At 71.1% G+C, this 50869-nt stretch carries 41 protein-coding genes, 1 tRNA gene, 2 pseudogenes and 1 riboswitch (1 of these 45 running past the window's edge); of the genes and pseudogenes, 30 read left to right on the top strand and 14 right to left on the bottom strand.

Going from position 1 to position 50869, the window contains the following annotated elements; translation table 11 throughout:
• The 8 genes and pseudogenes from tuf to LW587_RS06305 form a co-directional block, all read left to right on the top strand.
• Positions 1-123: pseudogene (gene tuf / locus LW587_RS06340) on the top strand (elongation factor Tu); the annotation flags it as partial.
• Positions 124-578: 455 nt separating this feature from the next.
• A tRNA-Trp gene (locus LW587_RS06335) sits at positions 579-655 on the top strand.
• A gap of 161 nt (positions 656-816) precedes the next feature.
• Positions 817-1119, top strand: coding sequence for a preprotein translocase subunit SecE (gene secE, locus LW587_RS06330; protein ID WP_232628743.1), 303 nt, complete (start codon positions 817-819; stop codon positions 1117-1119).
• A gap of 58 nt (positions 1120-1177) precedes the next feature.
• Positions 1178-1711 carry a transcription termination/antitermination protein NusG gene (gene nusG / locus LW587_RS06325; RefSeq protein WP_183569066.1) on the top strand — a complete coding sequence of 178 codons (534 nt, stop codon included), beginning with the start codon at positions 1178-1180 and terminating at the stop codon, positions 1709-1711.
• 352 nt (positions 1712-2063) lie between these two features.
• Positions 2064-2513 (top strand): 50S ribosomal protein L11, encoded by a 450-nt coding sequence (rplK, locus tag LW587_RS06320; protein WP_232628742.1) that lies wholly within the window; start codon positions 2064-2066, stop codon positions 2511-2513.
• Between the two features lie 12 nt (positions 2514-2525).
• Positions 2526-3224 (top strand): 50S ribosomal protein L1, encoded by a 699-nt coding sequence (gene rplA, locus LW587_RS06315; RefSeq protein WP_232628741.1) that lies wholly within the window; start codon positions 2526-2528, stop codon positions 3222-3224.
• A gap of 224 nt (positions 3225-3448) precedes the next feature.
• Positions 3449-5179 carry a sensor histidine kinase gene (locus LW587_RS06310; protein WP_232628740.1) on the top strand — a complete coding sequence of 577 codons (1731 nt, stop codon included), beginning with the start codon at positions 3449-3451 and terminating at the stop codon, positions 5177-5179.
• A 48-nt stretch (positions 5180-5227) separates the two neighbouring features.
• Complete coding sequence (locus tag LW587_RS06305) at positions 5228-6871, top strand: B12-binding domain-containing radical SAM protein (protein WP_232628739.1); 1644 nt, start codon at positions 5228-5230, stop codon at positions 6869-6871.
• 49 nt (positions 6872-6920) lie between these two features.
• On the opposite strand, the gene LW587_RS06300 is transcribed toward LW587_RS06305, so the two are convergent.
• Complete coding sequence (locus LW587_RS06300; RefSeq protein ID WP_232628738.1) at positions 6921-7169, bottom strand: hypothetical protein; 249 nt, start codon at positions 7167-7169, stop codon at positions 6921-6923.
• Positions 7170-7723: 554 nt separating this feature from the next.
• Between LW587_RS06300 and rplJ the strand changes: the two genes are divergently transcribed.
• The 4 genes from rplJ to rpoC all read left to right on the top strand — a co-directional run bounded on the left by rplJ (position 7724) and on the right by rpoC (position 17464).
• Complete coding sequence (rplJ, locus tag LW587_RS06295; RefSeq protein WP_232628737.1) at positions 7724-8242, top strand: 50S ribosomal protein L10; 519 nt, start codon at positions 7724-7726, stop codon at positions 8240-8242.
• 60 nt (positions 8243-8302) lie between these two features.
• The gene (gene rplL / locus LW587_RS06290) at positions 8303-8680 is read left to right on the top strand and encodes a 50S ribosomal protein L7/L12 (RefSeq protein ID WP_056237544.1); all 378 of its coding nucleotides are present in this window, start codon (positions 8303-8305) and stop codon (positions 8678-8680) included.
• 260 nt (positions 8681-8940) lie between these two features.
• The gene (gene rpoB, locus LW587_RS06285; RefSeq protein WP_232628736.1) at positions 8941-13071 is read left to right on the top strand and encodes a DNA-directed RNA polymerase subunit beta; all 4131 of its coding nucleotides are present in this window, start codon (positions 8941-8943) and stop codon (positions 13069-13071) included.
• Between the two features lie 175 nt (positions 13072-13246).
• A complete protein-coding gene (rpoC, locus tag LW587_RS06280; RefSeq protein WP_232628735.1) occupies positions 13247-17464 on the top strand; it encodes a DNA-directed RNA polymerase subunit beta' in 4218 nt (1405 codons plus the stop codon).
• A 95-nt stretch (positions 17465-17559) separates the two neighbouring features.
• Here the strand turns inward: rpoC and LW587_RS06275 are convergent, their stop codons facing one another.
• Entirely contained in the window at positions 17560-18954 is a 1395-nt protein-coding gene (locus LW587_RS06275; protein ID WP_232628734.1) for an NAD(P)H-dependent oxidoreductase, read from the bottom strand.
• Positions 18955-19194: 240 nt separating this feature from the next.
• Between LW587_RS06275 and LW587_RS06270 the strand changes: the two genes are divergently transcribed.
• The 4 genes from LW587_RS06270 to LW587_RS06255 are packed head-to-tail and all read left to right on the top strand — an operon-like array spanning position 19195 to position 22910.
• Positions 19195-19671 carry a MarR family winged helix-turn-helix transcriptional regulator gene (locus LW587_RS06270; RefSeq protein WP_232628733.1) on the top strand — a complete coding sequence of 159 codons (477 nt, stop codon included), beginning with the start codon at positions 19195-19197 and terminating at the stop codon, positions 19669-19671.
• Positions 19668-21707: an FUSC family protein gene (locus LW587_RS06265; protein WP_232628732.1), complete on the top strand. Its 2040-nt coding sequence runs from the start codon at positions 19668-19670 to the stop codon at positions 21705-21707. The genes LW587_RS06270 and LW587_RS06265 overlap by 4 nt, the downstream gene beginning before the upstream one ends.
• Entirely contained in the window at positions 21704-21913 is a 210-nt protein-coding gene (locus tag LW587_RS06260) for a DUF1656 domain-containing protein (protein WP_232628731.1), read from the top strand. The genes LW587_RS06265 and LW587_RS06260 overlap by 4 nt, the downstream gene beginning before the upstream one ends.
• A 49-nt stretch (positions 21914-21962) precedes the next feature.
• Positions 21963-22910 (top strand): efflux RND transporter periplasmic adaptor subunit, encoded by a 948-nt coding sequence (locus LW587_RS06255; protein ID WP_232628730.1) that lies wholly within the window; start codon positions 21963-21965, stop codon positions 22908-22910.
• A gap of 48 nt (positions 22911-22958) precedes the next feature.
• Here LW587_RS06255 and LW587_RS06250 read toward each other — a convergent pair whose 3' ends face one another.
• Both LW587_RS06250 and LW587_RS06245 read right to left on the bottom strand, forming a co-directional pair.
• On the bottom strand, positions 22959-23588 hold the full coding sequence (locus LW587_RS06250) for a trimeric intracellular cation channel family protein (RefSeq protein WP_232628729.1): 630 nt from the start codon (positions 23586-23588) through the stop codon (positions 22959-22961).
• A gap of 50 nt (positions 23589-23638) precedes the next feature.
• Positions 23639-24370, bottom strand: a complete 732-nt coding sequence (locus tag LW587_RS06245) for a L,D-transpeptidase (protein ID WP_232628728.1) — start codon at positions 24368-24370, stop codon at positions 23639-23641.
• Between the two features lie 317 nt (positions 24371-24687).
• Positions 24688-24777: riboswitch (glycine riboswitch) on the bottom strand.
• Between the two features lie 322 nt (positions 24778-25099).
• On the opposite strand from LW587_RS06245, the gene LW587_RS06240 reads away from it, so the two are divergent.
• The 10 genes from LW587_RS06240 to cynS all read left to right on the top strand — a co-directional run bounded on the left by LW587_RS06240 (position 25100) and on the right by cynS (position 35863).
• Entirely contained in the window at positions 25100-26707 is a 1608-nt protein-coding gene (locus tag LW587_RS06240) for a sigma 54-interacting transcriptional regulator (protein ID WP_232628727.1), read from the top strand.
• A 212-nt stretch (positions 26708-26919) separates the two neighbouring features.
• Complete coding sequence (locus LW587_RS06235) at positions 26920-27471, top strand: OsmC family protein (protein ID WP_232628726.1); 552 nt, start codon at positions 26920-26922, stop codon at positions 27469-27471.
• 166 nt (positions 27472-27637) lie between these two features.
• The gene (locus LW587_RS06230; protein ID WP_232628725.1) at positions 27638-28831 is read left to right on the top strand and encodes an acyl-CoA dehydrogenase family protein; all 1194 of its coding nucleotides are present in this window, start codon (positions 27638-27640) and stop codon (positions 28829-28831) included.
• Positions 28828-30162: an FAD-dependent oxidoreductase gene (locus tag LW587_RS06225; RefSeq protein WP_232628724.1), complete on the top strand. Its 1335-nt coding sequence runs from the start codon at positions 28828-28830 to the stop codon at positions 30160-30162. The genes LW587_RS06230 and LW587_RS06225 overlap by 4 nt, the downstream gene beginning before the upstream one ends.
• 11 nt (positions 30163-30173) lie before the next feature.
• Positions 30174-31124 carry an MBL fold metallo-hydrolase gene (locus LW587_RS06220; protein ID WP_232628723.1) on the top strand — a complete coding sequence of 317 codons (951 nt, stop codon included), beginning with the start codon at positions 30174-30176 and terminating at the stop codon, positions 31122-31124.
• Between the two features lie 4 nt (positions 31125-31128).
• Positions 31129-31893, top strand: coding sequence for a sulfite exporter TauE/SafE family protein (locus tag LW587_RS06215; RefSeq protein WP_232628722.1), 765 nt, complete (start codon positions 31129-31131; stop codon positions 31891-31893).
• A gap of 164 nt (positions 31894-32057) precedes the next feature.
• Positions 32058-33437, top strand: coding sequence for a CmpA/NrtA family ABC transporter substrate-binding protein (locus LW587_RS06210; protein WP_232628721.1), 1380 nt, complete (start codon positions 32058-32060; stop codon positions 33435-33437).
• A gap of 4 nt (positions 33438-33441) precedes the next feature.
• A complete protein-coding gene (ntrB, locus tag LW587_RS06205) occupies positions 33442-34281 on the top strand; it encodes a nitrate ABC transporter permease (protein ID WP_232628720.1) in 840 nt (279 codons plus the stop codon).
• Between the two features lie 8 nt (positions 34282-34289).
• Positions 34290-35270 (top strand): ABC transporter ATP-binding protein, encoded by a 981-nt coding sequence (locus tag LW587_RS06200; protein ID WP_232628719.1) that lies wholly within the window; start codon positions 34290-34292, stop codon positions 35268-35270.
• A 104-nt stretch (positions 35271-35374) separates the two neighbouring features.
• The gene (gene cynS, locus LW587_RS06195; RefSeq protein ID WP_232628718.1) at positions 35375-35863 is read left to right on the top strand and encodes a cyanase; all 489 of its coding nucleotides are present in this window, start codon (positions 35375-35377) and stop codon (positions 35861-35863) included.
• 183 nt (positions 35864-36046) lie between these two features.
• Here cynS and LW587_RS06190 read toward each other — a convergent pair whose 3' ends face one another.
• Genes LW587_RS06190 through LW587_RS06170 form a run of 5 tightly spaced genes read right to left on the bottom strand, consistent with a single transcriptional unit; the run spans position 36047 to position 42256 of the window.
• Positions 36047-37102, bottom strand: coding sequence for a glycosyltransferase (locus LW587_RS06190; protein WP_232628717.1), 1056 nt, complete (start codon positions 37100-37102; stop codon positions 36047-36049).
• A complete protein-coding gene (locus LW587_RS06185; protein WP_232628716.1) occupies positions 37099-38046 on the bottom strand; it encodes a glycosyltransferase family 2 protein in 948 nt (315 codons plus the stop codon). Before LW587_RS06185 ends, LW587_RS06190 begins: the two co-directional genes overlap by 4 nt.
• A 44-nt stretch (positions 38047-38090) precedes the next feature.
• Entirely contained in the window at positions 38091-39263 is a 1173-nt protein-coding gene (locus tag LW587_RS06180; RefSeq protein WP_232628715.1) for a glycosyltransferase, read from the bottom strand.
• A 32-nt stretch (positions 39264-39295) separates the two neighbouring features.
• Positions 39296-40186, bottom strand: coding sequence for a glycosyltransferase family 2 protein (locus LW587_RS06175; RefSeq protein ID WP_232628714.1), 891 nt, complete (start codon positions 40184-40186; stop codon positions 39296-39298).
• Between the two features lie 15 nt (positions 40187-40201).
• Entirely contained in the window at positions 40202-42256 is a 2055-nt protein-coding gene (locus tag LW587_RS06170; protein ID WP_232628713.1) for an HAD-IIB family hydrolase, read from the bottom strand.
• Positions 42257-42314: 58 nt separating this feature from the next.
• Between LW587_RS06170 and LW587_RS06165 the strand changes: the two genes are divergently transcribed.
• Both LW587_RS06165 and LW587_RS06160 read left to right on the top strand, forming a co-directional pair.
• Positions 42315-43355: a glycosyltransferase family 4 protein gene (locus LW587_RS06165; protein ID WP_332839823.1), complete on the top strand. Its 1041-nt coding sequence runs from the start codon at positions 42315-42317 to the stop codon at positions 43353-43355.
• Positions 43355-44489: pseudogene (locus tag LW587_RS06160) on the top strand (glycosyltransferase family 4 protein). Before LW587_RS06165 ends, LW587_RS06160 begins: the two are co-directional and overlap by 1 nt.
• 55 nt (positions 44490-44544) lie before the next feature.
• Here LW587_RS06160 and LW587_RS06155 read toward each other — a convergent pair.
• Positions 44545-45528 carry a hypothetical protein gene (locus LW587_RS06155; RefSeq protein WP_232628711.1) on the bottom strand — a complete coding sequence of 328 codons (984 nt, stop codon included), beginning with the start codon at positions 45526-45528 and terminating at the stop codon, positions 44545-44547.
• Positions 45529-45649: 121 nt separating this feature from the next.
• Between LW587_RS06155 and LW587_RS06150 the strand changes: the two genes are divergently transcribed.
• Together LW587_RS06150 and LW587_RS06145 are read left to right on the top strand one after the other, a co-directional pair.
• Positions 45650-46297 (top strand): hypothetical protein, encoded by a 648-nt coding sequence (locus LW587_RS06150; RefSeq protein WP_442919094.1) that lies wholly within the window; start codon positions 45650-45652, stop codon positions 46295-46297.
• A gap of 9 nt (positions 46298-46306) precedes the next feature.
• Positions 46307-46951: a hypothetical protein gene (locus LW587_RS06145; protein WP_232628710.1), complete on the top strand. Its 645-nt coding sequence runs from the start codon at positions 46307-46309 to the stop codon at positions 46949-46951.
• A gap of 97 nt (positions 46952-47048) precedes the next feature.
• Here the strand turns inward: LW587_RS06145 and atzF are convergent, their stop codons facing one another.
• The 4 genes in view from atzF to LW587_RS06125 are tightly spaced (at most 22 nt apart) and all read right to left on the bottom strand, a layout consistent with a single transcriptional unit that may run on beyond the window.
• Entirely contained in the window at positions 47049-48899 is a 1851-nt protein-coding gene (gene atzF / locus LW587_RS06140; RefSeq protein WP_232628709.1) for an allophanate hydrolase, read from the bottom strand.
• Between the two features lie 22 nt (positions 48900-48921).
• Entirely contained in the window at positions 48922-49752 is an 831-nt protein-coding gene (locus tag LW587_RS06135) for an alpha/beta hydrolase (protein WP_232628708.1), read from the bottom strand.
• Positions 49752-50531 carry an ABC transporter ATP-binding protein gene (locus tag LW587_RS06130; RefSeq protein ID WP_232628707.1) on the bottom strand — a complete coding sequence of 260 codons (780 nt, stop codon included), beginning with the start codon at positions 50529-50531 and terminating at the stop codon, positions 49752-49754. The genes LW587_RS06135 and LW587_RS06130 overlap by 1 nt, the downstream gene beginning before the upstream one ends.
• Positions 50524-50869, bottom strand: the 3' portion of a protein-coding gene (locus LW587_RS06125) for an ABC transporter permease (RefSeq protein WP_232628706.1). Its footprint extends 545 nt past the window's final position; only the last 346 of its 891 coding nucleotides appear in the window; the start codon falls outside the window, past its right edge; the stop codon is at positions 50524-50526. Before LW587_RS06125 ends, LW587_RS06130 begins: the two co-directional genes overlap by 8 nt.

Genomic DNA, 50869 nt, shown 5'->3' with positions numbered 1-50869 from the left:
GACAACGTGACCATGGACGTCGTGCTGATCGTGCCGGTGGCCATGGAAGAGAAGCTGCGCTTCGCCATCCGCGAGGGCGGACGCACCGTCGGTGCCGGCGTCGTCGCCGCCATCAACGACTGATCGTGGGGGATCGGGCGCGCGGCTCCGCGCGCGCCTTCCCGTTCAGGATTGGAAGGGGCCGGCTTCGCGCCGGCCCCTTTCTTTTCATCGCCAGAATCCGGACGACAGCAGGCCCCTGAGCGTGTCCCCACGCTCATGCGCATCTCGCGGCAGGCATCCCGCGCCACGGGCCCAGGAAACCCGCGAGGGTCCGCCCGCCGCTCCGCGGCCCGCACCCGCTTCGATCGGGATCGCCCTCGTTTCCCGGGCTGGGGCGCGGTCGAGACGCTCGGGACGTCCGCCATGCCCTCTCCGACGGCGTCTCTGTTCGGCTCCAGGCCCGGCAGCGCCGACGGCGGTCATCAGAATCAACGCCAACCCCGTGAAACCGGATTCGAGACCCTGGACCGTGTCACGAGCGGACTTGCGTCCGCGCGCGGCTTGCGGCATGACGCGAGCCGCGCCCGAGGCGCCGTAGGAGTGTAGCTCAACTGGTCAGAGCACCGGTCTCCAAAACCGGGGGTTGGGGGTTCGAGTCCCTCCACTCCTGCCACGGGCGCTTCCTTTCCCACCGAACACGGCCCATCGACAAGCCGCAGCACTTGCGCTAGAGCGGGCCCATTCCGAGATCGTCAGACACCGTCGGTGCTGGGCTGAAAAGTCCGCGCACCGCGATCGACGGTTCCCGGAGCTTTTCCCGGTCTCAGTTGCGCCATGGCATCGAACGAAGCGACCAAGAAAGCCGAAGCGGCGCGCGGAGCCGCCCGCGGGACGCCGCCCGCGGCGCCCCAGCGCCCGGTGCCGCCCGCGCGTCCCGCGCCCAAGCGCACCGGTCCGGTGGAGTTCTTCGGCGAGGTCCGCGACGAGGGCCGCAAGGTCACGTGGCCGAGCCGCAAGGAGACCACCATCACCACCGTGATGGTGTTCATCATGGTCGTGGTCGCGAGCCTGTTCTTCGTCGCCGTCGATCAGGTGCTGCGCGTCGGCGTCGGCCTGATCCTGGGCATCGGCGCCTGAAATCCGGGCGCCTGAATTTGACGGTCGTCCCCCGGACGCCGAGGAGTTGAGAAGACCCGTGTCGAAGCGCTGGTACATCGTCCACGCCTACTCGAACTTCGAGAATAAGGTCGCCCAGTCCATCAAGGATCAGGCGGCCCAGCGCGGGCTGACCGAACTCTTCGACGAGGTCATGGTCCCGACCGAAAAGGTCACCGAGGTGCGCCGCGGCCGCAAGGTCGAGGCCGAACGCAAGTTCTTTCCCGGCTACGTGCTGGTGAAGTGCGACCTGACCGACGAGGTCTACCACCTCATCAAGAACACCCCGAAGGTCACCGGCTTCCTCGGCGCCGACAAGGCCAAGCCCGTGCCGATCCCGGACGCCGAGGCCGAGCGGATCAAGGGCCAGGTGCAGGAGGGCGTCGAGCGTCCCAAGCACACGGTCTCCTTCGAGATCGGCGAGACGGTGCGCGTCGCCGACGGCCCCTTCGCGAGCTTCAACGGCACCGTCGAGGAAATCGACGAGGCCCGCTCCCGCCTCAAGGTCGCGGTCTCGATCTTCGGCCGCGCCACCCCGGTCGAGCTCGAATACGCGCAGGTCGAGAAGGCCTGACGCCGTGACCCTCGGGACGGCCGCGTCCCAGTACAGCCTGTACGGAGGGGCCGCCGTCCATCTCGCCGTGGCCGGCGCGTTCCTTTGGTGTGTGGGCGCCTTTTTCTGGCGCCTTTTCACGGGCCGGATGAGCCTGCGAGACTTTCCCGAGCGTCACGGTTGGTGGCTCCGACTGTGGTACTCGCTCCGAAATCCGGCTCTGCCGGATGAGCCCCCGCCCAAAGCGGGGCCCCCTCCGCGGGAGATCCGCCCGGCTTCGCCCCCGGGATCGACGGATCGCACCGCGACCTGCAACCGCCCGTCCGACCGTGCCTAGGCAGCGCGGGGACGCGCAACACTTGGGAGCAGTCCCATGGCGAAGAAGATCACGGGCTACGTGAAGCTTCAGGTCCCGGCCGGCGCCGCCAATCCGTCGCCGCCGATCGGCCCCGCGCTCGGTCAGCGCGGCCTCAACATCATGGAATTCTGCAAGGCCTTCAACGCGAAGACCGCGCAGATGGAGAAGGGCACCCCGATCCCGGTGATCATCACCGCGTATCAGGACCGCTCCTTCACCTTCGAGATGAAGCAGCCCCCGGTCACCTTCTTCCTCAAGAAGGCGGTCGGCCTGAAGATCGGCAAGAAGCCGGCCTCCGGCTCCAAGACCCCGGGCAAGGGCCCGACCGTCGGCAAGATCACCGAGGCGCAGCTTCGCGAGATCGCCGAGAAGAAGATGCCCGACCTCAACTGCGACAGCGTCGAATCGGCCGTCGCGATGATCCGTGGCTCCGCGCGAGCCATGGGCCTCGAAGTCGTCGCGTAAGGGGAGGGCATCATGGCACGCGAAGGAAAGCGCATCCGCGCCGCCCGCGAGGGTCTGGAGCCGACCAAGCTCTACGGCATCGACGAGGCGATCAAGCTGGTGAAGGCCAAGGCCAACGCCAAGTTCGACGAGACCGTCGAGATCTCGATGAATCTCGGCGTCGACCCGCGCCACGCCGACCAGATGGTCCGCGGCGTCTGCAATCTGCCGAACGGCTCCGGCCGGACGGTCCGCGTGGCGGTGTTCGCCCGCGGCGCCAAGGCGGACGACGCCAAGGCGGCGGGTGCCGACATCGTCGGCGCCGAAGACCTCCTGGAGATCGTCCAGGGCGGCAAGATCGAGTTCGACCGCTGCATCGCGACCCCGGACCTGATGCCGCTCGTCGGCCGTCTCGGCAAGGTGCTGGGCCCGCGCGGCCTGATGCCGAACCCGAAGGTCGGCACCGTCACCATGGACGTGAAGGGTGCGGTCGCCGCCGCCAAGGGCGGCGCCGTCGAGTTCCGCGTCGAGAAGGCCGGCATCATCCATGCCGGCATCGGCAAGGTGTCCTTCGACGAGCAGAAGCTCGTCGAGAACATCAAGGCCTTCGCCGACGCGGTCGCCAAGGCCAAGCCGACGGGCGCGAAGGGCACCTACATCCAGCGCATCGCCGTCACCTCGACGATGGGCCCGGGCGTGAAGGTCGAGCCCTCGACCGTGCTCACCGCCTGATCGATCCGCGCGCCGGATCGTCCAGAATGGGGGCGCCCTGCCGAGAGGCCGGGCGCCCCTTTCCGTTTCGGATGCAGGCCGCGGTTGCCACGCGCCCGCGATTTGCTAACCCATAGGCCCGGGGCCTCGGCCCCATTCGGGACGGTCGCCGGTCGACCGGCGGAGCGACCCGCGATGAGAGGGGCCGTCACGCTCGGCTTGGGGCCAGAGGCGCGGGGCGAACCGTGACGCTGACGGGCCGGATCCTGCTGCTCGTGCTGCTGGCGCTCGCCCCGGCCGTGGCCGTCCAAATCTACAACGAGCAGGCCCTGCGCGCCTCCCGCACCGATGCGGTGCGGGCCGCGGCCCTACGGGGCGCGCAAGGGATCGCCGCCGACCTCAACGACTTCGCCGACGGCGCCCGCCAGACCCTCGACATCCTGGCCGAGGAACCCGCCATCCAGAACCGGGACGCCCGCGCCTGCGGCACCTTCCTCGCTGCCGTCGCCGAGCGGATCACCGGGGCTCGGATCATCGTCGTGACCGATCGGGACGGCAGCCTCGTCTGCAACAGCCGCGGGGCCGCCCCCGGGGCCTATTCCCTGGCCGACCGGGGCTACTTCAAGCGGGCGATGGCGACCGGCAGTTCGGCCATCGGCGAATACGTGATCGGCCGCGGCACCGGCCAGCCCACGATCCAGTTCGCCCATCCGCTGCACGACGCGTCCGGCGCCATCAACGGGTTGATCAATCTCGGCTACGATCCGGAATGGCTCGGCCGCCGCCTCGGCCAGGCCGGCCTGCCCCGCGACGCGACCATCACCGTGACGGACCGCAACGGCACCGTGCTGGTGCGCCTGCCCGATTCGGCCGCCTGGCTCGGGCGCCCGGTTCCGGCGGGCTTCGCCGCCGGGCTCGAACGCACCCTCGAGGGCGGCGGGGTCGCGGAGACGCCAGGCCTGCGTGGGGTCATGCGCATCACCGGCGTGGTGCGGCCGGAAGGCGCCCTCGACGGCATCACCGTGGCGGTGGGCCTGAGCCGCGACCTCGCCTTCGCCGATATCGACGCGGCGACGCAGCGCGGCGCGGTGCTGATCGCGATCGGAACCCTCATCGCCGTGCTGGCGGCGCTCTGGGGCGGACGGCGCTTCATCCGCGGCCCCGTCCGCCAGCTTCTGGACGCGGCGCGGGCCTGGAGCGCCGGCGATCTCGGCGTCCGCTCGGGGCTGACCGGCACCTCCGAGTTCGGCCAGCTCGGCCGCGCCTTCGACCGGATGGCCGCCGACCTCCAGCGCCACGAGGAGAGCCTGAAGGCCGAGCTCTCCCGCAGCCAGGCGCTCCAGGAGCAGCAGGTCACCATGCTGCACGAGCTGAACCACCGGGTGAAGAACACCCTCGCCACGGTGCAGTCCCTGGCCCGCCAGTCCCGCGGCGGCGAGGAGCAGGTGGTGCAGCTGGAGAACCGCATCGTCGCGCTCTCCAAGACCCATGACCTGCTCACCCGTCGCGACTGGACCCGCGCACCCCTGCGGCAGGTCTTGGAGAACGAGCTGTCGCCCTACCGCGCGGGCGCCGACCACGTCATCCTCACGGGCGAGGAGGTGGATCTGCCGCCGCGCTACGTGCTGGCGCTCGGCATGACCGCCCACGAGCTCACCACCAACGCGGCCAAATACGGCGCCCTCTCCACCGACGAGGGCCGCGTCAGCGTCGCCTGGGGGGTGAGCCGGGGCGAGTCGGGCGCCCGGCGGCTGCGCATCGAGTGGCGCGAATCCGGCGGACCGCCGGTGGCGCCGCCCCGGCGCCGGGGCTTCGGCAGCCGCCTCATCACCGGCGGCATCGCGCGGGAACTCGACGGCGAGGTGCGACTCGCCTTCGAACCCGATGGGCTGCGCTGCACGATCGACGTGCCCCTGGAATGCGAGGCGGCGTCGTTTTCCCTCTTCGCGGACACATCACGTCGCACCGCAACGTGACGTGCGAGGGGGGACGCCAAGCCCCGCGGCTGTGCTAGAGTGATCGCCATGCGTTGCACCCTTCCCATCTCGTCCCACCGGCGCATCCTGTGCGTCTTCCCCGCCTACACGCCGTCCTTCGGGACGTTCTCACACGCTTACCCGCTCATGGGCGGCGTGAAGGCCTTCATGCCGCCCCAGGGTCTCCTCGTCATCGCGGCCTACATGCCCGAGACCTGGGAGAGCCGCTTCATCGACGAGAACATCAAGCCGGCCACCCGCGAAGACTTCGCCTGGGCCGATGCGGTGTTCGTGTCGGGGATGCACATCCAGGAGGGCCAGATCCACGACATCGGCCGGCGGGCGCATGCCGCCGGCAAGGTCGCGGTGCTCGGCGGCCCCTCCGTCTCCGGGGCCCCGGAGAAATACCCGGATTTCGACTACCTGCATGTCGGCGAGATCGGCGACGCCACCGACCGCCTCATCGAGATCCTCGACCGCGACCTGTCGCGGCCCGACAGCCAGGTGGTCCTCGACACCAAGGATCGGCTGGCGCTCTCCGACTTCCCGGCGCCCGCCTACGAGGCGGTGCCGCTCAAGCGCTACCTGATCGGCTCCCTGCAATTCTCGTCGGGCTGCCCCTATCGCTGCGAGTTCTGCGACATTCCGCAGCTCTACGGGCGCCAGCCGCGGCTCAAATCGCCGGAGCAGATGTGCGGCGAGCTCGACGCGATCATCAGCCAGCCGGGCCATCCGGCGGTGGTCTACTTCGTCGACGACAACTTCATCGCCAACCGCAAGGCCACCCGCGAGATGCTGCCGCATCTGGTGGAATGGCAGAAGCGGAACAACTACCCGCTCCAGTTCGCCTGCGAGGCGACCCTGAACATGGCCAAGCAGCCCGAGATCCTCGAGCTGATGCGGCAGGCCAACTTCATGACCGTGTTCGTCGGCATCGAGACGCCGGAGGCGGAGGCGCTCAAGGGGATCGACAAGACCCACAACGCCGCCGTGCCGATGTACGAGGCGATCGAGACGCTGAATTCCTACGGGCTGGAGGTGACCTCCGGCATCATCCTCGGGCTCGATTCCGACAGCGACCAGTCGGAGCAGAACCTAATCGACTTCATCGACCGCTCGGCGATTCCGGTGCTGACGATCAACCTGCTCCAGGCGCTGCCGAAGACGCCGCTTTGGGACCGGCTCGCGCGCGAGGGCCGGCTGCTGCACGACGCGAGCCTCGAATCGAACGTGCTGTTCAAGCGGCCCCACGACACGGTGGTGGCGAGCTGGCGCCGGGCCATCGCCCACGCCTACGCGCCGGAGCATCTGTTCGAGCGCTTCAAGCACCAGTGCGACGTGACCTACGGCAACCGCATCGTCACGCCGACCGCGGGCAAGCTCACGGTCACCAACCTCCGCCGCGGCCTGATCCTCGGCTTCAACATCATCACCCGGGTGGGGCTGTTCTCGGATTACCGCCTGCCGTTCTGGCGGGCGGCGGGCCATGCGCTCCGCAAGGGGCAGATCGAGGCGGTGTTCAACATGGGCTTCGTCGCCCACCACCTGATCCGCTTCACCCGCGAGGCTTTGCGCGGCGAGCACAACGCCTCGTTCTACGCCGCCAAGGCCGCCGAACAGGAGGCCGCGCGCGCGCGCAGCTGGTGGGAGAACGCCCGGCGGCGGTTCAATCCGGAGCGGGAGGCGGCGTGAGGCCTTGAGGCTGGGGACGGTGCAGGGGGAGGGGCCAGCGGCCCGAGGATCAGGGCGACCGTCCCTCCGCCAGCCCCTCGGCCAGCACCTCCGCCTTCACGTCCCACAGATAGCTCGTCAGCCGCGCCCGGGCGGCCGGATCGGCGCATTGCACCCAGAAGCTCGCGCCGCGCACCTCCGTGCCCAGGGCCCGCAGGATCGCCTCCGCCGGGCCGGCCGCGGCCCGCTCCGACGGGCTGGCAAGATGCCGCAGGCCGCTCGGCGTGGCGATGACGATGGCGACGGTGGCGGGCGGCATCGGGGAGGGTACTCCTCTCGTCACGACCCGGGAAAGCGAAGCGATGCCGCAGCCATGCAAGCCGCTTGCCTGCGACGGAAAAGTCGCGGGTCGGGACTTGGCAGGCGGCTTGCACGCCGCTATAGACCCCCCTCCTAACCATTCACCCACGGATCAAGGGATCGGCCGATCGGTCGGTTTCCACGCGAGATGCCGTTCGGGCGACCGAACGGTGATGGCCGGAAGGATTTCGGGGCGGGCAGCCGCTTCGAGAGCCGTTTCCGGCCATGTCCTGTCCGAGACTGCAGGCGCCGGGCAACCGGCTTAATCGGCGACAGCCTGCACAGACGGGGAAGACCGAATTTTCTCAATCCTCGCTTCGGGGCCGCCAGGCACCGGGGAGGGGCATCGGTTTGAACCAATCTCACCTGCGAGGGGCCCCCGGGCGCTTCAAGGGGACAGGGCCGTGAGACGTCGCCCAAGCGACGGACCCGGCTTCCCAGCCGGCTTCCGTTCCGGGCGGCATGTGCAACCGGCGGACCTGCCTCAGGTTCCGCCAACCGGAGAGAGCACCAGTGGACAGGACAGCTAAAGCTGATCTCGTCTCGACGCTCAACGGCGTGTTCTCCAAGAACGCCGTGGTCGTCGTGGCCCACTACAAGGGCCTCACGGTCGCCGACATGCAGAAGCTGCGCTCGCAGATGAAGCAGGCCGGCGCCACCGTGAAGGTCGCCAAGAACCGGCTCGCCAGCATCGCTCTCGATGGCACGGACGTCGCCTCCATCAAGCCCCTCCTGAAGGGCCCGACCCTGCTCGCCTATTCGAGCGACCCGGTCGCGGCCGCCAAGGTTGCGGTGGATTTCGCCAAGACGAACGACAAGCTCGTGATTCTCGGCGGCGCCATGGGAACGACAGCCCTGAACCCGGACGGCGTGAAGGCCCTCGCCTCGCTCCCGTCCCTCGACGAACTGCGCGGCAAGCTCGTGGGCCTCATCCAGGCTCCCGCGACCAAGATCGCCCAGGTTGTCAACGCGCCGGCGGCCAAGCTCGCCCGCGTGTTCGGGGCCTATGCCACGAAGGACGAGGCGGCCTGAGCCGTTTCATCCCCTCGCAAAACCATTCGTTCAAACCGATATACCTGAAGGAACACGCACATGGCTGATCTCGCCAAGATCGTCGAGGACCTCTCCTCGCTGACCGTTCTCGAGGCCGCCGAGCTCGCCAAGCTCCTCGAGGAGAAGTGGGGCGTCTCCGCTGCGGCCGCCGTCGCCGTCGCTGGCCCGGCCGGTGGTGGCGCCGCTGCCGCCCCCGTCGAGGAGCAGACCGAGTTCACGGTCGTGCTCGCCGGCGCCGGCGACAAGAAGATCGAGGTCATCAAGGAGGTCCGCGCGATCACCGGCCTCGGCCTCAAGGAGGCCAAGGACCTCGTCGAGGGAGCGCCCAAGCCCGTCAAGGAAGGCGCGACCAAGGACGAGGCCGAGAAGCTCAAGGCCCAGCTCGAGAAGGCCGGCGCCAAGGTCGAGCTCAAGTAAGACAAGGATGGGCCGTCTCCGGCCCATCACCGCACGGGAGGCTCGGACGAGCCTTCCGTGACCGGAGCCCGCGGGTCCTCGCCCGCGGGCTAAGGTCGCTTCAACGGCAAGCGATCGGCGGACCCCGGCTCAGGTCCGCGTGAGGGCGGGAATTTTTGATACGGGGCAGGCGGTCCGGCGGGACGCGCCTGCCGGCCCGGCGCGGGAAGCGGACGCTTTCCCCGGGCAACCAGGACGCGGGAATGGTGGAGCGAGGTCTCATGGCCAATACGCTGGTCGGTCGCAAGCGCATTCGCAAGTTCTTCGGAAAGATCCGGGAAGTCGCCGAGATGCCGAACCTCATCGAGGTTCAAAAGGCGTCCTACGACCAGTTCCTGATGGTGGACGAGCCCGAGGGCGGGCGCGGCGACGAGGGGCTGCAGAGCGTCTTCAAGTCGGTGTTCCCGATCTCCGACTTCGCCTCCACGGCCCTGCTCGAATTCGTGCGCTACACCTTCGAGGCGCCGAAATACGACGTCGACGAGTGCCGCCAGCGCGGCATCACCTTCGCGGCCCCGCTCAAGGTGACCCTGCGGCTCATCGTGTTCGATGTGGACCCGGATACCGGCGCCAAGTCCGTCAAGGACATCAAGGAGCAGGACGTCTACATGGGCGACATGCCGCTCATGACGGACAACGGCACCTTCATCGTCAACGGCACCGAGCGCGTCATCGTCTCGCAGATGCACCGCTCGCCGGGCGTGTTCTTCGACCACGACAAGGGCAAGACGCACTCCTCGGGCAAGCTGCTGTTCGCCGCCCGCATCATCCCCTACCGGGGCTCCTGGCTCGACGTCGAGTTCGACGCCAAGGACATCGTGCACGTGCGCATCGACCGTAAGCGCAAGCTGCCGGTCACCTCGCTGCTGTTCGCGCTGGGTCTCGACGGCGAGGAGATCCTCTCGACCTTCTACAACCGCGTGGACTACGTCCGCGACGGCGCCGATTGGCGCGTGCCGTTCGACGCCGAGCGGCTGAAGGGCTTCAAGGCCTCCGTCGACCTGATCGACGCCGATTCCGGCGAGGTCGTGCTCGAGGCCGGCAAGAAGCTCAACGCCCGCAATGCCCGCCTGATCGGCGAGAAGGGCACCAAGTTCCTGCGCGCCTCCGATGAGGATCTGGTCGGCCAGTACATCGCCGAGGACCTCGTCAACATGAAGACGGGCGAGATCTGGGCCGAGTCCGGCGACGAGATTTCCGAGAAGCTGCTCAAGGCCCTCGACGATGTCGGCGTCACCGAGCTTCCGGTGCTCGACATCGACCACGTCAATGTCGGTCCCTACATCCGCAACACCCTGGCGGTGGACAAGAATTCCGGCCGCGAGGGCGCGCTGTTCGATATCTACCGGGTCATGCGCCCGGGCGAGCCGCCGACCCTCGACACCGCGGAAGCGATGTTCCACTCGCTGTTCTTCGATTCCGAGCGCTACGACCTCTCGGCGGTCGGCCGCGTGAAGATGAACATGCGCCTCGACCTCGATGCCGCCGACACCGTGCGGACGCTCCGCAAGGAGGACATGCTCGCGGTCGTCAAGGCGCTCGTCGACCTGCGCGACGGCAAGGGCGAGATCGACGACATCGACCATCTCGGCAACCGCCGCGTCCGCTCGGTCGGCGAGCTGATGGAGAACCAGTACCGGCTGGGCCTCCTGCGGATGGAGCGTGCCATCAAGGAGCGCATGTCGTCGGTCGATATCGACACGGTGATGCCGCAGGACCTCATCAACGCGAAGCCCGCGGCGGCCGCGGTACGCGAGTTCTTCGGCTCGTCGCAGCTGTCGCAGTTCATGGACCAGACCAACCCGCTCTCCGAGGTGACGCACAAGCGCCGCCTGTCGGCGCTCGGCCCGGGCGGTCTGACCCGCGAGCGCGCCGGCTTCGAGGTGCGCGACGTGCACCCGACCCATTACGGCCGCATCTGCCCGATCGAGACGCCCGAGGGTCCGAATATCGGCCTCATCAACTCGCTCGCGACCTTCGCGCGCGTGAACAAGTACGGCTTCATCGAGACGCCGTTCCGCCGGGTGAAGGAGGGCGTCGTCACCAACGACGTGTCGTACCTCTCGGCGATGGAGGAGGCGAAGTACTACGTCGCCCAGGCCAATGCCGGCATGGACGAGAACCGCAAGCTCACCGACGACCTCGTGGTCTGCCGCCGCGCGGGTGAGGTCATCGTGGTCGCCCCCGACCGCGTCGATCTCATGGACGTGAGCCCGAAGCAGCTCGTCTCGGTCGCCGCGGCGCTGATCCCGTTCCTCGAGAACGACGACGCCAACCGCGCGCTCATGGGCTCGAACATGCAGCGCCAGGCGGTGCCGCTGGTGCGCGCCGACGCGCCCTTCGTCGGCACCGGCATGGAGGCCGTGGTCGCCCGCGATTCCGGCGCCGCCATCGCGGCGCGGCGTTCCGGCATCGTCGATCAGGTGGACGCCACCCGTATCGTCATCCGCGCGACGGAGGAGACCGACCCGACCAAGCCCGGCGTCGACATCTACCGCCTGCAGAAGTTCCAGCGCTCGAACCAGTCGACCTGCATCACGCAGAAGCCGCTGGTGCGCGTCGGCGAACCGGTAAAGAAGGGCGAGATCATCGCCGACGGTCCCTCGACCGAGTTCGGTGAGCTCGCGCTCGGCCGCAACGTGCTCGTCGCGTTCATGCCCTGGAACGGCTACAACTTCGAGGACTCGATCCTGCTCTCCGAGCGGATCGTGAAGGATGACGTGTTCACCTCGATCCACATCGAGGAGTTCGAGGTGATGGCCCGCGACACCAAGCTGGGTCCGGAGGAGATCACCCGCGACATCCCGAACGTCTCCGAGGAGGCGCTCAAGAACCTCGACGAGGCCGGCATCGTCTATATCGGCGCCGAGGTCCACGCGGGCGACATCCTGGTCGGCAAGATCACGCCGAAGGGCGAAAGCCCGATGACGCCGGAGGAGAAGCTGCTCCGCGCCATCTTCGGCGAGAAGGCGTCGGACGTGCGCGACACCTCGCTGCGCGTGCCCCCGGGCGTGACCGGCACGATCGTCGAGGTGCGGGTCTTCAACCGCCACGGCGTCGACAAGGACGAGCGCGCCCAGGCCATCGAGCGCGAGGAGATCGAGCGTCTCGCCAAGGACCGCGACGACGAGCAGACCATCCTCGACCGCAACACCTATGCGCGTCTCGCCGACGTGCTGATCGGTCAGTCGCCGATCGCCGGCCCGAAGGGCTTCCGCAAGGACACCACCCTGACCCGCGAGATCATCAGCGAGTATCCCCGCTCGCAATGGTGGCAGTTCGCCGTCGTCGAAGATCGTCTGATGACGGAAATCGAGGCGATGCAGAAGCAGTACGACGAGTCGAAGAAGCGCCTCGAGCAGCGCTTCCTCGACAAGGTCGAGAAGCTGCAGCGCGGCGACGAGCTTCCGCCCGGCGTGATGAAGATGGTCAAGGTCTTCGTGGCGGTGAAGCGCAAGATCCAGCCCGGCGACAAGATGGCCGGCCGCCACGGCAACAAGGGCGTGGTCTCGCGGATCGTGCCGATCGAGGACATGCCGTTCCTCGAGGACGGGACGCATGCCGACATCGTGCTCAACCCGCTCGGCGTGCCCTCGCGCATGAACGTCGGTCAGATCCTCGAGACCCATCTGGGCTGGGCCGCGGCGGGCCTGGGCCGCAAGGTCGCCAAGGCGGTCGATGCCTACCTGAAGAACCAGGACATCGCGCCGCTGCGGACCGAGATGGAGGCGATCTACTCCCCCTCCGAGTTGGAGGGCCTGTCGGACGAGGACCTGGCGGAAGCCGGCAACAACGTCCGGCGCGGCGTGCCGATGGCGACCCCGGTCTTCAACGGCGCGAAGGAAGCCGATATCGAGACGATGCTGGAGATGGCCGGGCTCGACCGCTCGGCGCAGTCGACCCTCTATGACGGTCGCACCGGCGAGCCCTTCGACCGCAAGGTCACGATGGGCTACATCTACATGCTGAAGCTGCACCACCTCGTGGACGACAAGATCCACGCGCGCTCGATCGGCCCGTACTCCCTCGTCACCCAGCAGCCCCTGGGCGGCAAGGCGCAGTTCGGCGGACAGCGCTTCGGTGAGATGGAGGTCTGGGCGCTGGAGGCCTACGGCGCGGCCTACACGCTGCAGGAGATGCTCACGGTGAAGTCGGACGACGTGGCCGGCCGCACCAAGGTCTACGAGGCGATCGTCCGCGGCGACGACACGTTCGAGGCCGGCATCCCCGAATCCTTCAACGTGCTCGTCAAGGAGATGCGCTCGCTCGGCCTCAACGTCGAGCTGACGAACTCCAAGCAGCAGCAGGCGGCCAACGACCAGATCGAGCCGCCCGCGGACGCCGCCGAGTAACGAGCCGGATCACCTCCCGCGGCGGTGCCTCCTCCGAGGCGCCGCCGCGGTCGAGCGGGAAGGGGTGGGGCCTTCCGGACAATGACGGCCAGCGGCGCTCCGGACGAGCGCGGCGCCACCAGGATCCAGCCGTGACGGCCCAGGCGCGGGGCCGCCGGCGAGCAAGGAGCGGATCATGAACCAAGAGGTCATGAACCTTTTCAATCAGCAGGCCCAGCCGCAGAGCTTCGACCAGATCAAGATCTCGATCTCGTCGCCTGAGAAGATCCTGTCTTGGTCTTACGGCGAGATCAAGAAGCCAGAGACGATCAACTACCGGACCTTCAAGCCCGAGCGCGACGGCTTGTTCTGCGCGCGGATCTTTGGCCCGATCAAGGATTACGAGTGCTTGTGCGGCAAGTACAAGCGCATGAAGTATAAGGGCGTCATCTGCGAGAAGTGCGGCGTCGAGGTCACCCTCGCGCGCGTGCGGCGCGACCGCATGGGCCATATCGAGCTGGCCGCGCCCGTGGCCCATATCTGGTTCCTGAAGTCGCTGCCCTCGCGCATCGGCCTGCTGCTCGACATGGCGCTCAAGGACCTTGAGCGGATCCTGTACTTCGAGTCCTACGTCGTCATCGAGCCGGGCCTCACCCCCCTCAAGGAGCGTCAGCTCCTGTCGGAGGAGGAGTACCTGCGCGCGCAGGAGGAGTACGGCGAGGATTCGTTCACGGCGATGATCGGCGCCGAGGCGATCCGGCGCATCCTGATGGAGCTCGACCTCGAGGGCATCGCGACCTCCCTCAAGGAGGAGATCGCGACGACGACCTCCGAGCTGAAGCCCAAGAAGCTGATGAAGCGCCTCAAGATCATCGAGGCGTTCCAGCTGTCGGGCAACCGCCCCGAATGGATGATCCTGACGGTCGTGCCCGTCATCCCGCCGGACCTGCGCCCCCTGGTTCCGCTGGACGGCGGCCGCTTCGCCACGTCGGATCTCAACGACCTCTATCGCCGGGTCATCAACCGCAACAACCGCCTCAAGCGGCTGATCGAGCTGCGCGCGCCGGACATCATCATCCGCAACGAGAAGCGCATGCTTCAGGAAGCGGTCGATGCGCTGTTCGACAACGGTCGCCGCGGCCGCGTCATCACGGGCGCCAACAAGCGCCCGCTGAAGTCGCTCGCCGACATGCTCAAGGGCAAGCAGGGCCGCTTCCGCCAGAACCTGCTCGGCAAGCGCGTCGACTATTCCGGCCGCTCGGTCATCGTGGTCGGCCCTGAGCTGAAGCTGCACCAGTGCGGCCTGCCCAAGAAGATGGCTTTGGAGCTGTTCAAGCCGTTCATCTACGCGCGCCTCGACGCCAAGGGTTTCTCGGCCACCGTCAAGCAGGCCAAGAAGCTCGTCGAGAAGGAGAAGCCCGAGGTTTGGGATATCCTCGATGAGGTGATCCGCGAGCATCCCGTCATGCTCAACCGGGCGCCGACCCTGCACCGCCTCGGCATCCAGGCCTTCGAGCCGAAGCTGATCGAGGGCAAGGCGATCCAGCTCCACCCGCTGGTCTGCGCCGCCTTCAACGCCGATTTCGACGGCGACCAGATGGCCGTGCACGTCCCGCTGTCGCTCGAGGCGCAGCTGGAAGCGCGCGTCCTCATGATGTCGACCAACAACATCCTGCACCCGGCCAACGGTCAGCCGATCATCGTGCCGAGCCAGGACATCGTCCTCGGCCTCTACTACCTGTCGATCGTCGCCGACGGCGCGGTCGGCGCGCACAAGCCCGACGACAAGTCCAACCCGATGCAGGGCGTGTTCGGCGATATCGGTCAGCTCGAGCACGCGCTCGCGGCCAAGAGCGTGTCGCTGCACTCGAAGATCAAGTGGCGCTGGCGCGGCCTCGGGCCGGACGGCGAGCCCGTGTCCCGCATCTACGACACCACCCCGGGCCGCGTGATCCTGTCGGGCGTACTGCCGCGGCACCCGAAGGTGCCCTTCGACGTCGTCAACAAGCTGATGACCAAGAAGGAAATCTCGGCGATGATCGACACCGTCTACCGCCATTGCGGTCAGAAGGAGTCGGTGATCTTCTGCGACCGCATCATGGCGCTCGGCTTCAGCCACGCGTTCAAGGCCGGCATCTCGTTCGGCAAGGACGACATGGTCGTGCCGGAGAACAAGTGGTCGATCGTCGAAGACACCCGCTCGCTGGTGAAGGACTACGAGCAGCAGTACAATGACGGCCTGATCACCCAGGGTGAGAAGTACAACAAGGTCGTCGACGCCTGGGCGAAGTGCTCCGACAAGCTCGCCGCCGAGATGATGGGCCGCATCTCCGCCGTCCAGAAGGACGAGAACGGGGCCGACCGTCAGGTCAACTCGATCTACATGATGAGCCACTCGGGCGCCCGCGGCTCGCCGGCGCAGATGAAGCAGCTCGCGGCGATGCGCGGCCTCATGGCCAAGCCGTCGGGCGAGATCATCGAGACGCCGATCATCTCGAACTTCAAGGAAGGCCTCAACGTTCTCGAGTACTTCAACTCCACCCACGGCGCCCGCAAGGGCCTCGCGGACACGGCGCTGAAGACCGCGAACTCCGGCTACCTGACCCGCCGCCTCGTCGACGTGGCGCAGGACGCCGTCATCCGCGAGGTCGATTGCGGCACGACCAACGGCATCAAGATGCGCGCCATCATCGATGCCGGCCAGGTCGTGGCCCCGCTCGCCATCCGCATCCTGGGTCGCGCCGCGGCCGAGGATCTGGTGGCGCAGGACGGGACCGTCATCGTCAAGACGAACGAGACGATCGAGGAGCGTCACCTGCCCGCGATCAACGCGGCTGGCATCCAGGAGGTGAAGATCCGCTCGGTGCTGGTCTGCCAGACCAAGAGCGGCGTCTGCGCCACCTGCTACGGGCGCGACCTCGCCCGCGGCACGCCCGTCAACATGGGCGAGGCCGTCGGCGTCATCGCGGCCCAGTCGATCGGCGAGCCCGGCACCCAGCTCACCATGCGCACCTTCCACATCGGCGGGGCGGCGCAGATCGCGGATTCGTCCTTCGTCGAGTCGAGCTTCGAAGGCACGATCAAGATCCGCAACCGGTCTCTGGCCAAGAACTCGGACGGCGACCTCATCGCCACGGGCCGCTCGGTCGCGGTGGTGATCGTCGGCCCGGACGGCGCCGAGCGGGCGGTCCACCGCCTGCAATACGGCGCCCGCGTGCGCGTGGACGAGGGCGACACGATCAAGCGCGGGCAGCGGATCGCCGAATGGGATCCCTACACCCGTCCGATCGTCGCCGAAGTGGACGGCATCGTCGGCTACGAGGATCTCTACGATGGCCAGTCCATCACCGAGACCACCGACGAGTCGACCGGCATCGCCAAGCGCGTCGTCATCGACTGGCGCGGCTCGTCCCGGACCTCCGACCTGAAGCCGGCGATGCTCGTGCTGGATCAGGACGGCAAGGCCGTGAAGCTACCGCGCGGTTCGGATGCCCGCTACTTCCTGCCGGTCGATGCCATCATCGGTCTCGATCCGGGGGCGAAGGTGAAGGCCGGCGACGTGCTGGCCCGCGTCTCGACCGAATCGGCCAAGACCCGCGACATCACCGGCGGTCTGCCGCGGGTGGCGGAGCTGTTCGAGGCCCGTCGTCCGAAGGATGCGGCGATCATCGCCGAGAAGTCGGGCTCGATCGCCTTCGGCCGCGACTACAAGAACAAGCGCCGGCTCACGCTGACGCCGCATGACGGTTCGGACGCGGTCGAGTACCTGATCCCGAAGGGCAAGCACATCCACCTTCAGGACGGAGACGTGGTCGAGCTCGGCGACTACATCGTCGACGGCAACCCGGCGCCGCACGACATCCTGGCGATCAAGGGCGTGGAGGAGCTGGCCGCTTACCTCGTCAACGAGATCCAGGAAGTCTACCGGCTCCAGGGCGTGTCGATCAACGACAAGCACATCGAGGTGATCGTCCGGCAGATGCTGCAGAAGGTCGAGATCACCGACGGCGGCGATTCCGACATCCTCACGGGCGACCAGATCGACCGGACGGAACTGGCCGATTTCAACGAGAAGCTGCTGGCCGAGGGCAAGAAGCCGATCCAGGGCGTTCCGGTCCTGCTCGGCATCACCAAGGCGTCACTGCAGACGAAGTCGTTCATCTCGGCGGCCTCGTTCCAGGAGACGACCCGCGTCCTCACCGAGGCGGCCGTCAACGGCAAGGTCGACACCCTGGAAGGCCTCAAGGAGAACGTCATCGTCGGCTCGCTCATCCCGGCCGGCACCGGCTCGCTCGCGGCGGATATCCGCTCCATCGCGCGGCGCCGCGACAGCCTGATCCTGCAGCAGCGCTCCTCCGAGAACGCGGCCAACGCCGCCAATCTCAGCGAGTTGCCTCCGGCAGCCGCCGAGTAAGCACCGGCCGGCTCCGGACAGGACCGAAACGCCAAGGCCCCCGGCTCGCGAGAACCGGGGGCCTTTTTTGTGCTTGCGGCGGCGGCGGGCGCCTATCACGGATGGCGGCGCGGATCATCCCCGGGGCTGGCTGCCGATACGAGGCCCTTCTCCCGCCGGAACAGGTCCTCCATCGCGCGCCGAAACGCGATGGCCGGCTCATCCGCGTCGAAGGCCACGTCGGACCAGCGGATCGGCTGGTCGGCCGGCACGGCGCTACGGAGCGGCAGGCCGTGCGCGAGGCCGATCGGCACGGCGCCGAGGGCGAGGGAGCGCTCGGCGGAGACCACCTTGCCGAAGACCGTGAAGCCCCCCTCGCCGTCGAGGACCTCGCCCGCCGTCAGGGCGCGCTTGGCGATCGCGATCACGTCGGCGTGCCAGTCCGTCGTCGCGCCGGTCGGCTCGCCGCGGGTGGCGATGCTCGCCACCGAAGTCCCCAATTCGAGGCCGATCAGGTGGTAGGGCTTGTAGGTCGCGGCGTAGCGCCCGCTCGCGTCGGTCCGGAGACCGTACTGCGCGAAACAGTCCCGCACATACGGCGTCGGGGCCTCGAACACCGCGTAGACGCCCCAGCGCAGGTCGCGGAACACCGGGCGCCCGTCGCGCTCGAGCGACGAGACCACCTCGACGGTGCCCTTGCGGGGAAGGATGCCCCCGTCGCAGACCGGACGGAGCACCGTCGGCAGGTCGTCGACGCCGCAGGGCGGAAAGGCCAGGCCGTCCTCCGGCGGGCTGAGGTCGCAGGCATTGGCGACGGCGGCCATCTCCAGGGCCGATTTGGTGCCGTCGAGAAAGGCGTTGAACATCCGCGGGTTGAAGTCGCCGCCGGCAACCTGCGCCTCGCTGAACCCGTAATGGCCCCAGACGGTCTCGGGCGTCGAGCGGTGGTATTCCGGCAGGTACTTGGTGCCCTTGCCGGCGCAGACCACGTCGAGGCCGATGGTGCGGGCCCAGTCGACCAGTTCGGCGATGAGCGCCGGCTGATCCCCCGCGGCCATCGAGTAGACGATCCCGGCCTCGGCGGCGCGACGCGCGAGGAGCGGGCCGGCGAGGGCGTCCGCCTCCACGTTCACCATGATGACGTGCTTGCGGTGGGCGCAGGCGGCCAGCACGTGCCGGATGCCGGCCGCCGGGTTGCCGGTCGCGTCGATGACGATGTCGATGAACGGGCTGGCGATCAGCGCGGCACTGTCCTCGGTCACGAAGGTAGTGGCAGTCCGCGCCGCCTCTTCAAGGGAGGCGACGCGGCTGCGCGCGTCCGGCCAGCCGACCCGGCGCATCGCCGCCCGCGCGGTGTCGGGGGAGAGGTCGGCGACGCCGACCGGATGCAGGCCGGGGGTCCGCCACGCCTGGGACAGGAACATCGCCCCGAACTTGCCGGCGCCGATCAGACCGACGCGCACGGGCCGCCCCTCGGCGGCGCGGCGCTTGAGCTTGGCGAACATCGACATGGCGTTCCTCCGGCAAGGTGCGGTCCGGTGGCGGCGCCCCTGGCGACGGACCGTCGCGTCGCGGGCGCGATCCTTGTAGGCGCGGCGCCGGAGCAGGGAAATGCGGCGAGGGGCCGGGACCGATCGTCCTGCGCGGCCCCGCGGCGGCTTGAACGCTTGGGGGCTCATCGATAGCACTCTATCCGTTTGAGGGCGGCATTCCGGCAGTCGCGTCGTCGGGGCCCGGACGGACGGGGTGCGATGGCCGACGAGACCCTGCGCCAGTTGCGCCTCGCCTATTCCCACCGGCTCCTCCTGTCGGGGCGCCATTGGCGGCGGCTCGCCAACGGGGCGACGGAGGCGCACGGGATCTCGGAAGCGAAGGCGCTCCCGCTCGTTCTGATCGGGCGCATGGGGGGCGCGCCCCGCCAGAACGCCCTGGCCGAGGCCGTGGGCATCGAGGGCCCCTCCCTGGTCCGCCTCCTCGATCAGTTGGAAGGGGCAGGCCTCGTCCTGCGCCGGGAGGACCCGAGCGACCGGCGCGCGAAGGTCCTGAGCCTGACCCCGGCCGGCGAGACCGTCGTCGCCCGGATCGAGGCCGACCTCGACTGTCTCCGCGCCGTGGCCTTCGCCGGGGTCAGCGCCGCCGATCTGGAGGCCGGCCTGCGGGTGTTCCGGGCGCTGCAGGACCATGTCCGCGGCGGCCCGCCGCCGGGCGAGGCGGAGGGCGAGACATGACCCTTCCGGGCTGGCGCGACTGGGCCTTCTCGCTCAAGACCTTCGGGGCCGGGATGCTGGCCCTCTCGCTCGCGTTCTGGATCGACCTGCCGAAGCCCTATTGGGCGCTGGGCACGGTCTACATCACGAGCCAGGTGCTCGCCGGCGCCACCCGCTCGAAGGCGCTCTACCGGGTGCTCGGCACCCTGCTCGGGGCCGTCGTTTCCGTCATCCTCGTCCCCACTCTCGCCACCGCGCCGGAACTGCTCACACTGGCGATCGCCCTCTGGGTCGCGGTCTGCCTCTACGTCTCGCTGCTCGACCGCACGCCGCGCAGCTACCTGATGATGCTCGCCGGCTACACGGCGGCCCTGATCGGCTTTCCCAGCGTCGGCGAACCCGGCGCCATGTTCGACACCGCGGTGGCCCGGGCCGAGGAGATCGCCCTCGGCATCCTCTGTGCCAGCCTCGTCAACACGGTCCTGCTGCCGCAATCGGTCGCCCCCGTGATCGCGGGCCGGCTCGACCTCTGGCTGCGGGCGGCGCGCGGCTGGGTGGTCGACATCCTCGCCCGGCCCCATGGCCGCGAGGACAGCCAGGCCAAGCGCCTGCGGCTCGCCGCCGACGCCGTGTCGTTCGACGCCCTCGCGACCCCCCTGCGCTACGACATGAGCGGGGCCGAGCGCTCGGCCGAAGCCATGGCGACCCTGCGCCAGCACATGCTGATGTTCCTGCCCATCGCCTCGGCGATCGCCGACCGCCTCGCGGCGTTGGAGCGGGCGGGCGCCCTGCCGGCCCGGGTACGCGGCCTCCTCGATTCCATGGCGGCCTGGCTCGCCGCGGGGACGACCGAGCCAACGGACGCGCAGCGTCTCAAGGCGGAGGCGCGCGCCCTCGAGCCGGATCTCGGTGGGCGTCCGAGCTGGAACGACCTCGTTCTGGCGAGCCTGCTGGCGCGCCTGCGCGACTTCATCGATCTGCGCCAGGATGCCCGGCGCCTGCAGCGTCACCTCGCCGAGGGTACGCCCGTGACCGAGACCCTCGCCTTCCGCTACACGGCGAGCGCGCGCACGATCCGTCACCGCGATCACGGCATGGCCCTCCTGTCCGGGATCGGGGTGTTCCTCTCGGTGGGGCTCACCGGCGCCATCTGGATCGCCACCGGCTGGCCCGACGGGGCCGGCGCCCCGATGATGGCGGCGGTCGGCTGCAGCTTCTTCGCGGCCCAGGACGATCCCGCGCCCTTCATCGTCAGCTTCGCGAATTCCGCCGTCGTCGGGGCGCTGGGGGCGGGCGCTTACCTGTTCGCGATCCTGCCCCTGGCGACCACCTTCGAGATGCTGACCCTCGCCCTGGCGCCGGGCCTGCTGCTCTGCGGCGTCTTCATGGCGCAGCCCCGGACGGCGCCGATGGCGATGGGCGCGGCGGTCAACGGCTCGGCGATGATCGCCCTCCAGGGCAGCTACACCGGCGAGTTCGCCGCCTTCACCAATTCCGCGGTCGCCGTCATCCTCGGGATGTGGTCGGCGGCCATCGTCACGCGGCTCGTCCGCTCGGTCGGCGCCGGCGGGTCGGCGCGGCGTCTGCGGGCCATCAACCGGCGGAGCCTGGCCGAGGCCGCGCAACGGCGCGGCGCGCAGAACGGTCTCGAACTCGCCGCGCTGATGCTGGACCGCGTCGGGCTGATCGCGCCGCGCCTCGCCGCCCTGCCGCCGGACGACGCGGAATGGACCGCCGACCTGCTGGCCGAGGTCCGCGTCGGCATCAACATCGTCGAACTCCGGCGCGACCGGCGCCGCCTCTCGAGGCCGGCACGGGCTGCGGTCGAGGCGCTTCTCGCCGACCTCGCGCATCATTTCGAAAGCCCGGCGGCCGACCCGTCGCCGAGCTTGCGCGACACCCTCGACCGGGCCCTCGATGCGGTCTCCGGCGAGGGCCAGCAGGCGGCCGGACGCGCCGCGCTGATGGGCCTCGTCGGCATCCGCCGCGGCCTGTTCCCCGATGCGGCGCCCTACCGGGCGTCCCCCACCATCCCTTCACCGGAGCACGCGGCATGACGGGCGAGTTCGATCTCTACGGCGTCTTCGTCCCGAGCCTCGGGGCCTGGATGCTCATCGCCTTCGCCCTCAGCCTGCCGCTGCGGCGGCTCCTCGCCCGGGCTGGCGTTTACCGCCTCGTCTGGCACCGGCCGCTCTTCGACCTCGCCCTCTACGTGGTCCTCCTCGGCGCGGTCGTCGCGGTGGCGGTGCCGCTCACTGCGTGAGCGCCCAAGGCCCCCGCGCTCCGCCTTCCCCCCGTCCCGGACCCCGCCCATGCCCCGGTTTCTCGCCCTCTCCCTCCGCCTCCTCGTCACGCTGGGGATGGTCGCCATCGCCGCCGTCGTCGGCCTCGCGCTCTGGGACTATTACATGGAGGCGCCCTGGACCCGGGACGGGCGCGTGCGCGCCGACGTGGTCGCGGTCGCCCCCGACGTCTCGGGCCTCGTCACCGCGGTGCTGGTCCGCGACAACCAGGTCGTGACGCGCGGCGACGTGCTGTTCCGCATCGATCCCGACCGCTTCGCCCTTGCCCTGCGGCAGGCGGAGGCGGTGGTGGCGGGCAAGCAGGCGACGATGGAGCAGGCCGCGGCCGACTACGCCCGCTACACGAAGCTCAGCGACGCCGCCGTGTCGCAGCAGCGGGTCGAGGCGGCGCGGGCGGCCGACCTGGAGGCCAAGGCCGCCTATGGCCAGGCGAGCGCCGACCGCGATCTCGCCCGGCTCAACCTCGAACGCTCCACCGTGACGGCCTCGGTCAACGGCCGCATCACCAACATGGAGTTGCGGCCCGGCGCCTATGTCACGACCGGGCGGGGCGTGATGGCGCTCATCGACAGCGACACGTTGCGGGTCGAGGGCTATTTCGAGGAGACCAAGCTGCCGCGCATCCATGTCGGCGACCGGGCCCTGATCCGGCTGATGGGCGAGCGCGTCACGCTGACCGGCCGGGTCGAGAGCTTCGCGGGCGGCATCGAGGACCGCGAGCGGACGGCCGGCTCGAACCTCCTGGCGAGCGTGAACCCGACCTTCGCCTGGGTGCGCCTCGCCCAGCGCATCCCGGTCCGGATCACGCTCGACCGCGTCGACGGGAAGGTCCGGCTCGTCTCCGGGCGCACGGCGACGGTCGCGGTCGCGCCGGAGGGCGAGACGCCGCGGTTCGACCTGCTCGGCGTCTGGCGCAGGGCGCCCGCCCGGGACGGGGGACCCGACCCGCGGCGCTGAGGTTCGGGGCCGCGCTGCCGGCCATGCGTCTGGCTCTGGGACCGGCGGTCAGCGGTGAGGGAGGCCCGTCGGCGGGCGATAGCGCGGGAGGGTCCAGCCCCAGCGGAGGGAAGCGGCCCGGATGAGCAGGGCGACGACGAAGCCGGTGCCGAGGGCGATTTCGCGCGGGGCGCCGAGTGCGGTCAGGGACACGAAGGTGACCGCACCGGCCGCGGCCGCCGAGGCGTAGATCTCCCGGCTGAGGATCACCGGACTGTCCCCCCCGAGGAGATCGCGGATGACGCCGCCGAAGGTGGCAGTCACCACGCCCATGACGACCGCCACGGTGCCGCTCGCCCCCGCCTGCAACGCCCGTTCGGCGCCCGCCACCGCGAACAGAGCGAGGCCGATCGCGTCGAGCCGGACCAGGGCGCGGGACCGGGATTGCGGGAGATGCGCGGCGAAGAACACCGCGCCAGAGACGAGGACGCCGGCCAGCAGATAGGCCGGGCGCTCCGTCCAGAACACGGGCGCCCCGAGCAAGAGATCCCGGAGCGTCCCGCCCCCGACCCCGGTCACCGTGCCGAGCACGGCGAACCCGACGAAATCCATCGCCTTGCGGGAGGCCACGAGGGCACCGGTGATCGTGAAGACGATCAGGCCCAGCCAGTCCAGAGTTGCGGTCGCGGTCTCGAACATCGGTCTCGGTCCAGCCGGAGAGTCAGGGGGTCGGGCCCGGGCGGAGGGGCCTATCGAACGACACGCACCCGGTCGTCGGAGCGGGGAGGGCCGTCCCACTCGCGCTGCACCATCACCTCCGGCTGCGAGGTCTTCACGACCACCGTCGTGCCGAGCGCAACCCGGCCGTACAGGTCGTGGATGTCCTCGTTGAGGAGGCGGATGCAGCCCGAGGAATCGGTGCCGCCGACGGTCCAGGGCTCGTTGGTGCCGTGGATGCGGTAGAGGGTGTCCCGGTCGCCCTGGTAGAGGTAGAGCGCGCGGCACCCGAGGGGGTTGTCGAGCCCGGGGGCGACGTAGCGCGGGAGGTCGGGCCGCCGCTTCAGCATGGCCGCCGTCGGGTGCCAGCCCGGCCAGGTCGCCTTGCGCCGCACGGTCGCGATGCCCGACCACGTGAAGCCGGCCCGCCCCACCCCGATTCCGTAGCGCAGGGCGGTCCGCCCCGCGCCGACGAGGAAGAGGAAGCGCTGATGGGTGTCGACGACCAGCGTGCCCGCGCGTTCGGGGCCGTCATAGGCCACGCGCTGCCGTCGGAACTCCGCCGGGACGAGGGTCAGGTCGACCATGGGGATGTCGAAGGGCGCGTCCGGGATGGTGCCGACGAACCACGCGGCGCGGTTCGTGGCCGGATCGGGGGGCTCCAACGCCGTCGGCGCGGGCTCGGATTCCCAGAAGAAGGCCTGGGCGCGCCCCGGCGCGAGAAGGGCGGCGGCGAGGAGAAGGGAGCGGCGGGTGGCCAGCATCGTCGTGACTCCAGATCGGGACGTTCGAGTCCGCGTTGTCCGGGCATGGGTCGTCGTCCGGGCGCGCGGGACGCGCCGGCCAGTCGAGCGGAATGCGGAAGGGCAGGGGGCGGAGGCGACGCGGCGGCCCGGGAACCGGCGCCCACCTCTCGGGCCGATGGCTTACGGGTCGGTCATCGCGCAGGCCTCCGAGGTCGCTCCGCACGCGCCGTGCATGCGAGCCCCCTCTGTCATCGGCCTGAGAGTTTCGCCCCGGCCCCTGCGGGGCCGCGACTTACACCATCGGCGGGAGCGGAAGCACCACTTTCCAGAGTGTTGCGCGACGTGCGGTCCGGGGGCCTGAGAGTTTCCGGGGCGGTTGCTCCTTCGGCGGCCGGTTCGGACCGGCTCTCTCCCGCGCGTCGCTGACGTGGCCGTTGGTATAGCGGGCGATTGCGGGGGTCGCCAGCCAATTCGTTAGCTTGCGATCTATTAGGTGTGGGACGGCACACCGGACCGCCCCTGCGCGCAGCGCGGAAGGAGACGGAACGCGCCCCCGTCGCCGCGTCGCGCGCTCGACGCTTCGAAGAGCGCGCAGACCGGGGCGCAGATCACGCCGCGTCCGGCTTGCATGAAGTTTGCAGGCTGACGCAGCGTGAGGGCTGCGCGCGACCGTGTCGGGCCGGGACGCCGCGCCGGACTCAAGGTCGGCGGCGCGCGCTCTCATCGGAACCCGAGGCACGCCAGGGAATGGATGGACTTGTCCGCAAGGTCGCGTCGAGCACGCATTGGCGCACGCAGGAGATGTTCCTCATCCAGGAGGTCATGAACCTGATCGGCAAGGGCCTGCGCCTCGATCAGGTCGCGCGGGAGATGCTGCATCTCCTGTCCGAGATCGTCGGGCTGAACCGGGGGCGCATCGTTCTGAAGGATCCCGACGGCGAGGGCCACCGGATCGCCTATTCCTACGGGTTGACCCGCGAGGAGGTCGCGCGGGGCCGCTACGCGCCGGGCGAGGGCATCACCGGTCGCGTCATCCAGGACGGCCACCTCATCATCGTGCAGGACATCGACAAGGACCCGACCTTCCTCGGGCGCGCCGTGGCCCGGGCGCAGCTGCCCCGCGGCGCCGTGTCGTTCCTGGCGCTGCCGATCCGGGTCGATCACCGGACGGTCGGGGCCATCGCCTGCCACCGCATCCGGCACCGGGAGCGGGCGCTGTCGGACGATCTCACCATCCTGCGCATCATCGCCACCATGGTGAGCCAGCTGCTGACCCTGAACGAGCGCGTGGAGCAGAAGACGCGGGCGCTCGAGGAGCACAACGACATGCTGGCCCGCGAGCTGCGCATCAAGCGCGCCCGCTACGGCATCATCGGAACCTCGCCCGCGCTACTGCGCGCCCTCGCTCAGGTCGAGAAGGTGGCGGGCGCAACCGCGAGCGTGCTGCTGCTCGGCGAGTCCGGGACCGGCAAGGAACTCTTCGCCCGGGCGCTTCACCTCGCGAGCCCGCGGCGCGACCGGCCCTTCATCAAGGTCAATTGCGCGGCCATCCCCGACAGCCTGTTCGAGTCCGAGCTGTTCGGACACGAGCGCGGCGCGTTCACCGGGGCGGTCGATGCCCGGGCGGGGTGGTTCGAGCAGGCGAGCGGCGGCACGATCTTCCTCGACGAGATCGGCGAGATGCCGGCGATCCTCCAGACCAAGCTGCTGCGCACCCTGCAAGAGGGCACCGTCGTGCGCCTGGGCGGCACGCGCGAGATCCGGATCGACATGCGCCTCGTCGCCGCGACGAACCGGGACCTCGCCACCGAAGTCGCCCACGGCCGCTTCCGGGAGGATCTGTTCTACCGCCTCAACGTCGTGCCGATCACCCTGCCGTCGCTGGCGGAGCGGCCCAGCGATATCCCCGACCTCGTGCTGCACTTCCTCACCCAGGCGAACCAGAGCAACCAGCGCAACGTCAACCTGACCCAGGGCGCGGTCGCCCATCTCGCCCGCCAATCCTGGCCGGGCAACATTCGCCAGCTCGCCAACTTCATCGAGCGGCTCGTGCTCTTGGCAAGCGAAGGTGTTCTCGACGTCGAGGACCTGCGGCCGATGCTCGAAGGCGCCCTCGTCACGGCGCCTCCCCTGCGCGCGCCCGCCTCGGCGTCGTACCTGTCGCCCGAGCGGGAGGCCGCCTTGCGCGCGATGGGCACCGTGCGCCCCTACCTGCCGGCCGACTCGCACGGCCACGAGCAATTGCGCATGGCCCTGGCCCAGGCCGGCGGCAACAAGACACGGGCGGCCCAGCGGCTCGGGCTCACCGAGCGCCAATTCTCCTATCGTTGGCGCAAGCTCCAGCCGGCGCCGTGACGCGGCCTCGCCAAACCCGACAATGTCGACAAAGTGCCGACATTTACCGACAAGCCAGCCGAAAGCCGCCAGGACATTATTGCCTTAAGTCTCTGATTCGTTGAGATAATACGGAATAGTCCGAAAAGATTCGCATCTGGCATTCGCCTTGCGCAAGTCCCTCCGAGCCGGCCCCGATCTCTGCGGGGACAGAGCTGGAACAGGAGTTGTCGATGAGCGCGAGCGCCGCCCCCACCACCGTCACCACCTATCTGCGTCCGATCGACCGGGACGGCCTGATGCAGTTCGCCGAGAAGGGGCGCTGCAATCCCGGTTCGCGCGGCACCAACACGGTGCGCACCGTCGTCGAGGGGCAGTACCGCACCCTCAGCTATGTCGGCGAGCACCCGCCGGTCGTGGTGGACGAGCCCCTGCACCTGTTCGGCGAGAACACCGCGCCGGCGCCGGGCGAGATCGTGCTCTCGGCCCTCGGCGGCTGCCTCGCGGTCGGCATCACCGCCGTCGCGACCTGGAAGCAGGTGCGCCTCTCCCGCCTCGAACTGCATCTCGAGGGCGATATCGGCAACCCCGCCGCCTGGGGCGCCGGCGGCGCCGAGAAGGCCCCCGAGGAGATGGGATTCCAGGCGATCCGCGTGGCCGTGACCATCGAGGGCGATGCGAGCCGGGAGGAGCTCGACGCCATCGTGCAGCACGCCAACCGGTACTCGCCGGTGGCCAATTCCCTGCGCAACCCGATCCCGTTCGCGATCACCCTGGCCGCCTGAAGCGGGCTCCGCTTGATGAAAGCGGAGCCCGTATCAGGCAAGCCCGCGCGGCGTTTGAGCGAAGCCCAAATCCGCCATCCCGAAGGGATCAACCGGATTTGATACGAGACGCGCGGCGGGGCCAGACGGGTCCCGCCGCCTTCCCCGACCTTTGAGGAGATTGACGATGCCGAGCGCCCTCGCTCTCCGGCAGGTGGAGGATCGTGTCGCCCCCGCCGGGCCCGCCGCTCCGAACCGCCCCGATTGGATCGACGCGGCCGTTCTCGCCGGGACCACGGCCATCGCCGACGGTCCGCTGAGCGCCGCGGCGGGCGCGATCGACCGCGGCGCCTATCCGCTCGACCTCCTGGGCCGGCTCGGTGAGACCGGGGCGCTCGCCGTCCATCTCGACCGGCACGGGGCACGCTTCGGCCTCGCGGTGGCCGCCATGCAGGCGGCGAGCCGGGCCTGCGGCGCCACCGGCTTCCTGATGTGGTGCCACGCCGTCTGCGGCCTCTACCTGGAGCAGTCGGGCAATCCGGCCCTGACCGGCGCACGGCTCGACGACCACGCGGCCGGGCGCCGCTTCGGCGGCACGGCGCTGTCCAATCCGATGAAGGCATTTGCCGGAATCGAGCCGATCCTGCTGCGCGCCCGCCGCGTCACCGGCGGCTACCGGGTCAGCGGCATGCTGCCCTGGGTCAGCCATATCGGGCCGGGGCAGTATTGCGGCGCCATCGCCGGCGTCGTCGGGCCCGGCGACACGATCGGCCACGAGATCATGTTCCTGCTGGCCTGCGACCGCGCCGAGCTGCGGCCCTGTCCGCACTTCTCCGGCATGGAAGGCACCAGCACCTGGGGCCTGCGGCTCGACAATCTCTTCGTCGGTGAGGACGACCTCATCGCCGACCCGGCCCGCCCCTTCATCGGGCGCATCCGCGGCGCCTTCATCCTGCTTCAATGCGGCATGGGCCTCGGCGTCGCCGAGGGGAGCCTCGCCGATATGGGGGCGGTCGAGGAGACGCTGGGTCACGTCAACCAGTTCCTGGACGACCGCCCCGACACGATCGCCGCCGAACTCGCCGAGCTGCGCGCCCGGGTGATGCAGCTCGCCGAGACGCCCTATGAGAGCAGCAACGATTACCTGATCGACGTCCTCGACGCCCGCGCTCAGGTCTCCGAACTGGCGCTGCGCGCCTCGCAATCGGCCCTGCTCCACCAGGGCGCCCGGGGCTACCTGATGTCGGCCGCCCCCCAGCGCCGCATCCGCGAAGCGCATTTCGTCGCCATCGTCACCCCCGCGCTCAAGCATCTGCGCTGGGAGATGGCCCGGCTGTCGCGGGAGACGCTGCCGGCCGCCACCGATGGGGGCCGGGCATGAGCCGCCCGGAGCCCACCGACGGCCTCGGCCCGTGGCAACAATTCCTCTGCCGGGCCTGCGGCCTGATCTACGACGAGGGCGAGGGCGATCCCGATAGCGGCCTGCCCCCCGGCACCCGCTTCGCGCGCATCCCCGAGGATTGGGCCTGCCCGATCTGCGGCGTCACCAAGTCGGATTTCGAGCCCTACCGGCGGCGGGCGCCGGTCGCCCCCGTCCCGGTCGCCCTCGGGCCGCAGCGCCGGCCCGGCGCGGTGATCGTCGGCGGCGGCATCAGTGGATGGAGCGTCGCCGCGGCGATCCGGGCCGCGGATGGGCAAGTGCCGATCACCCTGGTGACGGCCTGCGACGGCAGCCTCTATCACAAGCCGGAACTCTCGGTCGCCCTCGGGCGCGGCCTCGGTCCCGAGGCCCTGCGCCGCGAGACCGGCATCGCGGCGGCGGCGCGTCTCGGCCTGCGCCTGATGGCCGAGACGGTCGCGGTCGGCCTCGCGCCGGCGCGGCATTCCCTGCGCACCACGCGCGGCCCCCTGTCCTACACCCACCTCGTCCTCGCCCACGGGGCGCGACCGGCGCTTCCCGCCGGCCTCGATCCGGCCCTGTGCTGGCGGGTGAACGACCTCGCCGCCTGGTCCTCGCTCCACGCCGAACTGGCCCGCGGCTCCCGCACGGTCGCGGTGATCGGCGCCGGCATGGTCGGCTGCGAACTGGCCGAGGATCTGGCCCGCGCCGGCCATGCCGTCACGCTCGTCGGGGCCGGGGCGCTGCCGCTGCCCGAACTCCTGCCGGAGCCGGCCGGACGGCGCCTGCGGGCGGGTCTCGAAGGCGTGGGCGTCACCTATCGGGGCCCGAGCCTCGTGAGCGGCCTGAGCCGCCGGGCCGACGGCCGCATCGCCCTGGCTTTGTCCGACGGGACGAGTCTGGCCGCCGCGACCGTGATCGCCGCGACCGGCCTCGCCACGCCCTCGCGGCTCGTGCGGGGAGCGGGCCTCGCCTTCGACCGGGGCATCGTCGTCGATCCGGCGACCCTGCGCACGAGCGGGCCGGACATCTTCGCCCTGGGCGATTGCATCAGCCTCGACGGGCGGCCGTGCCGGTTCATCGAGCCCATCGCCCGCCAAGCGGAGGTCATCGCCCACACGATCCTCGACCGGGAGCATCCGGGCTACGCCCACGCCGCCCCGGTCATCCGCCTGAAGACCCGCTCGGCGCCGATCGCGCTGCACGGCACCCCCGTCGCCGGCCTCCCCTGGCACGTCGTCGAGGAGAGCCCGCACCGCCTGGCGATGGAGCAGCGGCAGGGCGGCGACGTCACCGCCTGGCTCGCGGCCTGAGGCGGGATCCGATGACACCCACCCTCGGCGCCGCCGATCCCGCCCTCGAACAGGCGCAGCGGCAGGTCGCGGCGTGCCTCTCGGGCGCGGCCCCGCGCCCGGTCGTGCGAGGCTTCTTCGACGAGGCCACCCACACCGCGACCTTCGTCGTCCACGACCCGCACAGCCGCGAGGCGGCGGTGATCGACTCGGTGCTCGATTTCGATCCGGCTTCGGGCACCCTGTCCTCCACCGCGGTCGACCCGGTGATCGACTACATCCGCGCGGAAAACCTGACGGTCGCGTGGATCCTGGAAACCCATGTCCATGCCGACCATCTCTCGGCCGCGCCCTCCCTGCAGGCCCAGCTCGGCGGGCGCCTCGCCATCGGCCGCGGCATCGTCGCGGTGCAGGAGACCTTCGGCACGCTGTTCAACGCGGGCACCGACTTCGCCCGCACCGGGGCCGAGTTCGACCGCTTGTTCGAGGACGGCGAGCGCTTCCGTCTCGGCGGGATCGAGGCCGTGGTCCTGCACGTGCCGGGGCATACCCCGGCCGACCTCGCCTACGTGATCGGCGACGCCGCCTTCGTCGGCGACACCCTGTTCATGCCGGATTACGGCACGGCGCGGGCCGATTTCCCCGGGGGCGATGCCCGCCTCCTGTTCCGCTCGATCCGGCGCCTGCTGTCGCTGCCCGACGCGACGCGCCTGTTCCTCTGCCACGACTACAAGGCGCCGGGCCGCGACCGTTTCGTCACCGAGACCAGCGTCGCCGCCCAGCGTACCGGCAACGTCCATGTCCGCGACGGGACCGACGAGGACCAGTTCGTGGCGATGCGCACCGCCCGCGACCGAACCCTCCCGGCGCCGCGCCTGATCATGCCCTCGATCCAGGTGAACATGCGCGGCGGCCGCCTGCCGGAGCCGGAGGCGAACGGGACCCGCTACCTCAAGATCCCCCTGACCACGGGCCGGGGCTGAGCCGATGCGGGACCCCGTGCAACTCGCCCTCGGGGCGACCTCCGGCTCGGTCGTCGGGCTGATCCTCGGGCTTGCGGGCGGCGGCGGCTCGCTTCTCGCGATCCCGATGCTGATCCACGTCGTCGGGCTGCGGAACGTTCACGTCGCGGTCGGGACCGGCGCCTTCGCGGTCGCCGCCTGCGCCCTCGTCAACCTGGTCGGCCATCTGCGGGTGGCGCGGGTGCCGTGGCGCGCCGCCGGATGGTTCGGCATGGCCGGCATCCTCGCGGCCCTTCTCGGCGCCGGCCTCGGCAAGCAGTTCGACGGGGCCCGGCTGCAGGGCCTGTTCGCGCTGGTCATGCTCGCGGCCGCCGGCCTGATGATCCGGCGCCGGTTCCGGCCCGGCCTCGCGCCGGCGGACGCGCGGCGGGAGAGCGTGCCGAAGCTCGTCGGCTTCGGCGGGGCCACAGGGCTGATGTCGGGCTTCTTCGGCATCGGCGGCGGCTTCCTCGTCGTGCCCGGGCTCGTCGCCGCGACCGGGATGCCGCTCGTCAGCGCGGTGGGCTGCTCGCTCGTCGTGATCACTGCCTTCGGCCTCACCACGGGTCTCAGCTACGCCCTGTCCGAGATGGTGGATTGGGTCCTCGTCCTGGCCTTCGGGGCGGGGGGCGCGGGCGGTGGCCTCCTCGGTCTGCGGCTGCGCGCCGCCTGCGCCGTCCGCGAGGGCCTGCTCGAGACCGTGCTGGCCGCCCTCATCGCCGGCGCGGGCCTCGTGATGCTGCTGCGCTGAACCCGCCGACAATGTCGACAAAGGATCGACATTGTCGAAGTCGCCCGGGCCGGCCGAGCCGGCCCACGGACAGCAAGTCGCTGATTTCTCAGCAGGAATAAATAATCCCAGCGTTTGGCGCGACTGTTGCTGAGAGATCCTCATCTGCCCTGCCGGAGACCGCGATGGCCCTGTTCGACAATCCCTTCGATGCCAAGCGCCGCCTTGCTCGCGGCGGCTGCTCCTGCGGATCGCACGAAAGCCAAGCCGCGCACGAAAGCCAAGCCGCGCACGAGGCGGCCCTGCCGGGCGGGGACGCCGCGATCGAGCGCGCGGTCGAGGCGACGATGATGCGGGCCCTGTTCCCGCAGCCCGCGGAGCGCCGCGCCTTCCTGCGCAGCGTCGGATTCGCGATCGCGGCGGCCGCCGTCAGCCAGTTCCTGCCGACCCGCTTCGTGGCGGAGGCCTTCGCCGAAGCGGGCAAGCCGGAGAAGGCCGACCTCAAGATCGGGTTCATCCCGATCACCTGCGCCACGCCGATCATCATGGCCAAGCCGATGGGCTTCTACGAGAAGCAGGGCCTCAACGTCGACGTGGTGAAGACCGCCGGCTGGGCGGTGGTGCGCGACAAGACCCTGAACAAGGAATACGACGCCGCGCATATGCTGGCGCCGATGCCGCTCGCCATCACGATGGGGCTCGGATCGAACCCGGTGCCCTTCGCCGTGCCGGCGATCGAAAACGTCAACGGACAGGCAATCTGCCTCGCGAATAAGCACAAAGACAACCGCGACCCGAAGAACTGGAAAGGCTTCAAACTCGCGATCCCGTTCGATTACTCGAACCACAACTATCTGTTGCGCTACTACCTCGCCGAGCACGGCATCGATCCCGACACCGACGTGCAGTTGCGCTCCGTACCGCCGCCCGAGATGGTCGCCAATCTCCGCGCGGACAACATCGACGGCTTCCTCGCCCCCGACAACGTCGTCCAGCGCGCGGTCTATGACGGCGTCGGCTTCATCCACATCCTGTCGAAGGAGATCTGGGACGGGCATCCCTGCTGCTCCTTCTCGGTGGCGCAGGACACGATCCGCGAGATGCCGAACGCCACGGCCGCGCTCCTGCGCGCCATCCTCCAGGCCACCGCCTACGCGTCGAAAGCGGAGAACCGGAAGGAGATCGCCGCCGCCATCGCGCCGGCCAACTATCTCAACCAGCCGCTCACGGTGATCGAGCAGGTTCTCACCGGCACCTATGCCGACGGGCTCGGCAACGTGAAGAAGGACCCGAAGCGGGTCGCCTTCGACCCGTTCCCCTACGAGAGCTTCGCGATCTGGACGCTGACCCAGATGAAGCGCTGGGGCCAGATCAAGGGCGAGGTCGATTACGCAGGCGTCGCCAAACAGGTCTACCGCGCCACCGACGCCGCCAAGTTGATGCGGCAGGACGGGCTCACCCCGCCGGAGGCCACTACCAAGACCTTCGTGGTGATGGGCAAGACCTTCGATCCGGCCAAGCCCGCGGAATACCTCGAGTCCTTCAAGATCAAGCGCGCGAGCTAGGGCCATGCCACGCACCCTGCGGCTTCGCGCCGGCATCCTCTCGTTGGCGCTCCTCGCGCTGATCCTGCTCGGCTGGCAGATCGCGGTGAGCGGCACCGCCCGCACCGAGGCCATGGACCCGGAATACGCCGCCCTGATGGGGCAGGCGGCCACCACCGGCAAGTCGGCCATGCCCGGCCCGCTCGATGTCGGGGCGACGATCTGGACGCACCTGAAGGACCCGTTCTACGACCGCGGCCCCAACGACAAGGGCATCGGCGTCCAGCTCGCCTATTCCATCGGCCGCGTGGCGCTGGGCTACGGCCTCGCGGTGCTGGTGGCGATCCCGGTCGGCTTCCTCATCGGCATGTCGCCGCTGACAGCCCAAGCCCTCGACCCGTTCATCCAGATCCTGAAGCCGGTCTCCCCGCTCGCCTGGATGCCGCTCGCCCTCTACACGATCAAGGATTCGAGCCTGTCGGCGATCTTCGTGATCTTCATCTGCTCGATCTGGCCGATGCTGATCAACACGGTCTTCGGCGTCGCCGGCACCCGCAAGGAATGGCTCAACGTCGCCCGCACCCTGGAGGTCGGCCCGGTCCGGCGGGCCTTCACGGTGATCCTGCCGGCGGCGGCCCCGACGATCCTTACCGGCATGCGCATCTCCATCGGCATCGCCTGGCTCGTCATCGTGGCGGCCGAGATGTTGGTCGGCGGCACCGGCATTGGCTACTTCGTCTGGAACGAGTGGAACAACCTCTCGATCACCAATGTGATCACCTCGATTCTGGTGATCGGCCTCGTCGGCATGGTCCTCGACCAGCTCCTGGCGCGCGCCCAGCGCCTCGTGACCTTCCCGGAATGAGGCGCCCCATGAGCACGCTCCTTCCCTTCGCGCGGCGCGCCCGCCGCGTGCCTTCCGAAACGGCTGAGGCCGGGACCAGCCGCATGCCGAATTCCGAAAAGTTCATCTCCATCGAGGGGATCGCCCGGCGCTATCCGGGGCCGGGGGGCAAGGTCACGACGATCTTCGAGAACCTGTGGCTGCCGATGCGCCGCGGCGAGTTCGTGTGCATGATCGGCCATTCCGGCTGCGGCAAGACCACGGTTCTCAACATCCTCGCCGGGCTCGACGCGCCCTCCGAGGGAGTCGTCATCGTCGACGGGCAGGCCATCACCGGCACGAGCCTCGACCGCGCGGTGATCTTCCAGGGCCATGCGCTGCTGCCCTGGCGCAGCGTGCTCGGCAACGTGGCCTACGCGGTGTCCTCGCGCTGGCGGCGGGCGAAGCGTCCCGAGATCGAGGCGCGGGCCCGCAAGGCCATCGCCACGGTGGGGCTGGCCGGCGCCGAGCACAAGCGCCCGTCGGAATTGTCGGGCGGCATGAAGCAGCGCGTCGGCATCGCCCGGGCGCTCGCCATCGAACCGAAGATCCTCCTGATGGACGAGCCCTTCTCGGCGCTCGACGCCCTGACCCGCGGCACGCTGCAGGACGAGGTGCGCCGGATCTGCGTCGAGACCGGGCAGACGGTGTTCATGATCACCCACGACGTCGACGAGGCGATCTATCTCGCCGACCGGATCGTGCTGATGACGAACGGGCCGGAGGCGAAGGTCGCCGAGATCGTCGAGAACCCGCTGCCCAAGGACCGCGACCGCACGCAGCTGCACCACGCGCCGGGCTATTACGCCCTGCGCAACCACCTGATCGACTTCCTCGTGACCCGCTCCCGCACCCTACGGGACGCGATGCCCGAGGGCTACGATCCGCGCCATCCGCCGGTGGTGCGCCCCTCGCTCAGCGAGGCCGACGCCGCCGCGATCGCCGCCGAGCCTCCGGTCCGGCGGGCCTGATCCCGGCGCCGCCTCCTCGCGGACCGGCGCCTCCGCCCCCGCGAGCCCATTCCGCAACGGGAGGGGCCATGCCCCTCCAGGCCTGACGACAAGGAGACGATCCAATGAAGCGCGAAGATCTCACCGAGAAGCTGCTCGACATCAAGCGCGAGAAGGGCTGGACATGGAAGTACATCCAGGAGGAGATCGGCGGGATCTCGCCGATCCTGATCACCGCCGCCTGCATGGGCCAGATGAAGCTGCCCAAGCCCCAGGCCGCCCGGGCGGCCGCGCTGTTCGGCCTGAGCCAGGCCGAGGAGCGCATGCTCAACGAGGCGCCCTATCGCGGCTCGATCCCGCAGTTGCCGCCGACCGATCCGCTGATCTACCGCTTCTACGAGTTGGTGATGGTCTACGGCACCACCTGGAAGGAGCTGATCCAGGAGGATTTCGGCGACGGCATCATGTCGGCGATCGACTTCAACATGACCATGGAGCGCGAGCCCAACAACAAGGGCGACCGGGTGAAGATGAACCTCTCCGGAAAATTCCTGCCGTACAAGTATTACGGCAACGACGACGAGACCCCGGAATACGGCTTCAAGGAGCCCTGATCCCCCTCGGCGATGAGGGGACGCCTCGTCGATCGCCCCCGCGACGGCGGGGCGGCGGGCGTTCGCCGGACGCACGGACCAGGACCATCGGTCCTGGTCCGTGCCGCTTGGGATGAGCCGCGACGCCGGTCCTCTCGCGGGCCTCGGCATGCCGCGCTGATCCCGCCCCGGGGCGGACAAACCTCAGCCGGCGCGGGCCTGAGCGTAGAGGGCCTCGCACCGGTCGAGCCACAGGTCGCGGGTGAACAGGCGTCGGACGCGGGCGTGCGGGACCGTGCGCGGAATCGCCAAAGCCGCGCCGATGGCATCCGCGAGAGCCGCCTCGTCTCCGGGCGCGACGAGACAGCCGGCCTCGCCGACGACCTCCGCGGCCGCCCCCCGGGCGATCCCGGCGACCGGGAGGCCGCAGGCCATCGCCTCGACCGCCACCAGACCGAACGGCTCGTCCCAGCACGGGGTGAACAGGAAGACGGAGGCGCGGCCGATCGCGCGGGCGAGGGCGGCGCCGTCGCGATGGCCGCCGTAGCGGATCGGGCCGCCGAGATGCGGGGCGACGTCGCGCTCCCAGTAATCGGGCGCCTCGATCGGTCCGTAGAGGGTCAGCGGCAGTCCCGCCCGCCGGGCCGCCGCGACGGCGAGATGCGGGCCCTTGACCGGCGTGATCCGCCCGCACCAGACGGCGCTGCCGTCGCCCTGCGCCTGGAAGGGCCAGGCGGCGGGATCGATCCCGTTGGGGAGCACCGAGACCTGCGGCGGCGCGCCGGCCGGCCACCACGCCGCGACCTGCGCCCGCGACGTCGCGGTGATCCGGTGGCCGGGCGTGACGCTCTCCTGCACGAACCAGCGCAGGGCGTCGTAGGGCGGCACGTGCAGGGAGGTCACCGTCGGCACGGCGGCAATGCGGCGCCGCTCCAGCGGCAGCCGGCTCAGGCTGTTGTTGTGCAGCACGTCGAAGCCGCCGGCGGCGATCCGGTCGCAGGCGGTCCGGTAGCCCGCATCGACATGCGCCGTCAGGTCCGGATCGCCCCGGTGCTCCCGCCCCGGGAAGCCCTGCTCGTGATGCACCGGGATCACCGGGTCGATCGCGAAGCGCCGGTCGCTGTCCCCGGCGGCGAACAGCACGACCGCGTGGCCCCGCGCCGTCAGCCCCTCGGCGAGGTGCCAGGTATAGGCCTCCAGGCCGCCGGCAAAGGGGGGTGCGATCGGATGGCGGAGATGGGCGAGGAGGGCGATCCTCACGCCGTCACCGGCAGGGCGGCCGGCTCCGCGGCGGCGTCCCGCTCGCGGGCGCGGGCCTCCAGGTGCCGGATGACGGAGGCCGCGTTGGTGTAGGGCTGGTGGCTCTGCTGCCCGGTCAGCGCGAGATCCGCCGCATCGGGCCGGCGCAGGATCCGGATCGGCCGGTCGGGCGTGTCATCGATCAGGCCCATCACCTTGAAGGCGTAGAGCCAGTGGCCCATGGTGCGGTAGCCCCACTTGGCCTCGAACAGCTCGGCATTGCGCACCACGCTGTCGAGATGGTGGATCGGCGGCATGTGGTGCGGATGGTGCTGGTGATAGGCCAGCGCGCCCTTCATCCAGGCGATGGGGATGCCGCGCCGGTCCAGGGTCTTGCCGAAATCGGTGTCCTCGCCGCCATAGCCCCGGTAGCGCTCGTCGAAGCCGCCGACCGCCGTGAAGGTCGCCCGCCGGATCGCGAAGTTGAGCGACCAGAAGCACCGGTAATCGTTGCAGATCTCGAGGCCCGCGGCCGGCGGCCCTCGCCGGTCGGAATGCTTCTCCGCGACCCGGGCGAGGTCGGGGAAATCCCACGGCCCCCGCGTCGCCTGCGCGGGCAGGTGCAGGACCTCGCCCATCAGGAGGCCGTCGAGGTCCGACAGGCCGCGCGCGTACTCGGCCACGAAACCGGGGGTGGGGATGCAATCGACGTCGAGGAAGGCGACGAGATCGCCGGAGGCGGCCGCGACGCCGCGGTTGCGGGCGGCCGCGAGCGGCAGCTCGGTGCCGTGCACGGGGATCTGGCGCACCGGGAAGCCGACCTCCGGCAGGTCGTAGGGGGCGTCCTGCATCACGGCGACGATGAACTCGGCGGGCTTGTGGGTCTGGCGCTCCAGCCCGCGCAGGACGTTGCGCAGATGCGCGGGCCGCCCCTGGGCCAGGGTGACGACGGAAACGGTGGACATGCGGGGGATAGGCTCCGGCAAACGGGACGGATCGGGGAGGGTGCTCAGCCGGCCGCGACGACGCGCAGCGGGGCGGATTCCGGCGGCGCGCCGACGGCTTCGAGCGGCGCGCCCACGGTCTGGCCCTGCCAGAGTTCGTCGGTCAGGCCTTCGAGCCAGCCCGCGGCCCGCGCCGCCGCGTCGGGCGCGTAGAGGCTGCGCAGGACGCTCCCGTCGAGGCCGCGGGCGCGGGCGAGGAGATCGCGCCAGCCCGCGAGGTCGCCGGGCCATTGCGGGGCCCGGACCGCCGCGCCGAGGCGGACCAACGCCTCGGCCTTCCGGGTCTGCTCGCCGAAATAGCGCCATTCGGGCATCACGATGAGGCGCCCGCCGACGCGGGCCACCTCGTGCACTGTGTTGTCGCCGGCCGACGCCACCACGATGTCGGCGGCCGCGAGGTGGTCGGTCACGGACGGCACCCAGCCGAGTTCGCGCAGGTTGGAGAAATTGGTCTCGTGGCCCTCGCGGTGGGTCGGCCCCAGGGTCAGCCACAAGGCCTCGGGCGCGGCGCGGGCCGCGACCGTCAGGGGCGCGTAGGGCGTGCCGCTGCCGCCGCCCCCGGTGACCGCGACGACGATCTCGCGGGTCGGATCGAGACCGAGCCGCGCCCGCGCCTCCGCCCGGTCGGGCACCCGGTCGACGCTGGTGCAGAGGCCGCCGCTATAGAAGGTCTTCCGGCGCAGATGCGCCGGGTAATCGTCCTGTTCGAGCCGCTCGTCGAAGGGCGCGAGCATGCCGATGCAGGCCTCGTAGGCGCCGACATGGCCGAGATCGCCCCGGTCGCCATGCATCCGGATCTGCACGGCGGGCACGCTGGCGATCCGCGCCAGCAGCGCGATCTCGGCGGAGACATCGACCACGAACAGCCCGACCTCGCGCGCGTCGAGATGGTCGAGGATGGTCCGCATGGTCCGGCGCATCGCGGCCAGGCCAAGGGGCACGCAATGCATCACCGGCGGCGTCGGCTCGGCGTAGAGGCGCGGCGTCGGCACCGTCGCGCCGATCATGTTCGGAAGCGCCACGATCTCGATGTCGCGGGAGAAGCCGTCGAACAAGGACGGGTCGGCGGTCAGCACCGAGACCGGACGGTCGCGGGCGAATTCGGCGGCGACCGCCATGGTGCGGTGGGCGTGGCCGCGGCCCTGGTGGTGGACGAAGAACGCGATGGGTTTTTTCATGGCGGGACCGGCATTCCGGGAAAACGGGGCAGCTAGGAGAAGAGGGCTCGGGGCCGCAGGGCGGCGGCGATCTCGTCCGCGCTCGGGGGGCGCAGCAGGCGGATCGCCGGGGCTGTCTCGTCCCAGGCGATGAGGCCGGCGGCGGAAAACTGTTCGAGCCAGTAGGTCATGCACCAGTGCCCGTGCCGCGCGTGAAAGCGGGTCGCGTTGGCCAGGATCGCCGAGAAATGCTGGAGCGGCGGCACGTGGACCGGGTGGTGCTGGTGGTAGGCGCGCGCCCCCGCGACCCAGAAGGTCGGCAGCCCCGACGCGGCGAGCCGGGCGGCGAGGTCGGTCTCCTCGCCACCGTAGCCGACGTAACCCTCGTCCATCCCGCCGACAGCCCGCCAGGCCGCGGCCGGCAGGGCGAAGGACAGGCCCCAGAGCTGTCCCGGATCGGGCTCCCGCCGCAGTCCGAACGCCGGCACCGGGGGCCGGGCCGGGTGGGGACGGGCGAGGCGGTCGAGCGTGGCGGGATCGGGGTCGGTGCCGACCGGGATCGCATCCGGGGGCAGGTACAGCACCTCGCCCAGGAACAGGCCGCGCTCGGCGTCGGCCGCGGCGGCATAGGCGGCGATCAGGCCGGGCGACGGGATGCAATCCACGTCGAGGAAGACGAGGCGATCGCCGCCGGCCGCCTCGGCCGCCCGGTTGCGCGCGGCGGCGAGCGGCATCGGCTCGCCCGGCACGGGGCGATGGCGCACGGGGCAGCCGGGATCGGGCAGGTCGGGCGCGGGCTCCGGCTGCATCCAGGCGATCACCAGTTCGCGTGGACGGGCCGTCTGGCGGGCGAGCCCGCGCATGAGGTTGCGCAGCCGGTCGGCCCGGCCGCGGACCAGGGTGAGCACACTCGTCGAGACGGGAGGGACGGGACCGCCGGTCACGCGGCAGCGCCGGACTTACGACGCATAGGCCAAAGCCCGGCGGAAATGCAGCACGCCCTCGATGATGCCGCGGGCATGCGAGGCGCGGGCGACGTAGGAATGGGCGAGGGCCGCGTGGGTGGCGAGGCCGTCGGAGTGGTTGGCGACGATGATCGCCTGGACGCGGTCGCGCAGCATCTCGAAGTCGTTGCCGGAATCACCCGCCACGAACACCGCCTGCTCGGGCAGGCCGTAGAGGGCGCGGACGTGATCGACCGCCGCCCCCTTCGAGGCTGCGGCGGGCAGGACGTCGAGATAGCGCCCGTGGCTGTGGATCACGTTCGCGGTCAGGCCCGCTTGCCCGAGGCGGTCGCGCACCTGCTGCGCGGTGTCCCCGTCGCCGAAGAAACTCCGCTTGTGCGAACGCTGCTCCAGGGGGCCCTGCGGAACGAGCCCGTCGAGCCGGCGCAGCGCCGCGTCGATCCCCTCCCGGTCCCAGCCGTCCGAGACCGCCGCCCGCCACGGGGCGTCCGCCGTGTAGGTCACGCCGTTGGCGTCGAGGTGGTAGATCTCCGAGCCGACCGAGGTGATCATCACCTGCGGCCGCGGGCTGTCCTGCTGCTCCAGCACCGCCATCGCGCTGTGGAACGAGCGGCCGGTGGCGACGCCGAAGGCCAGCCCGGTCTGCCGGCTGCGCCAGCGCCGGAAGGTCGCAAGCGCGGATTCGCAGCCCACCAAGGTGTTGTCGATATCGCAGATCAGGAGCTGGCGCGGGCAGCCCAGGGGCGGGTCGCGGGCGAGCAGCGCGGCCAGCAGGGCGTGGTAGCGAGCGGCGTGCCGGCCCCAGTCATAGGCGGCGGCGGCCCGCGCCCCTCCGGCGACGCACGCCGCGCGGAAGGCCGCGTCCGTGAGGATGTGCAGGCAGGCGGCGGCGATGGAGGCGGGCGCCCGCGGATCGACGAGCAGCCCGTTGCCGCAGGTCTCGACGATGTCGTTGGGGCCGCCGCTGTCGGTGGCGACCAGCGGCAGGCCGGCGGCGGAGGCCTCGAGCAGGGTCAGGCCGAACGGCTCGTTGAGCGCCGGATTGACGAACAGGCCGCCGCGCTCGCGGGCATAGGCGTAGATCGCCGGCACGTCGTCGGGGCGGTGCGTCTTCGGGTAGGCCACGCGCCCGTAGAGATCGTAGCGGTCGATCAGCACGAGGAGGTCGCGCATGGTCGCGGCCATGTCGCCGTCGAGGGTGTCGATGTCCTCCCGGGTGCCGGCGACGATCACGAGATTGGCGCTGGCCTGGAGCTCCGGGCTCTCGCCATAGGCCTGCACCAGGGCCGCGAGGTTCTTGCGCGCCACCGGTCGGGCAAGCGCCAGGAGCGGCGGCTTGTGCGGCGCGCGCAGGAAGCGGTCGATCGTGGCATCGACCCGCGGATGCGGGCGGCTCGCCGCGAAGCGGGCGAGGTCGCTGCCCGGCGGCAGGACGCGCACGCGGCCGGGATCGTAGGCGTCGTAGCCGCCATACTGCACTTCGGCCTCGTCCCGCGAGGAGGCGACGACGAGGGCGGCCCGGGCCAGAGCGGCCTCCTCGGTGGCGATCCGCTGCGCCAGTTCGGGGCGGAACGCCGCCGCGCCGCCGAGGGTCGCCGCCTTCACCCGCCCCAGGGAATGGGCCGTGAACACGAAGGGGATGCCGAGCCGGTCCTCGACGATGGCGGCCACCGCGGCGGCCTCGGCGTAATGCGCATGGAGGATGTCCGGTGCCCGCGCCTGACGCCCGATCCAGGCGACGAGATTCTCCGCATAGGTCGCGACCTCGCCGTGCATCTCCTCCTTCGCGCGATAGCCCGGCGATGCGCTGGCGAGCCGCAACAGCACGACCTTGTCGGCGATCCGCTCCTCGGGCACGGCGTAGTCGGGGCCGGGCGCGCCGTGGAACAGGCGCGTCGCCACGACGATTCGCGTCACGGCGGCATCCCGCGCGGACGCGCCGACGAGATCGAGCAGGTAGCGGATATGGCCGCCGGTATCGGCCGTCAGTCCGTAGACGACGTCGCTGCCGCGCAGGCAGCCCTGGAGGGCGACGTGTAGGACGAACATAGGATGGTCTATGGAACGGATCGCCCTGGACCGTATACATCATATGTAGGTGAAGCTGTTGCTCCGCGTCGCTCAAGTCGCCCCGAATATCTTTCCTGTTCCGCCGCAGCATCATGGCGGCACTGAAAGAATCGTCCACGACCTATCGTTGGCCTTGCGGAACCTGGGCGTCGAAGTGACGCTGTTCGCCCCGTCCGACAGCGTCACCGATCTGCCCCGCGTGGGCGACAACCCGAGTCTCGCAGCCCTGGAGCGGCGCTTCGGCCGGGTCGCGCCGGGCGTGCCCGCGGCGCTCGACGCGCTGCAGCTGGAGGCCCTGCGCCAGCGGCTCGACGACTTCGACATCGTGCATTGCCACGGCGAGTTCGCCCACGCGGCCCTGCTCGGGCCCCGGCGGCGCCACAGCCTCACCACGGTGCATTGGCGCGTGGACGAACTCGACCGCGCGCTGTTCTTCGCCGGCTTTCCCGATCTGCCGGTGGCGGCGATCTCGGCGGCGCAGGCCGCGGGTCTGCCGGCCGCGAACCGGGCCGGCGTCGTGCATCACGGTCTCCGTGACGACCGCTACGCGCTGCGGACCGAGGCGGGCGCGCATGTGGCCTTCCTCGGCCGGATGACCGACCAGAAGCGGCCGGACACGGCGATCCGCGTCGCCCGCGCCGCGGGGTGTCCGATCCGCCTCGGGGGCACGATCGATGTCGGCAACCCCGACTATTTCGAGCGGAGGGTGCGGCCCCTGCTCGGGCCCGACGCCACCTATCTCGGGCCCCTGGACGACGCCGGCAAGAGCGCGTTGCTGGGGGAGGCCCGGGCGCTGCTGTTCCCCATCGACTGGCCCGAGCCCTTCGGCCTCGTGATGATCGAGGCGATGGCGCATGGCACGCCGGTGATCGCCTGGAACCGCGGCTCGGTCCCCGAGATCGTCGAGAACGGGGTGACCGGCTTCGTCGTCGCCTCGGAGGCCGAGGCCGTCGCGGCGCTCGCCCGGATCGACGGGCTCGACCGCCGGCAGGTGCGCCGCCGCTTCGAGGAACGCTTCACCGCCGAGCGCATGGCCCGCGACTACCTCGCCCTCTACCAGCGCCTGCGCGCCGCCTGATGCGGATCGCGCTGCTCGCCTGGGACTACCCGCCGGCCCCGAGCGGGCTCTCGACCGCGGCCCGCGAGATCGCCGAGAGCCTCGCGGAAGCGGGCCAGGACGTGACCGTGTTCACCGTCGACCGCACCGGCCGGGCGTGGGCCGGCGGCGTCGCGATCGAGGGCCTTGCGCTCGCGCCCGGCGGCGGGCTGGCGCGCCTGCGTCGATGGGGGGCGCTCGGGCATCTGGCCGCGCCGCTCGCCTTCCGGCGGGCCGTCCTGGCCGCCCATGCCCGCGCGCCCTTCGCCGTGATCGAGGCGACGAACTGGTACGCCCCGGCCGTGCAGCTCGACGCCCGCCGCCTTCACCCGAGAGGGCGGCGCCGGGCCCCGCGACCGCCTCGACGGTCTCGCCGCCGACGCGCTGGAGCGGCGGCAGGCGCGGGGCAGCGCCGGCCTCATCGCCAACACCGCCGCGCACGGGGCGGTGATCGCGCGGGCCTATCGCCTCTCCGGGCGCCAACCCTCCGCCGTGATCGGCCTCAGCCTGCCGCCGGAGATTCGGGCGAGCGCCCGCGCCGCCGCCTATCCGGAAACGGAGACGCCGCTGCGCCTGCTGTTCGTCGGGCGGGCAGAGGCGCGCAAGGGGTTCGATGCCCTGCTCGGCGCGGTCGCGATCCTGGCCGAGGAGCAAGCGCGGGGGACCCTGCCGGCCTTCCGCCTCGACCTCGTCGGCGTGCCACCGGAGGCGGTGCCGCCGGATCTGTCCGAGGCCGCGCGGCAGCGCATCCACGCCCGCGGCCGGATCGACGGGGCCCGGCTGGCGCAGGCCTATGCGGAGGCCCATGCGGTGCTCGCCCCCTCCCGCTACGAGAGTTTCGGCCTCGTCTATCAGGAGGCCATGGCCTATGGCCGGCCGGTCGTCGCCTGCGCCGAGGATGCGAGCGCCCGCGCCTTCGTCGGAGCGCCGAGCGCGGGACCGCTCGCGCAGGCTGCCACCGGCCCGGCGCTGGCCGACGCCCTGCGTCCGCTCCTGCGCGATCCCGCCCTGCGGCGCGCCTACGCTGCGCGGGCGCTGGCGGCAGCCGGGCAGTTCGACCGGGCGAGCCTCGCGCGGGAGACCCTGGCACTCTACCAAGCCGCGCGGGGCGCCTGATCGGCGCGGCCGGACCGTCAGGGACCCGGTCCCAACCTTTGGGGGCCGAGGGCCCTCACTCGCGGTAGGGGCGCAGCAGCGCCTCGGCCTCCTCCGGGCGGCCACGGCCGGGGTCCAGCGTCTCGTAGATCCGCGAGCGGGCCTCGACATGGGCGCGGCTCAAGCGATGCTCGATCCCGCCATGCAGGGCGATGAGGCTCTCGCGCCAGCCGCCGGCGAGACAGGGCCGCTCGTGGACGCGACCGGCATAGGTCACGTCGCGGCGGTTCAAGCGGTACTGCACGTCCGGGTAGACGTCGGAGAGGACGCCGTCGACGCGGTTCCTCCGTGCCAGCCCGATCGAGCGGACGGCGCCGTCCTCGGCGAGCGCGGCGAGCGGCGGCAACAGCCGGCCCGCCGCCGGAGCGAGCGCCTCGTCGGCATCGAGCTGCAGCATCCAGGGGTGGCGGGCCAGGGCCTGAAGGGCGTTGCGCTGCGCGGCGAAGTCGCCGGAGAGCGGCCGGGCGGCCACGCGCACGGCGCCGTCCGTGAATCCGGGCACCGCGACCGCTCGGGGGGCGGCATCTTCCCCATCGAGCAGGATCGCCACGTCGTCGGTCCAGCCCGCCTGCGCCGGCAGGCGCGCCAGCACCGCGTCCCGCTCGTCGCCCCGGCAAAGGAGCCCGAGGGAGACCGGGCGCGTCTCGGCCGCGTCGAGCGGGTAGAGCTCCGCCCGCGCGGCGCGCTCCGCATGGGGATGCCGCAGCGCCGCGCGGTCCGCCGCCTCGAGCGGGCGGAGGCCGCGTCCGAACCGGGTCGCGGCACTGCGCACGGTGTAGAGGTCGAGCCCGTAGGACGCGTGCCGATCGGGCACGAACAACGCCCCGGCGAGAGCCCGGGCCAGGTGCTCGCGGCAGCGGGCGGCCTCCGCGTCGCCCTCGAGCAGGACCCCGCAGGCGCCGCAGGCCCACGGGAACGCGCGGCGCCCCCCCTCCGGATAGATCAGGTGCCGCGCGCTCGGCGCCACCATGTCGGCGTCGCAGACGAAGCACCGGCGCATGCGCGTCACGTCGGGTTGCCTCCCCTGCGGCACCTCGGCGGGTCCTGGCCCCATCGAACCGGCGCCCGACCTCGGCGGTTCCCCGAGCCCCAGTCCCCATGCCCCCCGAGTCCCCGCCCCGGTGTCCATCGACATTCCCCCATTCCCCCCCCCGATCCCCGCCGGGCGCGACGGGTGTCCGGCCACCGGGTCCCTCGCCGTCGTCGGCAATGCGCCGGAGATCCGTGCGGCGGCCGGCGCCATCGACGCGGCGGCCTGCGTCGTGCGCTTCAACAACGCGGCGGGCTTCGGGGGGCCGACCGGCGCCCGGGTGACGCATCTCGCCCTGGTCAACCGCGGCGGCCAGATGCGCGAATGGCTAGCGGATCGGCACTTCCTGGAGCGGCCCGTGGTCCGGGCGGCGCAGGCCTTCATCCTACCCTTCCCGATGCTGCCGGAAGCGCAGAACCGCCCCGAGCCGATCTGCTGGACCCGCGAGGCCCTGGCGCGGCTACGCCCGCTGGGTCGGCCGATCCACATCCTGCCGGACGCGCTGCACGAGCGGGCGCGGGGCCTGCTCGCCTCCCGCCCGAACCGGCCCCCGAACCCGAGCACCGGCTTCCTCGTGACGCTGGCGCTCCTGCTCGCCCGCTCCCGCGGGGCCGCCCCGATCCAGGCCTACGGCTTCGGCTTCGACGGCTGGCCCGGCCACCCTTGGGCGGCCGAGCGCGCGTGGTTCGCGGAGAATCAGGCGGCCGGGCGCCTGCACCTCCATTCCCTGCACGGATGATGGGGATTCATGTCCACGCTGATCACGGTGCTGAAGGGCGGCGGTCGCTACGACGCGACCTGGGTCGAGCGGCTGGCCCGCGGCGTGCGCCGCCACGCGCCGGCCTTCACGCGCATCCTCTGCCTGACCGACCTGCCGCTCGCGGTCGAGGGCGTCGCGCGCGTGCCCCTGCGGCACGACTGGCCGGCCTGGTGGGCGAAGATGGAGGCGTTCCGGCCCGGTCTCGCCGAGGGCACGGCGCTCCTGTGCGACCTCGACACCGTCCTCACCGGCCCCGCCGACGCCCTGGCCGCGCCCGGCCTCGCGGCGATGGAGGATTACTTCCACAAGGGGCGTCTCTCCAGCGCCCTGCTGCGCTGGGACGGCGACGCGCTCGCCGGGCTCTACGCGCGGTTCGCGGCCGAGCCCGCGCGCTGGATGGCGCCCGGCTGCTGCGGCCCGGTGCCCAACGCGGTGCATGGCGATCAGGTCGTCATCGACCACCTCTTGCGCCGGGACGGCGTCCGCCCGCGCTTCTTCCAAGAGATCGCGCCGGACCTGCTCGACTTCTACGACCCCCGGCGCGACGTCCACGGTCCGGTCGTGGTCTTCATCGGCGACGCCAAGCCCGACACCGCCCACGGCCCGGTTCACGCGGCCTGGATCGGCGCCTGACCGGGGTCTCGGCCGGTTTGGGACGGGCGGAGGGCTCCGAGCGCGTCGGCCCGAGAACGGAGAGACCCGTCCCCGATCCGATCGCCGAGCCCCGTCTCTACGCGACGTGGCGAGACCGTTGCCCGGCCGCCTCGGGCGGGGGCGCTCCCTCGCTCTGGGCGGCGAGGTAACGCCGCCAGCCGCCGTAGCCGGTGATGTCCGTCCCCGCGCCGATCCCTTCGGACTCGACCAGAAATCCCTTCGGGCGGGTGCCGTCGGCGAGGTGAAGGGTGCCGATGCCGAGGGGGGCCGGGATGGCGGCCACGAAGCGGCCGAAGGCGGCCGGCGACAGGGCCCAGACTTCCGCCGCGATGGCGGCGCCCGCCCCGGCCGCGACCCGCAGCAGACCCGGCCGCCGGGGCGGGCCACCGGGCAGCGCGTAGAGGCGGTAGTCCGACCGCGTCTCGCCCGCCCGCAGGAACCGGGCCCCGAGGCCGGTCAGCTCGCGGTTGAGTGGCAGGCCCGACAGATGCGCGCCGATCACCGCGAGCTCGATCTCGTCCGGTCCCGCGCTCGCCGGCCCGGCCGGCGGCGCCGGCACCGACGCCCCGCTCGCGCCGAGGGGGATTCCGGCCGCCGCGTGGAGGCGGGCCCCCAGGGCGGCCAGGAGCCCGTCCCGGCCGCGGGGGGCGATCAGCGTGAGGCCCGCCGGAAGGCCGTCAGTCCGGAAGCGGCCCGGCACCGCCAGCGCGCAGAGATCGAGCAGGTTGACGAAGTTCGTGTAGGTCCCGAGCTCGCTGTTGGGCCCGATCGGGTCGGCCTCGAGGGCGGCACAGGTAATTGGCCGCGGAAAGGTCGGCACCATCAAGACGTCGATCTGCGCCCACAGGGCTTCCGCGGCCCGGCGCAGCTCCGCCAGCCGGTAGAGGCCGGCGAAGGCGTCGGCGGCGCTGAAGCCCGTGGCCCGGCCGATCACCGCGCGGGTGGTCGGGTGCAGGGCCTCGGGCCGCGTCTCGATGAGCGCGCGGATCGCCTGATACCGCTCGGCGACCCAGGGGCCGTCGTAGAGGAGGGCGGCGGTGGCGAACATCGGCGCGAGATCGACCGCTTCCGCGGGGCCGGCGAGGGAGGCGAGGTCGTCCATCCCCGCCGCGAAGGCCGCCGCCGACAGGGGATCGCCGCCGAAGCGCAGGCTCGCGTCATCCGGCACGCCGACCCGCAGGCCGGGGGGAAGGCCGGGCGGCGGGGGCGGAACCGGCAGGTCGCGGGAATAGGGGTCGGCGGCGTCGAAGCCCGCCATGACCCGGAAGACCCGGTCGGCATCCGCCACCGTGCCGGCGAAGACCGAGATGGTGTCGAGGGTCCGGCAGGCCGGCAGCAGGCCCCGGCTCGACACGGAGCCGAGGGAGGGCTTGAGCCCGACCACGTTGTTGAGGCCCGCCGGCACCCGCCCGGACCCCGCCGTGTCGGTGCCGAGGGCGAAGGCGACGAGCCCGTGCGCGACCGCGACCGCCGAGCCGCTGCTCGAGCCGCCGGGCACGAGGCCCGGGTTCAGGGCGTTGCGCGGGGCCGGATGGGGCGTGCGCAGGCCGACGAGGCCGGTGGCGAACTGGTCGAGATTGGTCTTGCCGATCAGGATCGCGCCCGCGGCGAGCAGGCGCACGATCGCCGGCGCGGTCTCGGCCGCCGTGTGGGCGAAATCCGGGCAGGCCGCGGTGGTGGCCAGGCCGGCGACGTCGAGATTGTCCTTGACCGCGAAGGGCACGCCCCAGAGCGGCTGGGCTTCGGGATCGAACGCCCCGAGCGCCTCGGCGGCGGCCACGGCGTCGGCCTCGGGCAGCAGGGTCAGGAAGATGCCCGGATCGTCGATCTCCGCGAGGCGACGGTAGGTCTCGGCCAGAACCGCTCTCGGGTGGAGGCCGGCCGCGTAGGCCGCATGCAGGGCGGAGATGGTCGGGAAGGGAGGCACGGTCCGTCCTCGTTTTCGCGTGTCACAGGCCCGCGAGGCGGGCGGCTTCTCGGGCGATGCGCCCGTCGGGCGCGATCAGGGCGTCGAGCACCCGGAAGTGGTCGGCCCCCGGCACCACATGGCGCTCGCCCGCGAGGCCCAGCGCCCGGCGGGCGGCGTGATAAGCCTCGGATTGGCGGCACAGCGCGGGCAGTTCGGCCCCGCCATAGATCACCGAGACCGGAGGCCCGCTTGGGGCAAGGCGGCGGATCGGCGAGAGCTCGGCCACCTCCGCCTCGGTGAGATCGAGCGCGTCGTCGAGGGCGGTGGCGGCGATCGGTTCGAGATCGAAGATCCCGCTCACCGCCAGGGCGGCATCGACCGTCTCCGCCGCCAGGGCGGTCATCAGGGCCGCGAGATGGCCGCCGGCCGACCAGCCCGCGACGACGAGGCGCCCCGCGCCGGTCTCCCGGCGCAGGAGGCGAAGCGCGGCCCCGATCTCCTCGGCGATCCGGGTGAGGCTCGCCTCCGGCGCCAGGGTGTAGCCGACGAGCGCCACGTCGAGGCCGAGGGCGAGCGGCCCCTCGGCCATGCAGGTGAAATCCTCGCGGGCGTTGCGCTGCCAGTAGCCGCCATGGACGAAGGCGAGGCAGGGTGCCTGCGGCGCGCCGCAGCGATAGAGATCGAGCGCCTGCCGTTGGGCGGGCCCGTAGGCGAGGCTGCGCCCCGCCGTGCCCTCGCGGAACGCGGCGCTGCGGGCGCGCCAGCCCGCCACGAGGGCGGCGCTGTCCCGGACCGCCCCCGTATTGTCGTAGGCCCGGGTCAGGGCGGCGCGGTCGAGGTCGCGCCAGCCGGGGGCGTCGAGGACGACCATCAGGCGGCCTTCGGCGCGTGGTGGCTGTGGAGCTGGGCCGACAGCATCCGGCGCAGATCGTTGAAGGCGGGGCTCGACACGTCCCGGCGCCGCGGCAGATCGACGGTGTGGACGGTCTCGATCCGGCCCGGTCCCGGCGACATCATCACGATCCGGTCGGCGAGAAAGATCGCCTCCTCGATGGCGTGGGTGACGAACAGCACGGTGAGGCCGGTCCGCGCCCACAGGTCGAGGAGTTCGTCCTGGAGCCGCTCGCGGGTCATGGCGTCGAGCGCCCCGAACGGCTCGTCCATCAGCACCATCTCGGCCTCGTTGGCGAGCACGCGGGCGATGGCCACGCGCTGCTTCATGCCGCCCGAGAGCTGGTGCGGATAGGCCTCGGCGAAGCGCCCGAGCCCGACCAGATCGATGTAGCGGCGCGCGGTGTCGCGGACCTCCGCCGCGGGGCGGCCCCGGGATTTCGGGCCGAAGCCGATGTTGTCATGCACCGAGAGCCAGGGGAACAGGCCGTAATCCTGGAAGACCATGCCGCGGCTCGGCGCGGGGCCGGCGATCGGCTTGCCCCACATCAGGGCCTCGCCGGAGCTCGGCGCCTCGAAGCCGGCGGCGATGCGCAGGAGGGTGGATTTCCCGCAGCCCGAGGCGCCCAGCAGGCAGACGAATTCCCCTCGCTGGACGGTGAGGCCGGCCCCGCGCAGGGCCTCGGTCCGGCGGCCCTGCGCCGTGTAGATCTTCGAAACGTCCCGGATCGTCAGGATCGGAATGGTGGGCTCAGCCATGGGAGGGGCTCCAGGAGAGGAGGCGGCGGCCGATGCGCATGACGACCCAGTCCGAGACGAAGCCGGCGACGCCGATCACGCCCATGCCGCAGATCACGATCTCGGTGCGGGAGAGCTGGCGCGCCTCCATGATGACGGCGCCCAGGCCCGTCTGGACGCCGGTCATCTCGCCGACCACGATCACCACCCAGGCGAAGCCGAGGCCGAGCCGCAGGCCGGTGAAGATCGAGGGGAGGGCGGCGGGCAGCACGACCCGGACGAACTGGGCCGGGCCGGTGCAGCCCAGCATCGCGGCCGCCTCGAACAGGCGCGGCTCCACCGAGCGCACCCCGAACACG

It is taken from the genome of Methylobacterium sp. Leaf118 (assembly GCF_920984675.1).
Taxonomy (GTDB): Bacteria; Pseudomonadota; Alphaproteobacteria; order Rhizobiales; family Beijerinckiaceae; genus Methylobacterium.
The sequence above is the reverse complement of the archived record's forward strand: the minus strand, read 5'-3'. Positions and strand labels throughout refer to the sequence as shown.

Coding starts and splice junctions, on each gene's coding strand:
- LW587_RS06245 (WP_232628728.1), bottom strand. CDS start 24,370: ATGCTGGCCACCCGCCGCTCCCTTCTCCTCGCCGCCGCCCTTCTCGCG.
- LW587_RS06300 (WP_232628738.1), bottom strand. CDS start 7,169: ATGCCGCCCGCCACCGTCGCCATCGTCATCGCCACGCCGAGCGGCCTG.
- LW587_RS06200 (WP_232628719.1), top strand. CDS start 34,290: ATGAGCACGCTCCTTCCCTTCGCGCGGCGCGCCCGCCGCGTGCCTTCC.
- LW587_RS06170 (WP_232628713.1), bottom strand. CDS start 42,256: ATGTTCGTCCTACACGTCGCCCTCCAGGGCTGCCTGCGCGGCAGCGAC.
- ntrB (WP_232628720.1), top strand. CDS start 33,442: ATGCCACGCACCCTGCGGCTTCGCGCCGGCATCCTCTCGTTGGCGCTC.
- secE (WP_232628743.1), top strand. CDS start 817: ATGGCATCGAACGAAGCGACCAAGAAAGCCGAAGCGGCGCGCGGAGCC.
- LW587_RS06255 (WP_232628730.1), top strand. CDS start 21,963: ATGCCCCGGTTTCTCGCCCTCTCCCTCCGCCTCCTCGTCACGCTGGGG.
- LW587_RS06270 (WP_232628733.1), top strand. CDS start 19,195: ATGGCCGACGAGACCCTGCGCCAGTTGCGCCTCGCCTATTCCCACCGG.
- rplL (WP_056237544.1), top strand. CDS start 8,303: ATGGCTGATCTCGCCAAGATCGTCGAGGACCTCTCCTCGCTGACCGTT.
- LW587_RS06155 (WP_232628711.1), bottom strand. CDS start 45,528: ATGCGCCGGTGCTTCGTCTGCGACGCCGACATGGTGGCGCCGAGCGCG.
- rpoC (WP_232628735.1), top strand. CDS start 13,247: ATGAACCAAGAGGTCATGAACCTTTTCAATCAGCAGGCCCAGCCGCAG.
- LW587_RS06230 (WP_232628725.1), top strand. CDS start 27,638: ATGCCGAGCGCCCTCGCTCTCCGGCAGGTGGAGGATCGTGTCGCCCCC.
- LW587_RS06180 (WP_232628715.1), bottom strand. CDS start 39,263: ATGAAAAAACCCATCGCGTTCTTCGTCCACCACCAGGGCCGCGGCCAC.
- LW587_RS06275 (WP_232628734.1), bottom strand. CDS start 18,954: ATGTCGATGTTCGCCAAGCTCAAGCGCCGCGCCGCCGAGGGGCGGCCC.
- rplK (WP_232628742.1), top strand. CDS start 2,064: ATGGCGAAGAAGATCACGGGCTACGTGAAGCTTCAGGTCCCGGCCGGC.
- LW587_RS06145 (WP_232628710.1), top strand. CDS start 46,307: ATGTCCACGCTGATCACGGTGCTGAAGGGCGGCGGTCGCTACGACGCG.
- LW587_RS06220 (WP_232628723.1), top strand. CDS start 30,174: ATGACACCCACCCTCGGCGCCGCCGATCCCGCCCTCGAACAGGCGCAG.
- LW587_RS06265 (WP_232628732.1), top strand. CDS start 19,668: ATGACCCTTCCGGGCTGGCGCGACTGGGCCTTCTCGCTCAAGACCTTC.
- LW587_RS06130 (WP_232628707.1), bottom strand. CDS start 50,531: ATGGCTGAGCCCACCATTCCGATCCTGACGATCCGGGACGTTTCGAAG.
- LW587_RS06210 (WP_232628721.1), top strand. CDS start 32,058: ATGGCCCTGTTCGACAATCCCTTCGATGCCAAGCGCCGCCTTGCTCGC.
- rpoB (WP_232628736.1), top strand. CDS start 8,941: ATGGCCAATACGCTGGTCGGTCGCAAGCGCATTCGCAAGTTCTTCGGA.
- cynS (WP_232628718.1), top strand. CDS start 35,375: ATGAAGCGCGAAGATCTCACCGAGAAGCTGCTCGACATCAAGCGCGAG.
- LW587_RS06250 (WP_232628729.1), bottom strand. CDS start 23,588: ATGTTCGAGACCGCGACCGCAACTCTGGACTGGCTGGGCCTGATCGTC.
- LW587_RS06235 (WP_232628726.1), top strand. CDS start 26,920: ATGAGCGCGAGCGCCGCCCCCACCACCGTCACCACCTATCTGCGTCCG.
- LW587_RS06185 (WP_232628716.1), bottom strand. CDS start 38,046: ATGTCCACCGTTTCCGTCGTCACCCTGGCCCAGGGGCGGCCCGCGCAT.
- rplA (WP_232628741.1), top strand. CDS start 2,526: ATGGCACGCGAAGGAAAGCGCATCCGCGCCGCCCGCGAGGGTCTGGAG.
- LW587_RS06225 (WP_232628724.1), top strand. CDS start 28,828: ATGAGCCGCCCGGAGCCCACCGACGGCCTCGGCCCGTGGCAACAATTC.
- LW587_RS06215 (WP_232628722.1), top strand. CDS start 31,129: ATGCGGGACCCCGTGCAACTCGCCCTCGGGGCGACCTCCGGCTCGGTC.
- LW587_RS06240 (WP_232628727.1), top strand. CDS start 25,100: ATGGATGGACTTGTCCGCAAGGTCGCGTCGAGCACGCATTGGCGCACG.
- LW587_RS06260 (WP_232628731.1), top strand. CDS start 21,704: ATGACGGGCGAGTTCGATCTCTACGGCGTCTTCGTCCCGAGCCTCGGG.
- LW587_RS06135 (WP_232628708.1), bottom strand. CDS start 49,752: ATGGTCGTCCTCGACGCCCCCGGCTGGCGCGACCTCGACCGCGCCGCC.
- LW587_RS06305 (WP_232628739.1), top strand. CDS start 5,228: ATGCGTTGCACCCTTCCCATCTCGTCCCACCGGCGCATCCTGTGCGTC.